General features: G+C 70.5%; 52 protein-coding genes and 1 tRNA gene (1 of these 53 running past the window's edge). 12 read left to right on the forward strand and 41 right to left on the reverse strand.

The annotated features are described in order from the left end of the window. Window positions 1-147 precede the first annotated feature (147 nt). From nusB to ACZ48Z_RS00585, 13 genes are all read right to left on the reverse strand, one after another. Window positions 148-585 (reverse strand): transcription antitermination factor NusB, encoded by a 438-nt coding sequence (gene nusB, locus ACZ48Z_RS00525; protein ID WP_468733581.1) that lies wholly within the window; start codon window positions 583-585, stop codon window positions 148-150. Between the two features lie 2 nt (window positions 586-587). Next, the gene (gene efp / locus ACZ48Z_RS00530) at window positions 588-1,154 is read right to left on the reverse strand and encodes an elongation factor P (RefSeq protein ID WP_030607045.1); all 567 of its coding nucleotides are present in this window, start codon (window positions 1,152-1,154) and stop codon (window positions 588-590) included. A 51-nt stretch (window positions 1,155-1,205) separates the two neighbouring features. Beyond that, complete coding sequence (locus tag ACZ48Z_RS00535) at window positions 1,206-2,312, reverse strand: aminopeptidase P family protein (RefSeq protein ID WP_468733582.1); 1,107 nt, start codon at window positions 2,310-2,312, stop codon at window positions 1,206-1,208. 147 nt (window positions 2,313-2,459) lie between these two features. After that, the gene (locus tag ACZ48Z_RS00540) at window positions 2,460-3,296 is read right to left on the reverse strand and encodes a Pro-rich N-terminal domain-containing protein (RefSeq protein ID WP_468733583.1); all 837 of its coding nucleotides are present in this window, start codon (window positions 3,294-3,296) and stop codon (window positions 2,460-2,462) included. A gap of 286 nt (window positions 3,297-3,582) precedes the next feature. After that, window positions 3,583-4,674: a 3-dehydroquinate synthase gene (gene aroB, locus ACZ48Z_RS00545; RefSeq protein WP_468733584.1), complete on the reverse strand. Its 1,092-nt coding sequence runs from the start codon at window positions 4,672-4,674 to the stop codon at window positions 3,583-3,585. Next, window positions 4,671-5,153 (reverse strand): shikimate kinase, encoded by a 483-nt coding sequence (locus ACZ48Z_RS00550; protein WP_468733985.1) that lies wholly within the window; start codon window positions 5,151-5,153, stop codon window positions 4,671-4,673. The genes aroB and ACZ48Z_RS00550 overlap by 4 nt, the downstream gene beginning before the upstream one ends. Before the next feature lie 29 nt (window positions 5,154-5,182). Next, a complete protein-coding gene (aroC, locus tag ACZ48Z_RS00555) occupies window positions 5,183-6,367 on the reverse strand; it encodes a chorismate synthase (protein WP_468733585.1) in 1,185 nt (394 codons plus the stop codon). 255 nt (window positions 6,368-6,622) lie between these two features. Further along, entirely contained in the window at window positions 6,623-7,462 is an 840-nt protein-coding gene (locus tag ACZ48Z_RS00560) for a shikimate dehydrogenase (protein ID WP_468733586.1), read from the reverse strand. A gap of 71 nt (window positions 7,463-7,533) precedes the next feature. After that, on the reverse strand, window positions 7,534-9,273 hold the full coding sequence (gene mltG, locus ACZ48Z_RS00565) for an endolytic transglycosylase MltG (RefSeq protein ID WP_468733587.1): 1,740 nt from the start codon (window positions 9,271-9,273) through the stop codon (window positions 7,534-7,536). Window positions 9,274-9,395: 122 nt separating this feature from the next. Next, a complete protein-coding gene (gene ruvX / locus ACZ48Z_RS00570; RefSeq protein WP_468733588.1) occupies window positions 9,396-9,860 on the reverse strand; it encodes a Holliday junction resolvase RuvX in 465 nt (154 codons plus the stop codon). Next, window positions 9,860-12,532, reverse strand: coding sequence for an alanine--tRNA ligase (alaS, locus tag ACZ48Z_RS00575; protein ID WP_468733589.1), 2,673 nt, complete (start codon window positions 12,530-12,532; stop codon window positions 9,860-9,862). The genes ruvX and alaS overlap by 1 nt, the downstream gene beginning before the upstream one ends. After that, window positions 12,532-12,882, reverse strand: coding sequence for a hypothetical protein (locus ACZ48Z_RS00580; RefSeq protein ID WP_468733590.1), 351 nt, complete (start codon window positions 12,880-12,882; stop codon window positions 12,532-12,534). The genes alaS and ACZ48Z_RS00580 overlap by 1 nt, the downstream gene beginning before the upstream one ends. An 8-nt stretch (window positions 12,883-12,890) precedes the next feature. Continuing rightward, window positions 12,891-13,331: a DUF948 domain-containing protein gene (locus ACZ48Z_RS00585; protein ID WP_328745629.1), complete on the reverse strand. Its 441-nt coding sequence runs from the start codon at window positions 13,329-13,331 to the stop codon at window positions 12,891-12,893. Between the two features lie 150 nt (window positions 13,332-13,481). Here ACZ48Z_RS00585 and ACZ48Z_RS00590 point away from each other — a divergent pair, with 150 nt between their 5' ends. Then, entirely contained in the window at window positions 13,482-15,653 is a 2,172-nt protein-coding gene (locus ACZ48Z_RS00590; protein ID WP_468733591.1) for an ATP-binding protein, read from the forward strand. Between the two features lie 30 nt (window positions 15,654-15,683). On the opposite strand, the gene rpsD is transcribed toward ACZ48Z_RS00590, so the two are convergent. The 3 genes from rpsD to ACZ48Z_RS00605 all read right to left on the reverse strand — a co-directional run bounded on the left by rpsD (window position 15,684) and on the right by ACZ48Z_RS00605 (window position 18,661). Continuing rightward, window positions 15,684-16,298: a 30S ribosomal protein S4 gene (rpsD, locus tag ACZ48Z_RS00595; RefSeq protein ID WP_006381762.1), complete on the reverse strand. Its 615-nt coding sequence runs from the start codon at window positions 16,296-16,298 to the stop codon at window positions 15,684-15,686. Between the two features lie 303 nt (window positions 16,299-16,601). Beyond that, window positions 16,602-17,957 (reverse strand): replication-associated recombination protein A, encoded by a 1,356-nt coding sequence (locus ACZ48Z_RS00600; protein ID WP_468733592.1) that lies wholly within the window; start codon window positions 17,955-17,957, stop codon window positions 16,602-16,604. A 41-nt stretch (window positions 17,958-17,998) separates the two neighbouring features. Next, entirely contained in the window at window positions 17,999-18,661 is a 663-nt protein-coding gene (locus tag ACZ48Z_RS00605; RefSeq protein ID WP_468733593.1) for a vitamin K epoxide reductase family protein, read from the reverse strand. Between the two features lie 145 nt (window positions 18,662-18,806). Here ACZ48Z_RS00605 and ACZ48Z_RS00610 point away from each other — a divergent pair, with 145 nt between their 5' ends. From ACZ48Z_RS00610 to ACZ48Z_RS00625, 4 genes are read left to right on the forward strand one after another with little or no spacing between them, the layout of a single operon-like run. After that, on the forward strand, window positions 18,807-19,673 hold the full coding sequence (locus ACZ48Z_RS00610; protein WP_468733594.1) for an ABC transporter ATP-binding protein: 867 nt from the start codon (window positions 18,807-18,809) through the stop codon (window positions 19,671-19,673). Further along, the gene (locus ACZ48Z_RS00615; protein WP_468733595.1) at window positions 19,670-20,515 is read left to right on the forward strand and encodes an ABC transporter permease; all 846 of its coding nucleotides are present in this window, start codon (window positions 19,670-19,672) and stop codon (window positions 20,513-20,515) included. The genes ACZ48Z_RS00610 and ACZ48Z_RS00615 overlap by 4 nt, the downstream gene beginning before the upstream one ends. Beyond that, window positions 20,512-21,711: a sensor histidine kinase gene (locus tag ACZ48Z_RS00620; protein ID WP_468733596.1), complete on the forward strand. Its 1,200-nt coding sequence runs from the start codon at window positions 20,512-20,514 to the stop codon at window positions 21,709-21,711. The genes ACZ48Z_RS00615 and ACZ48Z_RS00620 overlap by 4 nt, the downstream gene beginning before the upstream one ends. After that, window positions 21,708-22,334 (forward strand): response regulator, encoded by a 627-nt coding sequence (locus ACZ48Z_RS00625; protein WP_468733597.1) that lies wholly within the window; start codon window positions 21,708-21,710, stop codon window positions 22,332-22,334. The genes ACZ48Z_RS00620 and ACZ48Z_RS00625 overlap by 4 nt, the downstream gene beginning before the upstream one ends. Before the next feature lie 5 nt (window positions 22,335-22,339). Here ACZ48Z_RS00625 and ACZ48Z_RS00630 read toward each other — a convergent pair whose 3' ends face one another. The 3 genes from ACZ48Z_RS00630 to ACZ48Z_RS00640 form a co-directional block, all read right to left on the reverse strand. Beyond that, entirely contained in the window at window positions 22,340-22,489 is a 150-nt protein-coding gene (locus ACZ48Z_RS00630; RefSeq protein WP_468733598.1) for a hypothetical protein, read from the reverse strand. 345 nt (window positions 22,490-22,834) lie between these two features. Then, window positions 22,835-24,097, reverse strand: coding sequence for a histidine--tRNA ligase (gene hisS, locus ACZ48Z_RS00635; RefSeq protein WP_468733599.1), 1,263 nt, complete (start codon window positions 24,095-24,097; stop codon window positions 22,835-22,837). A 12-nt stretch (window positions 24,098-24,109) separates the two neighbouring features. Next, the gene (locus ACZ48Z_RS00640) at window positions 24,110-24,826 is read right to left on the reverse strand and encodes an MBL fold metallo-hydrolase (RefSeq protein WP_468733600.1); all 717 of its coding nucleotides are present in this window, start codon (window positions 24,824-24,826) and stop codon (window positions 24,110-24,112) included. Between the two features lie 180 nt (window positions 24,827-25,006). Here ACZ48Z_RS00640 and ACZ48Z_RS00645 point away from each other — a divergent pair, with 180 nt between their 5' ends. Beyond that, window positions 25,007-25,825 (forward strand): peptidylprolyl isomerase, encoded by an 819-nt coding sequence (locus ACZ48Z_RS00645; protein WP_468733601.1) that lies wholly within the window; start codon window positions 25,007-25,009, stop codon window positions 25,823-25,825. Window positions 25,826-25,960: 135 nt separating this feature from the next. Beyond that, window positions 25,961-27,190, forward strand: a complete 1,230-nt coding sequence (locus ACZ48Z_RS00650; protein ID WP_468733602.1) for a DUF349 domain-containing protein — start codon at window positions 25,961-25,963, stop codon at window positions 27,188-27,190. 64 nt (window positions 27,191-27,254) lie between these two features. Here ACZ48Z_RS00650 and ACZ48Z_RS00655 read toward each other — a convergent pair whose 3' ends face one another. The 16 genes from ACZ48Z_RS00655 to pgsA form a co-directional block, all read right to left on the reverse strand. Further along, entirely contained in the window at window positions 27,255-29,825 is a 2,571-nt protein-coding gene (locus ACZ48Z_RS00655; protein ID WP_468733603.1) for a RelA/SpoT family protein, read from the reverse strand. Between the two features lie 277 nt (window positions 29,826-30,102). Next, window positions 30,103-30,651, reverse strand: a complete 549-nt coding sequence (locus ACZ48Z_RS00660) for an adenine phosphoribosyltransferase (RefSeq protein WP_468733604.1) — start codon at window positions 30,649-30,651, stop codon at window positions 30,103-30,105. After that, window positions 30,648-31,748 carry a protein translocase subunit SecF gene (gene secF, locus ACZ48Z_RS00665; protein ID WP_468733605.1) on the reverse strand — a complete coding sequence of 367 codons (1,101 nt, stop codon included), beginning with the start codon at window positions 31,746-31,748 and terminating at the stop codon, window positions 30,648-30,650. Before secF ends, ACZ48Z_RS00660 begins: the two co-directional genes overlap by 4 nt. A gap of 2 nt (window positions 31,749-31,750) precedes the next feature. Beyond that, window positions 31,751-33,520, reverse strand: a complete 1,770-nt coding sequence (gene secD, locus ACZ48Z_RS00670; RefSeq protein ID WP_468733606.1) for a protein translocase subunit SecD — start codon at window positions 33,518-33,520, stop codon at window positions 31,751-31,753. 132 nt (window positions 33,521-33,652) lie between these two features. Continuing rightward, window positions 33,653-34,180 (reverse strand): preprotein translocase subunit YajC, encoded by a 528-nt coding sequence (yajC, locus tag ACZ48Z_RS00675; protein ID WP_468733607.1) that lies wholly within the window; start codon window positions 34,178-34,180, stop codon window positions 33,653-33,655. Window positions 34,181-34,353: 173 nt separating this feature from the next. After that, window positions 34,354-35,430, reverse strand: coding sequence for a Holliday junction branch migration DNA helicase RuvB (gene ruvB, locus ACZ48Z_RS00680; RefSeq protein ID WP_468733608.1), 1,077 nt, complete (start codon window positions 35,428-35,430; stop codon window positions 34,354-34,356). A 10-nt stretch (window positions 35,431-35,440) separates the two neighbouring features. Continuing rightward, window positions 35,441-36,046: a Holliday junction branch migration protein RuvA gene (ruvA, locus tag ACZ48Z_RS00685; RefSeq protein ID WP_468733609.1), complete on the reverse strand. Its 606-nt coding sequence runs from the start codon at window positions 36,044-36,046 to the stop codon at window positions 35,441-35,443. Continuing rightward, on the reverse strand, window positions 36,043-36,594 hold the full coding sequence (gene ruvC, locus ACZ48Z_RS00690) for a crossover junction endodeoxyribonuclease RuvC (protein WP_468733610.1): 552 nt from the start codon (window positions 36,592-36,594) through the stop codon (window positions 36,043-36,045). Before ruvC ends, ruvA begins: the two co-directional genes overlap by 4 nt. Window positions 36,595-36,793: 199 nt before the next feature. Further along, window positions 36,794-37,546 carry a YebC/PmpR family DNA-binding transcriptional regulator gene (locus tag ACZ48Z_RS00695; protein WP_389098849.1) on the reverse strand — a complete coding sequence of 251 codons (753 nt, stop codon included), beginning with the start codon at window positions 37,544-37,546 and terminating at the stop codon, window positions 36,794-36,796. A 49-nt stretch (window positions 37,547-37,595) separates the two neighbouring features. Then, window positions 37,596-38,201 (reverse strand): pyridoxal 5'-phosphate synthase glutaminase subunit PdxT, encoded by a 606-nt coding sequence (pdxT, locus tag ACZ48Z_RS00700; protein ID WP_468733611.1) that lies wholly within the window; start codon window positions 38,199-38,201, stop codon window positions 37,596-37,598. 6 nt (window positions 38,202-38,207) lie between these two features. Continuing rightward, a complete protein-coding gene (gene pdxS, locus ACZ48Z_RS00705; RefSeq protein WP_328745654.1) occupies window positions 38,208-39,113 on the reverse strand; it encodes a pyridoxal 5'-phosphate synthase lyase subunit PdxS in 906 nt (301 codons plus the stop codon). Between the two features lie 119 nt (window positions 39,114-39,232). Continuing rightward, on the reverse strand, window positions 39,233-39,661 hold the full coding sequence (locus tag ACZ48Z_RS00710) for a DUF6210 family protein (protein ID WP_468733612.1): 429 nt from the start codon (window positions 39,659-39,661) through the stop codon (window positions 39,233-39,235). 4 nt (window positions 39,662-39,665) lie between these two features. Continuing rightward, on the reverse strand, window positions 39,666-40,208 hold the full coding sequence (locus tag ACZ48Z_RS00715; protein ID WP_468733613.1) for a hypothetical protein: 543 nt from the start codon (window positions 40,206-40,208) through the stop codon (window positions 39,666-39,668). Between the two features lie 264 nt (window positions 40,209-40,472). Continuing rightward, a complete protein-coding gene (locus ACZ48Z_RS00720) occupies window positions 40,473-41,642 on the reverse strand; it encodes a glycosyltransferase family 4 protein (RefSeq protein WP_468733614.1) in 1,170 nt (389 codons plus the stop codon). Further along, a complete protein-coding gene (locus tag ACZ48Z_RS00725) occupies window positions 41,639-42,547 on the reverse strand; it encodes a phosphatidylinositol mannoside acyltransferase (RefSeq protein ID WP_468733615.1) in 909 nt (302 codons plus the stop codon). The genes ACZ48Z_RS00720 and ACZ48Z_RS00725 overlap by 4 nt, the downstream gene beginning before the upstream one ends. Beyond that, on the reverse strand, window positions 42,544-43,353 hold the full coding sequence (gene pgsA, locus ACZ48Z_RS00730) for a phosphatidylinositol phosphate synthase (protein ID WP_468733986.1): 810 nt from the start codon (window positions 43,351-43,353) through the stop codon (window positions 42,544-42,546). Before pgsA ends, ACZ48Z_RS00725 begins: the two co-directional genes overlap by 4 nt. 218 nt (window positions 43,354-43,571) lie before the next feature. On the opposite strand from pgsA, the gene ACZ48Z_RS00735 reads away from it, so the two are divergent. Both ACZ48Z_RS00735 and ACZ48Z_RS00740 read left to right on the forward strand, forming a co-directional pair. Continuing rightward, entirely contained in the window at window positions 43,572-45,770 is a 2,199-nt protein-coding gene (locus tag ACZ48Z_RS00735; RefSeq protein ID WP_468733616.1) for an elongation factor G-like protein EF-G2, read from the forward strand. Between the two features lie 206 nt (window positions 45,771-45,976). Continuing rightward, on the forward strand, window positions 45,977-47,638 hold the full coding sequence (locus ACZ48Z_RS00740; RefSeq protein WP_468733617.1) for a hypothetical protein: 1,662 nt from the start codon (window positions 45,977-45,979) through the stop codon (window positions 47,636-47,638). A 574-nt stretch (window positions 47,639-48,212) separates the two neighbouring features. On the opposite strand, the gene ACZ48Z_RS00745 is transcribed toward ACZ48Z_RS00740, so the two are convergent. Next, window positions 48,213-48,773, reverse strand: coding sequence for an HIT family protein (locus tag ACZ48Z_RS00745; RefSeq protein WP_468733618.1), 561 nt, complete (start codon window positions 48,771-48,773; stop codon window positions 48,213-48,215). A gap of 253 nt (window positions 48,774-49,026) precedes the next feature. Between ACZ48Z_RS00745 and ACZ48Z_RS00750 the strand changes: the two genes are divergently transcribed. Continuing rightward, window positions 49,027-49,626, forward strand: coding sequence for a potassium channel family protein (locus tag ACZ48Z_RS00750; protein ID WP_468733987.1), 600 nt, complete (start codon window positions 49,027-49,029; stop codon window positions 49,624-49,626). A gap of 28 nt (window positions 49,627-49,654) precedes the next feature. Here the strand turns inward: ACZ48Z_RS00750 and thrS are convergent, their stop codons facing one another. The 3 genes from thrS to ACZ48Z_RS00765 form a co-directional block, all read right to left on the reverse strand. Beyond that, window positions 49,655-51,631, reverse strand: a complete 1,977-nt coding sequence (thrS, locus tag ACZ48Z_RS00755) for a threonine--tRNA ligase (protein WP_468733619.1) — start codon at window positions 51,629-51,631, stop codon at window positions 49,655-49,657. A gap of 90 nt (window positions 51,632-51,721) precedes the next feature. Continuing rightward, window positions 51,722-52,960: a hypothetical protein gene (locus ACZ48Z_RS00760; RefSeq protein WP_468733620.1), complete on the reverse strand. Its 1,239-nt coding sequence runs from the start codon at window positions 52,958-52,960 to the stop codon at window positions 51,722-51,724. Further along, a complete protein-coding gene (locus ACZ48Z_RS00765) occupies window positions 52,957-53,523 on the reverse strand; it encodes a DUF4365 domain-containing protein (RefSeq protein ID WP_328745665.1) in 567 nt (188 codons plus the stop codon). Before ACZ48Z_RS00765 ends, ACZ48Z_RS00760 begins: the two co-directional genes overlap by 4 nt. A gap of 191 nt (window positions 53,524-53,714) precedes the next feature. Between ACZ48Z_RS00765 and ACZ48Z_RS00770 the strand changes: the two genes are divergently transcribed. Beyond that, complete coding sequence (locus tag ACZ48Z_RS00770; RefSeq protein WP_468733621.1) at window positions 53,715-54,440, forward strand: exonuclease domain-containing protein; 726 nt, start codon at window positions 53,715-53,717, stop codon at window positions 54,438-54,440. Between the two features lie 49 nt (window positions 54,441-54,489). Here the strand turns inward: ACZ48Z_RS00770 and ACZ48Z_RS00775 are convergent. Continuing rightward, window positions 54,490-54,561, reverse strand: a tRNA-Val gene (locus ACZ48Z_RS00775). Window positions 54,562-54,600: 39 nt separating this feature from the next. After that, complete coding sequence (locus tag ACZ48Z_RS00780) at window positions 54,601-55,047, reverse strand: SRPBCC family protein (RefSeq protein ID WP_468733622.1); 447 nt, start codon at window positions 55,045-55,047, stop codon at window positions 54,601-54,603. Between the two features lie 95 nt (window positions 55,048-55,142). Here ACZ48Z_RS00780 and ACZ48Z_RS00785 point away from each other — a divergent pair, with 95 nt between their 5' ends. Next, window positions 55,143-57,164, forward strand: partial view of an SCO7613 C-terminal domain-containing membrane protein gene (locus tag ACZ48Z_RS00785; RefSeq protein WP_468733623.1) — the 5' portion only. The gene runs 330 nt beyond the window's last position; 2,022 of the gene's 2,352 nt are visible here — the first part of the coding sequence; the start codon lies at window positions 55,143-55,145; its stop codon lies off the right edge, out of view.

A 57,164-nucleotide genomic window follows, 5' to 3' on the forward strand; every position in this document is an offset into this window, starting at 1 on the left:
CCGGGGTGGCCGGAACTTCACGGTTCCGGCCACCCCGGCGGCTTTCTGCGCGCCTGGGGGGTCTGTCTCGTACAGATACGCCTGAGGGCCCGCGGCAGTCACGCTGCGGGCCCTCAGGCGATACGCGGTCTCAGGCGCCTCGGATGATCACGCCTCGTCGTCCCGGCGCAGCGACGGCTTGAGGTCCTTGAGACGGCCCAGCAGGCCGTTCACGAACGAGGGCGACTCGTCCGTGGAGAACTCCTTCGCCAGCTGCACCATCTCGTCGAGCACCACGGCGTCCGGGGTCCCGTCGGCCCAGATCAGCTCGTAGGCACCCAGGCGCAGGATGTTGCGGTCGACGACCGGCATCCTGTCCAGCGTCCAGCCGACCGAGTACTGCGCGATCAGCTCGTCGATGCGCTTCGCGTGGTCCGCGTAGCCCTCGACCAACTGCATCGTGTACTCGCTCACCGGCGGCTGCCGGGTGTCTTCCCGGGAGAGCCGGATCCAGTCCGCGAGGACCGTCAGGACATCGACGCCGCGCTGGTCGCCCTCGAAGAGGATCTGGAAGGCGCGCTTGCGGGCCGTGTTGCGAGCAGCCACGGTTAGCTGTTCACCCGGCCGAGGTAGTCGCTCGTGCGGGTGTCGACCTTGATCTTCTCACCGGTGGTGATGAAGAGCGGCACGTTGATCTGGTGACCGGTCTCCAGGATGGCGGGCTTGGTGCCACCGGTGGAGCGGTCGCCCTGGACGCCCGGCTCGGTCTCCTGGATGACGAGCTCGACGGCGGCCGGCAGCTCGACGAAGAGCACCTCGCCCTCGTGCTGCGCGACGGTGGCCGTGAAGCCCTCGATCAGGAAGTTGGCGGCGTCGCCGACAGCCTTGCGGTCGACCATGAGCTGGTCGTAGGTCTCCATGTCCATGAAGACGAAGTACTCGCCGTCCATGTACGAGAACTGCATGTCACGCTTGTCGACAGTGGCCGTCTCGACCTTGACGCCGGCGTTGAACGTCTTGTCGACGACCTTGCCGGACAGCACGTTCTTGAGCTTGGTGCGCACGAAGGCCGGGCCCTTGCCGGGCTTGACGTGCTGGAACTCGACGACGGACCAGAGCTGGCCGCCTTCGAGCTTGAGCACCAGGCCGTTCTTGAGGTCGTTCGTGGAAGCCACGGTTGCGGAATCTCCTGGACTGACGTGGACGACCCCGGCGCACGCCACTGCCTAGAGGGCGAGCAGCTCCTTGGTCGTGATGGTGAGTAGCTCGGGTCCGCCGTCCGCCTCGGGGCGAACGACGAGCGTGTCATCGATCCGGACACCGCCCCGGCCCGGGAGGTGGACCCCCGGTTCGACGGTGACCGGCACGCAAGCGTCCAGTTTACCCATGGCCGCGGGGGCCAGCTGCGGGTCCTCGTCGATTTCGAGCCCCACACCGTGTCCGGTGAGCTGTGGGAGGCCCTCGTGGTGGCCCGCGGCCTCCAGTACCTGGCGTGCCGCACGGTCCACGTCGCGGTAGGCCGCGCCCGGTGCCAGGGACTCGCGTCCGGCCCGCTGAGCGGCGAAGACGAGGTCGTACAGCTCGATCTGCCAGTCGGCGGGAGAGGTGCCGATGACGAAGGTACGGCCGATCTCACAGCGGTAGCCGCGGTAGTTCGCGCCCAGGCAGACGGAGAGGAAGTCGCCCTCCTCGACGCGGCGGTCGGTGGGGCGGTGTGCCCTGCGGCCGGAGTTCGGTCCGGTGGCGACGGACGTGGCGAAGGCCGGGCCGTCGGCGCCGTGGTCGACGAGCCGGCGTTCGAGTTCGAGGGCGAGATGTCTCTCGGTGCGGCCCACCAGGATGGACTCCAGGAGTTCGCCCAGTGCCTGGTCGGCGATCTCGGCGCCGATACGCAGGCAGGAGATCTCTTCCTCGTCCTTGATGACACGGAGCTGTTCCACCGCACCGGCAAGGTCCCCGAGGCGCAGGCGGGGGACGACCGAGCGGATGGCCCGGTACCGGGCGACCGTGAGGTGCTCCTCTTCCACGGCAAGGGAGTCCGCGCCCTGTCCTGTGGCGAGGTCCGCCGCGGCCACCGCCGGGTCGCCTCCGGCACCGGGGAGGTGGTGGACGTGCACGGCGCCGTCGGGGCGTCCGGCGCCGGGACGGTCGTCCGCGGGGCCGGTGCACACCAGCTGATCCTCGGTCCTGCCGAGCAGCAGCACGCTGCCCAGCGGGGCCGCACCCGTGAGGTAGCGGACGTTGGCCGGGCAGGAGATCAGCGCGGATTGGCTGCCGCCGGCCTGGCAGCGGTCGCGCAGGCGGGCTCTTCGGGTGGCGTACACCTCTGACATGAGTTGAGCGTAGGAGTTTTGCCGGTATATCGCTTTTTGGCAGGGTCCGAGTGGGGAGGGTCGCCTGTCGTCTGCCGGCCGGTGGGGGCTGGTCGCGCCCACGCGGCGGAGCCGCATATCGACACAGCCCCGCGCTCCTTTGGGGCGCTACCAGCTCGGCGGGCTTGCTATCGACCTTGCCAGTACGTCGTCCAGGATCCTCGCGGTCTGCGGCACGTCCATCTGACTGTTGTCGATGATCGGCAGCCCCGAGCCGTACCAGCCCGCCATCCGCCCATGGATCCGCGCGACCTCTTCGTCGGTCAGACGGCGGTTGCCCGAGCGTTCGGCGTTGCGTTCCAGGACGATCTCCAGGCCGGGCAGCAGGACCACGGGCAGCAGGCCGGGGCCTACGTGCCGCTTCCAGCCGCCGAGGCCGACGACCGGCCGGTCGGGGAAGACGGCGTCGTCGAGGATGCAGGAGATGCCGTTGGCGAGGAAGTTGCGGGCGGCGAAGCCGCAGGTGCGGCGGGCGAGGCGGTACTGGGCCTCGGAGTGGTCGTTCCAGCCGGACTGGGGGTCGGCGAAGCCCGAGCGGACCCATTCGCGCACGTCGTCGAGGCTGATGTGGGCGGTGGGGACCCGGCGGTGGTCGGCCCAGTACTTGGCGACGCTCGTCTTGCCGGCGCCGGCCGGGCCGATCAGGAGGACGGCGAGGGTGGTGCCCGCGGGGTCGGGCACGGCGGCGGGCGGGGCGCTGGGGGCGCCCACGGGGGCGCCGGGCGGCAGCGGCACATGGCCCGTGGTGTCCGGGACCGGTCCCGGGGAGTGCTGCGGTGCGGGCGGGACCTGAGCCGGGGTGAAGCCCGGTGCCGGAGGCGGTGGGGGCACCGGGGCGGATCCCTGGTGCGCACCCGGGTGGTGTGCGGCCGGCGACCAGCCGGCGGCCGGTCCGTGCCCCGGCTGATGGGGCGGCGGCAGCGGAGAACCCACTGCGTGCTGCATCCGGTGCCACTCCGTCTCGTCTTTTCGGCTCGTTCACCGCCGGGGCGCTCACGTCGGTGCCGGGAGCCCGACCGCGCCCGGCCCGCGGGCCTGCGCGCGTTCGTCCTCTCGTCCCCGACGCGCCCCTGCGGCTCCCTCGCGGCAGGCTGATTGGCGCTGGCCGGGGGGCATATACCCCCTCGCCACCGAACGGTACCGCCCCCGGCCGTCGTTTGGTGAAACGGCCGGGCGCGGCCCGAAGTGCCCCTGCGGCAAGGCGAATCGGGCGGAACGCCCGTCGCCGGACTTACTGGCCGACCTCGCCGTAGGCGGCGAGCAGGACGGCCGGGTCCGGGCCCTCCAGGACGGTGGGCTTGCCCAGTCCGTCGAGGACGATGAACCGCAGGAGACTGCCGCGGGACTTCTTGTCGACCTTCATGTTCTCAAGGAGCTTGGGCCACTGGTCGTAGCGGTAGTGCAGCGGCAGTCCCACCGACTCCAGGACCGTGCGGTGCCGGTCGGCGGTCGCGTCGTCCAGCCGGCCCGCCAGCCGGCCCAGCTCGGCGGCGAAGTGCATGCCTACGGCCACCGCGGCGCCGTGCCGCCACTGGTACCGCTCGTTCTTCTCGATGGCGTGGGCGAGCGTGTGGCCGTAGTTGAGGATCTCCCTGAGGCCCGCCTCCTTGAGGTCGGAGGAGACGACCTCGGCCTTGACCCGGATGGAGCGCTCGATGAGTTCGGCGGTGTGCGGGCCCGCCGGGGTGCGCGCGGCCTGGGGGTCGGACTCGATGAGCTCCAGGATCACCGGGTCGGCGATGAAGCCGGCCTTGATGATCTCGGCGAGCCCGGAGACGTAGTCGTTGACGGGCAGGGAGTCCAGCGCGGCCAGGTCGCACAGGACGCCGGCGGGCGGGTGGAAGGCGCCGACCAGGTTCTTGCCCTCGGCGGTGTTGATGCCGGTCTTGCCGCCGACGGCCGCGTCGACCATGGCGAGCACGGTGGTCGGGATGGCGATCCAGCGCACCCCGCGCAGCCAGGTGGCCGCCACGAACCCGGCGAGGTCCGTGGTGGCACCGCCGCCGACGCCGACGATGACGTCGGAGCGGGTGAAGCCGGACTGTCCGAGCGCCTTCCAGCAGTAGGCGGCGACCTCGGCGGTCTTGGCCTCCTCCGCGTTCGGGATCTGGATGGCGACGGCCTCGTAGCCCTGTCCGGCGAGGTCGGCACGCAGTGCGTCTCCGGTGTCCGCCAGCGCCTCGGGGTGGATGACGGCGACCCGCTGGGCCTTCTCCCCCACCAGCGTGCCGAGCTCGCCCAGGAGTTGACGTCCCACCAGGACCTCGTACGGCTCGCTGCCCGCGGTTCCGCCGACCTGGATGCGCGTCACTGCCTCGCTCATGCTTCCTTCAACTCCAGTGCGTCCAGCGCGTTCTGTGTGACTTCTTCGGGTGTACGGCCGTCGGTGGCGACCACCGCCGTGGCGATCGACTCGTACAGATGGCGGCGTGCCTCCATCAGCTCGCGCCACTGTTTGCGCGGGTTGACCGCCAGCAGGGGACGGGCGGCGTTCAGGCCGGTGCGCTTGACGGCCTCCTCGACGTCCATCGAGAGGTAGACGACCTGCTGCCCGGCCAGCAGTTCACGCGTGTCCGCGTCCAGGATCGAGCCGCCGCCGAGCGCGAGGACACCCTTGTGCTCGGCCAGTGCCTGACGCACCGCCCGCTTCTCGATCGCCCGGAAGACGGGCTCGCCCTCGTCGACGAAGATCTCCGCGATGCTGCGGCCCTCGACGGCGACGATGTCGTCGTCGGTGTCCCGGTAGCCCACGCCGAGCCGCTCGGCCAGCAGCTGTCCGACGGTGGACTTGCCCACGCCCATCGGCCCGACCAGCACCACCCGCGGACCGGTCACCGGATCGCCAGGTTCTCGAGGTAGGAGCGCACGTTGCGGCGGGTCTCGGGCACGCTGTCGCCGCCGAACTTCTCCGCCACCGCGTCCGCCAGGACCAGGGCGACCATCGCCTCGGCGACGATCCCGGCCGCCGGCACCGCGGACACGTCCGAGCGCTGGTGGTGGGCCTGGGTCGCCTCACCGGTGGTCACGTCGACGGTCTGCAGGGCACGCGGCACGGTCGCGATCGGCTTCATCGCCGCCCGCACCCGCAGCAGCTCACCGGTGGACAGCCCGCCCTCGGTACCGCCGGAGCGGCCCGAGACCCGGCGGATCCCCTCCGGTGTGTTCACGATCTCGTCGTGCGCCTTCGAACCCGGCACCCGCGCCAGCTCGAACCCGTCACCGACCTCGACGCCCTTGATGGCCTGGATGCCCATCAGGGCACCCGCGAGCCGCGCGTCCAGCTTGCGGTCCCAGTGCACGTGGGAGCCGAGGCCCACGGGCACGCCGTAGGCCAGGATCTCGACCACGCCACCGAGGGTGTCGCCGTCCTTGTGGGCCTGGTCGACCTCGGCCACCATCGCCTTCGACGTGTCCGCGTCCAGGCAGCGCAGCGGGTCGGCGTCCAGCTTCTCGACGTCGGCCGGGGTCGGGTAGACCCCCTGCGGGGCCTTCACCGAGCACAGCTCGACGACATGGCTGACGATCTCGATGCCGGCCGTCTCCTTCAGGTACGACCGGGCCACCGCGCCCAGCGCCACCCGGGCCGCCGTCTCCCGCGCGGAGGCCCGCTCCAGGATCGGCCGGGCCTCGTCGAAGCCGTACTTCTGCATGCCCGCCAGGTCGGCGTGGCCGGGGCGCGGGCGGGTCAGCGGGGCGTTGCGGGCCAGCCCGGCCAGGATCTCCGGGTCGATGGGGTCGGCCGCCATGACCTGCTCCCACTTGGGCCACTCGGTGTTGCCCACCATGATCGCGACCGGGGAGCCGAGGGAGAGACCGTGGCGGACCCCGCCGAGGAAGGTGATCTCGTCGCGCTCGAACTTCATCCGGGCACCGCGGCCATAGCCCAGCCGACGCCTCGCCAGGTGGTCCGCCACCATCTCCGTGGTGATCGGCACGCCGGCGGGAAGGCCCTCCAGCGTCGCGACGAGTGCGGGACCGTGGGACTCCCCCGCGGTCAGCCAGCGCAACCTGCTCAACGGTGCTCCTCAGTGCTCGCGCCCTGGTACTGCCCTGCGTACGCGTGTCCTCGCGTACGGCAACGGCGCGACCGGGTGCGCGGCCCCGGCCCGCCGCCTCCGATCCTCCCACGTTCGGCGGCGGAGGCCGGTCACAGGTCCATCAGACGGACGTGGAAACGCACACCGAGCCCTCAGGCGATCCGCTCCGCCGCGCTCTTGGCAGCCTCCCGGGATGCGGACGCACATGCGCAGCGGCAAACGCCCGGAAGGGCCTCAGCGGGCCGCCAGCGCGTGTTCGCCGGCCTTGCGCATGGCCTCCACCGGGGCGGGCTGCAGACCGGTCATCTGCTCGACCTGGAGCACCGCCTGGTGCACCAGGAGGTCGAGGCCGCTGATCACCGCTCCGCCGATCATCGACCAGCGGGCGGCGAGTTCGGTCGGCCACGGGTCGTAGAGCACGTCGAAGAGGGCCGCGGGGCGCTCCGGGACGGCGTGGGCGAGTGCGTCCGTGGCACCGGCGGGGGTGGTGGCGATCACCAGAGGGGCGTGCAGCGCCTCGGCCGCGTCCGCCCAGTCCGCCGTGCGCACCTCGATGTCGAGCCGTTCGCCCCACTGCCGCATCTCGGCGGCCCGGGCCGGGCCGCGCACGTAGGCGAGGACCTCTCCGGTGCAGATCCGTGCGAGCGCGGCGAGCGCGGAGGAGGCGGTGGCGCCGGCGCCGAGGATCGCCGCCGAGTCGACCTGTTCGATGCCTCGCTCGCGGAGAGCGGCGACCATTCCCGGGATGTCGGTGTTGTCGCCGAGGCGGCGGCCGTCCTCCGTGAGTACGACCGTGTTGACGGCCTCCACCGAGGCGGCCGTCTCACTGATCTCGTCGAGCAGCGGGATGACCGCCCGCTTGAGCGGCATGGTCAGCGACAGTCCGGCCCACTCCGGCCCCAGCCCCTCGACGAACCCGGGCAGCGCGGCTTCGTCGAGTTCGAACCGGTCGTACGACCAGCCCGTGAGGCCCAGCTCCTCGTAGGCGGCCCGATGCAGGACCGGTGAGAGGGAGTGGGCGATGGGCTTGCCGAGGACGGCGGCCCGGCGGGCGGAGGTGGCCCGAGATGTCATGGAATCTGTCCTTGAGCCTCAAAAATTCGAACAGCGGCCCGGGACGCCCGTGCGTTCCGGCCGCGCCGTTGTCAGTCCTTTTTGCGTGACGCGTTGAACTCCTGCACGAGCTTGTCGTGGTCGGCGAGCGTCTTGGTGAACTTGCTGGTCTTGCCGTCCAGCGAGATGAAGTAGTACCAACCGTCGTGCGTCGGGTTGAGCGCGCCCTTGAGCGCCTCTTCGCCGGGGTTGTCGATCGGACCGGGCGGCAGACCCTTGACGTAGTACGTGTTGTACGGGTTGTTGTACTGCTTGAGCTCGGCGATCGTCAGGTCGATCTTGCTCTGGTTCTTGACGTAGTTGTACGTGGAGTCGAACTCCAGGGAGCCGTACGTCTGGGGGTTCCCCGGCTTGAGGCGGTTGTAGACGACCTCCGCCATCTTGCGGTAGTCGTCGTGGCTCGTGCCTTCGGCCTGCGCGAGGCTCGCCACGGTGAGCAGCTGCCAGGGATCGTCGAGACCCAGCCCCTCGGCCTTCTTCTCCAGGCCGAGTGCCTCGTACTTGTCGTTGGCCCGGCTGACCATCTCCTTGAGGACGGCCTCCGGCTTGTCCCCCTTGCTGACCGCGTAGGCGGAGGGGTAGAGGAACCCTTCGAGCGGGTCCTTCACGTTGGGGTGGCCGAGCGCCCAGTCGGGCAGCCCGACACTCTTGTACTTCTGCTTCGCGACCTTCGCCGTGGTGCCCTTGGACAGTTTGAGGCGCTCGTCGATCTGCTTGTAGACCGCCGCGTTGCGCTCGCCCTCGCTGACGATCAGGTTGTTCTGGCTCTTGGGGTCGAGCATCAGGGCCACGGCGCTCTTGGCGGACATCTCCTTGTTCAGCAGATAGGAGCCGGCCTGGATCCGGCCCGACTCCTTGTTCTGCGTGAACGCGGTCACGAAGGCATCGACGCTCTTGACCACGCCCGCTTCCTTGAGCCGCCGGCCCATGTCCGCCCCGTTGGCACCCGTCGGGATGGTGATGGCCACCTTCGTGCTGGTGCCGTCCCCCGTGTAGTCCGGCGCCGAGACCATACGGTCTTGGTAGAACTGGTAGCCGAAGTACCCGACGCCGGCGGTACCGCCGCCGAACACCAGCAGGACCACCAGACAGGCGCAGCCGCTCTTGCGCTTCTTGCCGCCTTTGCTGCCGCGGCCGCGCCGGTCGCCACGGCCGCCTTTCGGGTCGTCCGTGTCGTCCTCGTCGCCGTCACCGCCGCCCGCGAAGAAGGCGTGCTCGCCCTCGTCAGGCCCGGGATCCCAGTCCGTCTGCTGCGGTTCCGGCTCGGCACGCCGACGGCTCGGCGGCTCCGGCGGCGGGTAGGCGTCCGGGCTGCCGTAGTAGTCCTGCTGCTCCGCACCGTACGCGGCGGCCTGCTGGCCGTAGGGGTCCGACGGGTCGCCGGAGTACGGGACCTGCCCCTGTCCACCGTTCGCCCAGCCGTTGTTGTCGTACGACTGCTGTGGCTGACCCTGATAGGCCTGCTGGTCGTACTGCTGTTGCTGCTGGTCGTACTGCTGGTCCTGCTGGTGGTACTGCTGCTGGCCGTACTGGCCGTCGTGCTGGGGGTACTGCTGCTGCGCCTGACCGTAGGCGTCCTGCCGGCCGTCGACCCAGCCACCGTTGTCGTCGTACTGCGGCTGCTGCGGCTGCTCCGGATAGTGCTGCGTCCGGCCGCCGTAGGGGGACTGCCGGCCCGCGTCGGCCTGCTGCCCTCCCCATCCGTCGTCCCCGTACAACGGGTCCTCCGGATGCCACGGTTCGGAGCCTTGGCCCCGGCCATACTCAGTCATCGATCCCCTAGAGCCGCGAGGTGGTGGTCGCCTTCATCGACGACCCGGCTACCGGTCCGCCTCTTTCTGTGCGGCGGCTGTTCGAATGCCACCGCATCGCGCGGAACGTTACCGTATCGCGATCAGATGACCACTTCGACGCCCTCGCCGGGTGCTTTACCTGACACCCGTTCGGATTCCAGCGCCTGCTGGAGGATGATCACAGCGGCTGCCTGGTCAATGACCGATCTGCCCTTTTTGGATTTCACTCCGGATGCGCGCAGCCCCTGGCTGGCCGTCACCGTCGTCATCCGTTCGTCGACCAGCCTGACCGCGATGGGTGCGATCCCCCGCGCGAGCTCCTGGACGAAAGCACGGACCTTGACCGCGGCCGGGCCCTCGCCCCCTTTGAGGGAGCGGGGCAGACCGACGACGACCTCGATCGGTTCGTACTCCTCGACCAGTTGCCTGAGCCGACGGTGAGCCGCCGGGACGTCCCGGCCGGGGACCGTCTCCACCGGAGTGGCGAGGATCCCGTCGGGGTCGCACGAGGCGACCCCGATACGGGCGTCCCCGACGTCGATCGCGAGTCGACGGCCTCTGCGCATTACTTGGCCGTCTCCCCGACCAGGCGCTCCACGGCGTCCACGGCCTCACCGATCGCGGCCGGGTTCTGGCCGCCGCCCTGGGCGACGTCCGGCTTGCCGCCACCGCCGCCACCGAGCGTCTTGGCCGCCGTGCGGACCAGGTCACCGGCCTTGAGACCGCGCTCGCGGGCGGCCTCGTTGGTGGCGATGACCGTCAGCGGCTTGCCGTTGTTGACGGTGAAGAGGGCGACGACGACAGCCCGGCCGCCCTGGATGCGGCCGCGCACGTCGAGGACCAGCTTGCGCAGGTCGTCCGGCGTGGTGCCGTCCGGGACCCGACCGGTGACGACGGCGGTCCCGCGGACGTCCTTGGCGGACTCGGCGAGACCGGCGGCGGCCTGGAGCACCTTCTCCGCGCGGAACTTCTCGATCTCCTTCTCGGCGTCCTTCAGCTTGCCGAGCATCGCGGAGACCTTCTCCGGGAGCTCCTCCGGGCGGCCCTTGATCAGCTCCTGGAGCTGGGCGACGACGGTGTGCTCACGGGCCAGGAAGTTGTAGGCGTCCACACCGACGAGCGCCTCGATACGGCGGACACCGGAGCCGATCGACGACTCGCCGAGCAGCTTCACCAGGCCCAGCTGGGCGGTGTTGTGCACGTGGGTGCCGCCGCACAGCTCCTTGGAGAAGTCGCCGATGGTGACGACCCGGACCCGCTCGCCGTACTTCTCGCCGAACTCGGCGATGGCGCCCTGCTTCTTGGCCTCGTCCAGGCTCAGGATCTCGGCGTGCACGTCGAGATCACGGGCGAGCACCTCGTTGATCTTCTGCTCGACGTCGGTCATCACGGCCGTCGGAACGGCGGACGGGGAGCCGAAGTCGAAGCGGAACCGGCCGGGCTGGTTCTCGGAACCGGCCTGGGCGGCCGTCGGACCGAGCGCGTCACGCAGCGCCTGGTGGGTGAGATGGGTGGCCGAGTGGGCGCGGGCGATGGCCGTACGACGGCGGCCGTCGATCGACGCGAGGGCCTTGGCTCCGACGGTCACCTCGCCGAACTGGACGACGCCCTTGTGGACGTAGACGCCCGGTACCGGCTTCTGGCAGTCGCGGATCTCGATGACGGCACCGGAGTCGACCTTGATCCGGCCGGTGTCGCCGATCTGGCCGCCGCCCTCGGCGTAGAAGGGGGTGCGGTCCAGGACGATCTCGACTTCGTCGCCCTCGGTGGCGGCCGGGGAGGAGGCGCCGTCGACGAGGATGCCGACGATCGTGGACTCGCTCTCGGTGTCCGAGTAGCCGAGGAACTCGGTCTCGCCGGCCTGGTCGGCGATCGCACGGTAGGCGCCCGCACCGGCGTGGCCGGTCTTCTTGCCCTGGGCGTCGGCCTTGGCGCGCTCCCGCTGCTCCTTCATCAGGCGGCGGAAGCCGTCCTCGTCCACGGACAGGCCCTGCTCGGCGGCCATCTCCAGGGTGAGGTCGATCGGGAAGCCCCAGGTGTCGTGGAGCAGGAACGCCTTGTCACCGGCGAGGACCGTGCCACCGGACTGCTTGGTCTCGGTGACCGCGGTGTCGAGGATGTTGGTGCCGGCCTTCAGCGTCTTGAGGAAGGCGTTCTCCTCGGCGACGGCGACCTTCTCGATGCGCTCGCGGTCGGTGACCAGCTCCGGGTACTGCTGGCCCATCATGGCGATCACGGTGTCGACCAGGTCGAGCACGACCGGGCCGGTGGCACCGAGCAGGCGCATGTTGCGGATGGCGCGGCGCATGATGCGACGCAGGACGTAACCGCGGCCCTCGTTGCCGGGGGTGACGCCGTCGCCGATGAGCATGACGGACGTCCGCATGTGGTCGGTGACCACGCGCAGGGACACGTCGGACTCGTGGGCGTCGCCGTACGCGACACCCGTCAGCTCGGTGGCCTTGTTGATGACGGCCATGGAGGTGTCGATCTCGTACATGTTCTGCACGCCCTGCAGAATCATCGCGAGCCGTTCGAGTCCGAGGCCCGTGTCGATGTTCTTGCTGGGGAGCTCGCCGAGGATCTCGAAGTTGTCCTTGCCGATGCCCTCGCCGCGCTCGTACTGCATGAAGACGAGGTTCCAGATCTCCACGTACCGCTCGTCGTTGACGGCGGGACCGCCCTCGACGCCGAACTCCGGGCCGCGGTCGTAGTTGATCTCGGAACAGGGGCCGCAGGGTCCGGGGACGCCCATGGACCAGTAGTTGTCCTTCATGCCGAGGCGCTGGATGCGCTCCTTCGGCACCCCGACGACCTCGTGCCACAGGCGCTCGGCCTCGTCGTCGTCCTTGTAGACCGTGATCCAGAGCTTCTCCGGCTCCAGGCCGTAACCACCCTTGTCCTGGGGGCTGGTGAGCAGCTCCCAGGCGTACTTGATGGCGCCTTCCTTGAAGTAGTCGCCGAAGGAGAAGTTGCCGCACATCTGGAAGAACGTGCCGTGCCGGGTGGTCTTGCCGACCTCTTCGATGTCGGGCGTGCGCACGCACTTCTGGACGCTGGTCGCGCGCGCCCACGGCGGCTTGACCTCACCGAGGAAGTACGGCTTGAAAGGGACCATGCCGGCGGGGACCAGGAGCAGAGTCGGGTCGTCCGCGATGAGCGACGCCGAAGGGACGACGGTGTGCCCGCGCTCCTCGTAGAAGCTCAGCCAGCGGCGGCGAATCTCGGCCGACTCCATCAGTGGTCCTCATTCCGGTTGTACGAGTACGTCGTCCTGTCGCTGTCGACGGACTTCGGGTCGGTGCGGTTCTCGATGGCGGCGTACCGCCGGGGAGCGGGGAGTTCGGGGTCGGTGTTGATGCCCAGCGCCTCCCCCAGCTCCTCCTCCCGCTGGGCCATGTTGTCCCGGACGTCGAGCGCGAAGCCCACCGCTCGGTCCTTGATGCGGTGACCCGTCTCGATCGCCTTGTTCGCCGCGGTCGCGGCCAGGCTCTCGGGGGTCAGCTGCCTCAGCTTGCGATTGACCTTGGTGGTGGCCCAGACACCGGCGGCGACGCCGGTGCCGAACCAGAAGGTACGGCGGAACATCCTGGCTCTCAGTCCCTCTTTCCGCGGAGGTTTCGCTTCTCCCGCCGGGAGACCGTACGGCCCACGATCACGGTACGGCGGGGCTCCCTGGCGGGCATGTCGTCCTTGCGGCCGCTGATCGCCCGGCGCACGCCGTAGCCGAAGGCCGCGACCTTGACGAGGGGGCCGCCGAAGGTGGAGGCGACGGTGGTGGACAGCGCGGAGGCGTTCGACGTGACCTCCTGGACGTCCGAGGCGATCGCGTCGACCCGCTCGATCTGGGTCTGCGCGGAGCGCACCGCGGTGGAGGCGTCGGCCAGCAGCGGAACGGCCTGGTCGGTCACGTCCGCCACGAGTTTGGTGGTCGCCTTGAGCGTCTGGGCCAGCCTCGCCAGGGCGACGGCGAGGAAGGAGACCAGGATCGCCCAGAAGACGGCCACCAGGATCCCGGCAACCTCTCCACCGGACACCTGACACCTGCTCTCATAAACACCTGTAGATAACGCTGCCGAGCCTATCGCGCCGGGGATGGCGCTCCGCACCGGATTACCCCGGGCACGTCCCCGGGGCGCCGGCGACGATTGCACGGAGCGAACACGCTTCAGTACGCTCCGTGTTCCATGCGTAGTCATCAGCCCTACGGCCCCGGGACGCACGGCAATCTCCCCCTGGAACCCGACGCTTTCGTGGGCCGCGGTGCCGAACTCTCCGGTCTGGCGCGGGCGCTGGACACCGCGCGGCTGGTGACGGTGACGGGCCCGGGCGGGATCGGCAAGTCCCGGCTCGCGGCGCGGGTGGCCGGCGCCCGGTGCGCGCCGCCCGACGGGGTGTGGCGCGTCGAGCTGTCGGCGGTGCACGACCCGGAGTTCGTCGACCACGCGGTCGTGGAGGCGCTGGGCCTGACGGACCACACCGTGCGACCGCCACGCGAGACGCTTCTCGCACATCTCACCGGACGCCGGCTCCTGCTGGTCCTGGACGGTTTCGAGCACCTGGTGGACGGGTGCGCGGAACTCGTCGCCGAGCTGCTCGGAAAGGTCCCGGGACTGGCCGTCCTCGCCGTCGGACGCCGACCTCTGTCCGTGGCCGGGGAGCAGGTGTTCGCACTGGGGCCGCTGGGCGAGGACGAGGCCGTGGAACTGTTCGGGGAACGGGCCTCACGACAGGGAGTGACGGTCGGCGGCGATCCGCACGTGCGGGAGCTGTGCCGGCGGCTGGACGGCATCCCGCTGGCGATCGAACTGGCCGCGGGACGGCTGGGAGCGCTGTCCCCCGAACAGCTGCTGGAACGGCTCGACGACCGGTTCCGGGTGCTGACGGGCGGCGGCCGGGACGCCCTGCCCCGGCATCGGACGCTGCGCACGGCGATCGGCTGGAGCCACGAACTGTGCACGCCCGAGCAGCGGTTGCTGTGGGCACGGCTGTCGGTGTTCGCCGGGCAGTTCGACCTGGAGGCCGCCGAATACGTGTGCAGCGGCGGCGGTCTGCACTCCGACGACGTCCTCGACGTCCTGTCCGCGCTGCTCGCCCAGTCCGTGGTGGCCCGCGTGGAGACCGCGACCGGCGTGCGCTACCGGATGCTCGACACGGTCCGGGCGTACGGCGCCGAGTGGCTGGAGGCGACGGGCGACGCGGTCCGGCTGCGCAGACGGCACCGCGACTGGTACGTGGGCCTTGCGACCTGGTGCGAACTGGACTGGTTCTCGCCGCGGCAGAACGAGGTGGCTGCACGGATCGAGGCCGAGCTGCCGAATCTGCGCTGCGCGCTGGAGTACTGCCTGACCGAGCCCGACGGGGCGGAGCTGGGCCAGCACCTCGCGGGCTCCCTCTGGTTCTGCTGGGTCGGCTGCGGCCGGCTGTCGGAGGGGCGGCACTGGCTGGAGCGCAGCGTCGAGCTGGAGCCGGGCGCCGAGCACGCCCGGCTGAAGGCCCTGTGGGTCCTCGGCTATGTGGCGGTCCTCCAGGGCGACACGGTGCCCGCGCTGGCGGCGCTGCAGGAGTGCCGCCAGGAGGCGGAGCGGTCCGCGAACCCTGCGGCGGTGGCGTACGCCGAGCACCGCACCGGCTGTCTGGCGCTCGTCTCGGACGACATGCCGCGTGCCGAGACGCTGCTGCGCTCGTCGCTGGCGCGCTATCAGGAGATCGGCGAGCTCAACAGCAATGTGCTGATGGGCCAGGTCGAGCTGGCGATGGCCCGGGCGTTCCTGGGCGATCTGCCGGACGCGGTGCGGCTGTGCGAGGACGTACGCCAGGTGTGCGAGGACCACGGCGAGCGATGGGCACGTTCGTACGCGCTGTACGTCCTGGCGTACGCGGCCTGGAGCGAGGGCGACCCGGCACGCGCGCGTGAGCTGCTCACCGACTGTCTGGCCTGCGCGCACGCCTTCCACGACCTGCTCGGCTCGGTCCTGTCCCTCGAACTGCTGGCCCTGGTCACGGTGGCGCAGGGCGACGCGGCCGAGGCCGCGCTGCTGCAGGGCGCCGCGGCCTCGCTGTGGCCGTCGGTGGGCCTGCCGCTGTTCGGCTCGGCCCACTACAACGCCCCGCACGAGCTGTGCGAGGCGGCGGCCCGGGAGCGGCTGGGAGACGAACGGTACGAGACGTGCGTACGGCAGGGGGCTCGGCTCGACCGGGAGGCAGCGGTGGCCCGGGCCCTGGGGCGTGGCGGGCGGGAGGCGGGCCCGGAGTCGCTGCGGGCGCCGCGCGGTCCGGTGCGGCATCCGCGTGCGGCCTCGAAGACGCAGCAGCCCGCCGCCTCGCCCACCCGGAAGGGCGGGGAGACGGCGGGCTGAGTGGTGCGTGGTGCTACGGCCTGCTGGTGATCAGCGGGCGTAGTACTCGACGACGAGCTGCTCGTCGCAGATCACCGGGATCTCCTTGCGGTTCGGCTCGCGGTCCAGGCGGAAGGCCAGGGCGCCGAGGTTCACCTGCAGGTAGCGCGGGGTCTCACCGTCGGGGGCGAAGCCACCGGCACGGGCGACCTCGAACAGCGTCTTGCTGCGGCTGCGCTCGCGGACCATCACGACGTCGTCGGGACGGACGCGGAACGACGGCTTGTCGACCTTGCCGCCGTTGACCTCGATGTGGCCGTGCACGACCATCTGACGGGCCTGGTAGATGGTGCGGGCGATGCCCGAACGCAGAACCAGGGCGTCGAGACGACGCTCCAGCTCGATGACCAGGGCCTCACCGGTCTTGCCCTGCGTCTTGGCGGCACGCTCGTAGGCGCGGACGAGCTGACGCTCGGACACGTCGTACTGCGCACGCAGACGCTGCTTCTCCAGCAGGCGGACCTTGTAGTCCGAGTTCTGCTTGCGGCCACGGCCGTGCTCACCCGGCGGGTAGGGGCGGGCCTCGAAGTACTTGACGGCCTTCGGGGTCAGCGCGATGCCGAGGGCACGCGACTTCTTGACCTTGGGGCGGGACTGGTTCGCCACAATCTCTCATTTCCTGGTGTTCGGCTCGTCAGAGTTATGGGAGGTCGCATCCGCAGCCGGGGAAACCCGCCGGGTCCGCGAGGGACCTGGTGGGCAGCCGCTCCCCTGGTCTGGGCACATACGTGCAGCACGCGAGAGACCCACCGACCGGTGCCGCCGTACTTTCGTACGACGGGTGGTGATGGGTTGCCCGCGACACCATTCGAACGGTGCGCGACGCTCCTGGAACCCACTGGGGGTTCCGGCCGGTTGTCCCGCTCTGACTGCGCGGGACTCGGCACTTCGAGGGATTCTACAGGGTGCTCAGGACCGCTTGCGACCGAGGTGCTTGCGGGTCCACTCCACCGCGTCCGCGTACCGCGCCTCGGCCCCGTGCCGGGTGGGGGTGTAGTACTCCCGGTCCTTGAGCTCCTCCGGGGCGTACTGCTGGGACGCGATGCCCTCGGGCAGGTCGTGCGGGTAGACGTACCCCTGCGCGTGCCCCAGTTTGGCCGCGCCCTTGTAGTGCCCGTCCCGCAGGTGCATCGGCACGGGCCCCGCGTGGCCCTTGCGCACGTCCTCCATGGCGGCGCCGATCGCCGTGGTCGCGGCGTTGGACTTCGGGGCCAGGGCGAGGGCGATGGTCGCGTGGCTCAACGTCAGCGCGGCCTCGGGGAAGCCGATCATGGCGACGGCCTGGGCGGCGGCGACGGCTATGGGAAGGGCGCCCGGGTCGGCGAGGCCGATGTCCTCGCTGGCGGAGATCATCAGGCGGCGGGCGATGAAGCGGGGGTCCTCGCCGGCCTCGATCATGCGGGCCAGGTAGTGCAGGGCCGCGTCGACGTCCGAGCCCCTGATGGACTTGATGAGGGCGCTGGCCACGTCGTAGTGCTGGTCGCCGTCGCGGTCGTACTTCACGGCCGCGCGGTCGACCGTCTCCTCCAGTGTGGTGAGGGAGATCTCCGGCTCGCCCTTGTCGAGCGCGGCGCCGGCGGCGGCCTCCAGGGCGGTCAGGGCGCGGCGGGCGTCGCCGCCGGCGATCCGCAAAAGGTGGTTCTCCGCGTCCTCGGGGAGGGCGACGGCGTCCTTCAGGCCGCGCTCGTCGCTCACGGCCCGCTTCAGGAGCCCTCTGAGGTCGTCGTCGGTGAGGGGTTCGAGGGTCAGCAGGAGGGACCGGGACAGCAGCGGGGAGATCACCGAGAAGTACGGGTTCTCGGTGGTCGCCGCGATCAGGGTCACCCAGCGGTTCTCGACCGCGGGGAGCAGGGAGTCCTGCTGGGCCTTGCTGAAGCGGTGGATCTCGTCGAGGAAGAGGACGGTCTCCTTGCCGAACCCTCCGGTTGCGCGGCGGGCGCCCTCGATGACCGCACGGACCTCCTTGACCCCGGCGGTGATCGCGGAGAGCTCCACGAAACGCTTGTTGGTCGCCTTCGACACGACGTACGCCAGTGTCGTCTTGCCGGTGCCCGGGGGTCCCCAGAGGATCACCGAGGAAGGTCCGGCGGGGCCGCCGCTGCCCTCGCCGACCAGCCGGCGCAGCGGTGAACCCGCCTTGAGCAGGTGCTGCTGGCCCACCACCTCGTCGAGGGTGCGCGGGCGCATCCGGACCGCCAGGGGGCTGCCTGCCGGGTCCTTCTCCTGGCGCTCTTCCGCCGCGGCGGTGAACAGATCGGGCTCCACGTTCAAAACCCTATGTCACGCCACTGACAACGTCCGAAGGCTCAGGCCCAGAGACTGGAGCCCCAGCGGGTCAGGATCATCATCGCGATGATGCCGCAGTGCGTGACCGGCAGGACCCAGGTGAACTCCGCGAGGAAGCGCTTGAGCCAGCCCGGGGACGGCAGGAAGTCGTTGCGGACGTTGAACGAGGTGACGTACCAGAACATGGTGATCGTGGCGACCCAGGCCAGCGAGCACCACAGGCACAGCGCGTTGATCCGGTACAGGGACTGGAACTGGAGCCAGGTGCAGAAGGCCACGCCGAAGAGCGTGCCGAAGTTGAAGGTGAGCCAGTACCAGCGCGGGAAGCGGGCGCGGGTGAGCAGGCTCATGCCGACGCAGATCACGATGCCGTAGCAGACGAGGCCGAGCATCGGGTTGGGGAACCCGAAGGCGGCGGCCTGCTTGCTCTCCATGACGCTGCCGCAGGACACGATCGGGTTGAGGGAGCAGCTCGGGGTGAACGTCTTGCCGCTCACCTTGCCCTCAAGGATCTTGAACTTGTCGATCGTGATGACCCACGCGGCGAGCAGTCCGGCCGCGCCGGTGATCACCAGCAGCAGGGCGAAGGCACGGCTGCCGCCCTCCGTCCGGGGTGCCGTGTCGGCGCCCGCCGACGCGGACCCGGACTCCGTGGAGACGTCTTTCACTGTGGTCTTGCTCATCACGCCGATCCGTCTGCTTGAGAGTTGGACCTTCTTCGGGCAGGGGCCATTGTGCCGTACACAGAGGCTTGTCCACCGTTCGGTGGACATAAGGAAGTACGCACGGTCGTCCCTGAACGTTCGGTTCCGGCCGACCCTCGCAGACATGACAACACACGCGAACGAACTCGCTGTGGACGTTCGGGGGCTGCGCAAGCAGTACGGCGAGGTGACCGCGGTCGACGGGATCGACCTCGGTATCCGCAGGGGCGAGGTGTTCGGCCTGCTCGGACCCAATGGCGCGGGCAAGAGCACCACGGTGGAGATCCTCCAGGGCAACCGCGACCGGGACGCGGGGGAGGTCTCGGTGCTCGGGGCGGACCCGGCGCACGGCACACGCGCGTGGCGCTCACGTGTCGGAATCGTCTGGCAGGACGAATCCGCGCCCGCGGAGTTGACGGTCGGCGAGACCGTCCGGCATTTCGCCCGCTACTACCCGAAGCCGCGGGACCCGGAGGAGGTCATCGGTCTGGTGGGTCTTGAGGCCAAGGCGGGCAGCCGCATCAAAGCGCTCTCGGGCGGCCAGCGGCGGCGCCTGGACGTGGCACTCGGTGTGATCGGCGGCCCCGACCTGCTGCTCCTTGACGAACCGACGACCGGCTTCGACCCGGCGGCCCGGCGCCAGTTCTGGGACCTGATCCGCAAGCTGTCCGACGAGGGCACCACGATCCTGCTCACCACGCACTACCTGGAGGAGGCCGAGGCGCTCGCCGACCGGCTGGCCGTGATCTCCCGCGGCAGGGTCGTCGCCGAGGACGAACCGGCCCGGCTGCGGGAGCGGTACGGCACCGGCACCACCGTCGAGTGGACCGAGCCGGACGGCACCCCGCGCGCGGAGCACACCGACACCCCGACCAGGACTGTCGCCGAGCTGATGCGCCGCTTCGACGGCGAGATCCCGGGGCTCCAGGTGAGCCGCCCCACGCTGGAGGACGTCTACCTCCGGCTGACCGGACAGGAGGACCCGCGATGACCACGACCGCCGTACGGTCCCGGACCGATGCCCGCGCGGAGCGGCTGCCCGGCGCCTGGGGGCTCGGACTCCGGCGGGGCGCCCTGGAGATCAAGCAGTTCTTCCGGCAGCGCGACCAGATGGTGTTCACCTTCGCCTTCCCGGTGGTCTTCCTGTTCCTGTTCGCGTCGATCTTCAGCGACGACGTGAAGGGGGCGGGCATCAGCGTCCAGCAGCTCTACGTCCCGGCGATGATGGCCGCCGGCATCATGTCGACGAGCTTCCAGTCGCTCGGCATCTCCATCACCATCGAACGGGACGAGAAGGTGCTGCGCCGGCTGCGGGGCACGCCGATGCCGCCGACGGCGTACTTCCTCGGCAAGGTCTGGCTGGTTCTGGTCACCGGTCTCATGGAGACGGCGATCCTGCTGCTCGTCGGTGTGGCGTTCTACGACATCGATCTGCCCTCGGACACCGGCAAATGGTTCGCGTTCGCCTGGATCTTCGTGCTCGGGCTGACGGCGTGCGCGCTGCTCGGCATCGCGATCAGTTCGGTGCCCAAGTCCGCCAAGAGCGCGAGTTCCGTGGTCGTACTGCCCTTCCTCGTCCTCCAGTTCATCTCCGGGGTGTACATCTCGATCGAGACGATCCCCGACTGGATGCTGAACATCGGTGCCCTGTTCCCGCTGAAGTGGATGTGCCAGGGGCTGCGCGGGGTGTTCCTGCCGGACTCGGCGCAGGTCCTGGAGCAGGCCGGCGACTGGGAGTTCGGGCGCATCGCCCTGGTGCTGGGGGCGTGGTGCGTCGGAGGATTGCTGCTGTGTCTGCTGACCTTCCGGTGGAAGAACCGGCGCGACGGATGAACGACCGGACGGGGGCGGACAGCGCCTACAGCTGGGACCGCTCCTTCCGGCTGTGGGACACCTACTTCGCCCTCATCTGGCTGGCCACCCTGGCGTTCGTGCTCGGCACGGGACATCCGGGGTGGCCCGTCCGTGTCACCGCGGCGGCGCTGCTGGTGCCGTTGATCCCGCTGTTCGTGTGGACGGGCCGCCCGCTGCTGAAGGACGATCCGCCCCCCGAACGCCAGGCCCTCGGCTACCTCTTCGCGATGACCGCCCTGTTCCTGCCCTCGGCGATCCTGGTGGGCGAGACCCGGCTGATGACCTTCGCGCTCGTCCCCCAGTGCTTCATGACGCTGCGGATGCGGTGGGCGATCACCATGGTGGCGCTGATCAACCTGGCGCCGGTGGTGGGCTGGTCGCTGCTGTGGCGGCCGAGCGAACAGGACGTCTTCTTCAACGGCCTGTTCGCGGTGGTCACCCTGGTCTTCTCGGTGGCCTTGGGCGGCTGGGTGATCCGCATCATCGAGCAGAGCCAGGAGCGCGCGGCGTTGATCGCGGAGCTCGATGCGAGCCGGCACGAGGTCTCCCGGCTGTCGGCGGCGCACGGGGCGCTGGCCGAGCGGGAGCGCATGGCCCGGGAGATCCACGACACCCTCGCACAGGGCTTCACCAGTCTGTTGATGCTGGCCCAGGCCGTCGAGGCCGGGCTCGACCACGATGTGCCGCAGGCCCGCCGCCATCTGGCCCTGATGGACGAGACGGCCCGGCTGAACCTCGCCGAGGCGCGGACCCTGGTCGCCGACGGCACCCCCGCCGACCTGGACGGCGCGACACTGCCGGACGCCCTGTTCCGGCTGGCGGCGCGGAACTCCGCGAAGCTGGAGGTGACCGGTCCGGTCCGTCCGCTGCCGGCGGGACCCGAGGTCGTCGCCCTGCGTTCCTGTCAGGAGGCGCTCACGAACTGCCGTAAGCACGCGGGGAGTCCGGTGGCGGTGGCCATCGGACTCGACTACACCGACGACGTCCTCACCCTGTCCGTCCGGGACGACGGCCACGGCTTCGACCCGGGGGCCGCCCATGACGGCTACGGCCTGGCGGGGCTCCGCGCCCGCGCCACCGAGGTCGGCGGGACGGTCCGGGTGCGCAGCGCGCCGGGCGGCGGCACCACGGTCACCGTCGAACTGCCCGTACCTCCCCCGAGGAGCTGTTCATGATCCGGATCATCCTCGCCGACGACCACCCCGTCGTTCGGGAGGGCCTGCGGGCGATGCTGACCGCGGAACCGGACCTGGAGGTGATCGCCGACGCGTCCAGCGGGCCGCAGGCGGAGGCCCTGGCGGCGGCGCTCCGGCCCGACATCGTGCTGATGGACCTGCGGATGCCGGGTGGCTCGGGCGTCGAGTCGATCGTACGGATGACCGAGGCAGGGCTGCCCTGCCGGGTGATCGTCCTGACGACGTACGAGACGGACCGGGACATCCTGCGGGCCGTGGAGGCGGGGGCGGCGGGCTACCTGCTGAAGGACCTGCCCCGGGGTGAACTGGCTCAGTCCGTACGGGCCGCCGCGCGCGGCGAGACGGTACTGGCGCCGACGGTCGCCGCCCGCCTGGTCGACCAGCTGCGCACCCGGCCGGAGCGGCCAAGGCTGTCGGAGCGCGAGACGGCGGTCCTGCGGCTCGTGGCGGAGGGCTGTACGAACGCGGAGATCGGCCGTCGGCTCTTCATCGGCGAGTCGACGGTGAAGACCCATCTCCTGCGGGCCTTCGGCAAGTTGGGGGTCGCCGACCGGACGGCAGCCGTCACCTGTGCCATGCGCTACGGGCTTCTCGACCAGTAGCCCCGTCAGGCGCCGTCGATCCGGTCGAGCAGGTCCAGGGCCTCGACGGTGCGGTGGTGCTCCGGGCCGAAGGTGGCCACGCAGGCGTCATGGGCGATCGCGGCCTTGGAGTGGACCTCGGCTCCACGACCCAGCCCCAGGAGGGCCCTGGCCATGGCGAGTTCGACGGCACCGGTCTCCGGGCGACGCTGTTCCTCGGGGGCAGGCGCCGGCTCAGGCTGTCGGCGCTCTCCGCCTCGGCGAACGCCTCCTCGTGACGGGCCTGGCCGCCGAGGCTGCGCGCCAGACCCAGCCGTAGGGCCAGGGTGAGCCGGTCCTCGGTGTGATGGGCGGCGAAAGCCTCGTGAGCAAGCCGCTCGGCCTCCGGACGCGGTGCACGCGCGTTCGAAAGCGTCGCCGAGCGCTTACCCCGGTGTCCCGACTCCTTTGCCCCTGGGGCGAGTTGGCGGGGGAAAAGGGCGCCTGCCGGTGAGCGCCGACGCCCTTCCCCCGCCGTCCCGCTAACCCAGCCTCGACTCCAGCTCCGCCACGATCTCGTTGACCCCGATCGCCGACTGGTCCCCGGACTCCATGTCCTTCAGCTGTACGACGCCCTCGGCGAGGTCGCGTTCACCGGCGACGATCGTGTAGCGGGCGCCGCTGCGGTTGGCGTTCTTCATGGCGCCCTTGAGGCCCTTGGCGCCGTAGGAGAAGTCGGTCGCGATGCCGAGCTTGCGCAGTTCGGTGACCTTGGCGAAGAGGATCCGGCGGGCCTCCTCGCCCAGCGGGACCGCGAACACGCTGGTCGTGGAGGGGAGTTCGAGCTCGACGCCCTCCGCCTCCAGGGCGAGGACCGTACGGTCGACGCCGAGTGCCCAGCCGACGGACGGGAGCGCGGGACCGCCGATCATCTCCGAGAGACCGTCGTAGCGGCCGCCGCCGCCCACCGCGGACTGGGAGCCCAGACCGTCGTGGACGAACTCGAAGGTCGTACGGGTGTAGTAGTCGAGGCCGCGCACCAGCTTCGGGTCGTCCTCGAAGGCCACGCCCGCCGCGGTGATCAGCTCGCGGACCTCCTCGTGGTACGCCTTGCAGGCGTCGCAGAGGTAGTCGCGCAGCAGGGGTGCGTCCGCGAGCTGCTTCTGGACGTCCTGGCGCTTGTCGTCGAGGACGCGCAGCGGGTTGATGTCCGCGCGCCGCAGGGTCTCCTCGTCGAGGTCGAGACCCCGCAGGAAGGTCTGCAGCGCCTCCCGGTACACCGGGCGGCACTCCTTGTCGCCCAGGCTGTTCAGCAGGATCCGGAAGTTCCTGAGGCCCAGCGAGCGGTACGCCTGGTCGGCCAGGATGATCAGCTCGGCGTCGAGCGCCGGGTCCTCCGCACCGATCGCCTCGGCGCCGACCTGGGAGAAGTGCCGGTAACGGCCCTTCTGGGGGCGCTCGTAGCGGTAGTACGAGCCGGAGTACCAGAGCTTGACCGGGAGGTTGCCGAGCTTGTGGAGGTTGGCCTCCAGCGCCGCGCGCAGCACGGACGCCGTGCCCTCGGGGCGCAGGGCGAGCTTGGTGCCGCCCTTGGTCTCGAAGGCGTACATCTCCTTGGTGACGATGTCGGTGGACTCACCGACACCGCGCGCGAACAGTTCGACGTTCTCGAAACCGGGGGTCTCGATGTAGCCGTAGCCGGAGGTGCGCAGCGGTGCGGCGATCGCGTCGCGGACGGCCAGGAACTTGGCACTGTCCGGCGGGATCAGGTCGTACGTGCCCTTGGGGGCCTGAAAGGTGCTCACGGAAGTCTCTCGTCACATTCCTCGTCGGGGAGCCTCGGAGGCATCGCGTTCTTGGCGGCCTGCGGCCACCTGCCGCAGATACGGGTTGGTGGCGCGCTCCTGGCCGATGGTCGTCTGGGGGCCGTGGCCGGACAGCACCACGGTCGAGTCGTCGAGCGGCAGGCACACGCGGGCCAGCGAGTCGAGCATCTCGGCCATGTCACCGCCGGGCAGGTCGGTGCGTCCGATGGAGCCGGCGAAGAGCAGATCCCCGGAGAAGAACACCGACGGGATGTCGGCCGTCTCCGGCATCTGGAAAGCCACCGACCCCTTGGTATGGCCCGGCGCGTGCGCGACGGACAGCTCCAGACCCGCGAGCTGCAGCTTCGCGCCGTCGGTCAGCTCCTTGACGTCGTCCGGCTCTCCCACGGTGATCTCGCCCATGAGCGGCATGCCGATGGAACGCCCGAGACCCATCGAGGGGTCCTTCATCATGTAGCGGTCCTCGGGGTGGATCCACGCCGGCACTCCGTGCGCGCCGCACACGGGGACGACCGAGGCCACGTGGTCGATGTGGCCGTGGGTGAGGACGACGGCGACGGGCTTGAGCCGATGCTTCTTCAGCGCCTCTTCGACTCCCTCGGCGGCCTGGTGGCCCGGGTCGATGATCACGCACTCCTCACCGGCGGCGGGGGCGACGAGATAACAGTTCGTCCCCCAGGCCCCGGCGGGGAACCCGGCAATGAGCACGATCGTCCTCGTTTTGTGTCGGTACGGGCGGTCTTCCGGGCGGCTGCCCCAGTGGTCAGAGCCTACCGGCGCTGCCGATTCCTCAGCGAACCCATATACGGTACGGGGCACACGCAGGCGGTCGGCTCATAGGACGCATGCGTAACGGTCGGCGGACGAGACGCATGAGGAGAGAACCCCGTGGTCACCCAGGAACAGCGGAAGCGGCAGCTCGCGCGGGAGAAGTTTCTGCGACAGCAGCAGCGGCGCACGGCCGCGCGTCGCAAGGCCCGTGTACGCAACTCTGTGATCGCGTCGGTGCTCGGCGTGATCCTGGTGGGCAGCCTGGCGCTCTATACGACCGGCGTCCTCAAGGACGACGACAAGGCCAGCGCGAGCGCGCAGACCAGCCCGAGCGCGGCGCCGACCAGCAAGGCGCCGGACCCGTGCGAGAAGCCCGCCGCCGGCAAGGTCAAGACGGAGACCTGGAAGAAGGAGCCGGCGCTGTCCATCGACAAGTCGGCGAAGTACACCCTGGGCCTCGCGACGACCTGCGGTGAGATCGACATCGCGCTGAAGGCGTCGGCGGCCCCGCACACCGTGAACTCGTTCGACTTCCTCGCGGGCAAGGGCTTCTTCGACCACACCAAGTGCCACCGGCTCACCACCAACGGCATCTACGTCCTGCAGTGCGGCGACCCGACGGGCTCCGGCAGCGGCGGACCGGGCTACACCATCCCGGACGAGAACCTGAAGGACAAGAGCCTCAAGTCCAACGTCTATCCGGCGGGCACCGTCGCGATGGCGAACACCGGGCAGGCGCACACCGGCGGCAGCCAGTTCTTCCTCGTCTACCAGGACAGCCAGCTGCCGCCCAGCTACACGCCGTTCGGCACCATCTCGGCATCCGGTATGAAGGTGCTGAAGAAGATCGCCGCGGCTGGTGAGAGCACCGGCGCGGGCGACGGCGCACCGAACGCGACCGTCGTGATCAACAAGGCGACCGTCACCGAATCCTGACCGCCAACTGCGTAATTTCGGTCGCGCGGGATGCGGACAGGCAACCCGCCGGTCGCCTATGTTGGCCGTGACGAAACTGTGGACGATGCCCGGGGGCGCTGAAGCCTTCCGCAGGCATCATGTGGAGGAGGCGCTGTGAGCAGCGACCCGTGGGGCCGCGTCGACGAGACGGGGACCGTGTACGTGCGTACGGCCGACGGCGAGCAGGTCGTCGGTTCCTGGCAGGCGGGTACCCCCGAGGAAGCCCTGGCCTACTTCGAGCGCAAGTACGAGGGCCTGGTTGTCGAGATCGGCCTCCTCGAGAAGCGGGTGAAGACCACCGACCTGTCCGCGAAGGACGCGCAGGCCGCGATCGACCACATTCGCGAGCAGGTCGACGCGCATCACGCGGTCGGCGACCTGGCCGCGCTCAAGGTCCGGCTCGACACCCTCGTGGAGACCGTCGGCAAGCGCCGCGAGGAGCGCAAGCAGCAGCGCGCCAAGCAGTCCGACGAGGCCCGGCACGCCAAGGAGGCGCTGGTCGTCGAGGCGGAGGAGCTCGCCCAGTCCGACCAGTGGCGGTCCGCCGGTGAGCGGCTGCGCGCCCTGGTCGACACCTGGAAGGGTCTGCCGCGCCTGGACCGCAAGTCCGACGACGAGCTGTGGCACCGCTTCTCGCACGCCCGCTCGGCGTTCTCCAAGCGCCGCAAGGCCCACTTCGCGTCGCTGGACGCGCAGCGCGAGGACGCCCGCAGGACCAAGGAGCGGCTGGTCGGCGAGGCCGAGGCACTGTCCGCCTCGACGGACTGGGGTCCGACGGCCGCCCGCTACCGCGATCTGATGACGGAGTGGAAGGCCGCGGGGCGTGCCCAGCGCGAGCACGAGGACGACCTGTGGAACCGCTTCCGCGGCGCTCAGGACGTGTTCTTCGCCGCCCGCAGCTCGGTCTTCGCCGAGCGCGACGCCGAGCAGACGGAGAACCTCAAGCTCAAGGAGGAGCTGGCCGAGGAGGCCGAGAAGCTCCTGCCGATCGGTGACCTGAAGTCGGCCCGTGCCGCGTTCCGCTCGCTCAACGAGCGCTGGGAGGCCATCGGTCACGTCCCGCGGGACTCGCGTCCGAAGGTCGAGGGCCGGATGCACGCCGTCGAGCGTGCCCTTCAGGAGGCCGAGGAGACCGAGTGGCGCCGGACCAACCCGGAGGCACGCGCGCGTGCCGAGGGTCTGACCGGTCAGCTCCAGGCCGCCGTGGACAAGCTCAGGGGCCAGATCGATCAGGCACGCGCCCAGGGCAACAACGCCAGGGCCGACAAGCTGGAGCGTGAGCTGGAGGGCCGCCAGGCGCTCCTGGACCAGGCCCTGAAGGGCCTGCACGAGTTCGGCGGCTGATCAGCACGTACGACGAGAAGGGCCCCGTACACCGCGTACGGGGCCCTTCTCGTCGTACGGCGGTCTAGGACCGGTTCCGCGCCGAGGTCACCCGGTACACGTCGTACACGCCCTCGACGCCGCGGACCGCCTTCAGGACGTGACCGAGGTGCTTCGGGTCGCCCATCTCGAACGTGAAGCGGGAGGTGGCGACGCGGTCGCGGGAGGTCTGGACGGCCGCCGAGAGGATGTTGACGTGCTGGTCGGACAGGACGCGGGTGACGTCGGAGAGGAGCCGGGAGCGGTCCAGGGCCTCGACCTGGATGGCGACCAGGAAGACCGAGGACTGGGTCGGCGCCCACTCGACCTCGAGGATGCGCTCGGGCTCCCGGGACAGTGACTCGATGTTCACGCAGTCGTTGCGGTGAACCGATACGCCACTGCCGCGGGTGACGAAGCCGATGATCGGGTCGCCGGGCACGGGCGTACAGCAGCGGGCCAGCTTGACCCACACGTCGTCGACGCCCTTGACGACGACACCGGGGTCCTGGTTGCTGCGCCGCTTGCGGCCGCGGGTGCGCGACGGCGGGACCGCCTCGTCCATCTCCTCGGTGGCCGCCTCCTCGCCGCCGAGCGCCGAGACCAGCTTCTGCACGACGTTCTGCGCGGAGACATGCCCCTCGCCGATCGCCGCGTACAGCGCGGAGATGTCCGGGTAGCGCATCTCGTGCGCGAGCGTGACCAGCGAGTCACCGGTGAGGATGCGCTGGATCGGCAGGTTCTGTTTGCGCATGGCGCGGACGATGGCGTCCTTGCCCTGCTCGATCGCCTCGTCGCGGCGCTCCTTGGAGAACCACGCACGGATCTTGTTGCGGGCACGCGGCGACTTGACGAAGTTCAGCCAGTCCCGGGACGGTCCGGCGCCGGATGCCTTGGAGGTGAAGACCTCGACCAGGTCACCGTTGTCGAGGGTCGACTCCAGCGGTACGAGGCGGCCGTTGACGCGGGCTCCTATGGTGCGGTGGCCCACCTCGGTGTGCACCGCGTACGAGAAGTCCACGGGTGTGGCGCCGGCCGGGAGCGCTATCACGTCGCCCTTGGGCGTGAAGACGAAGACCTCGTTGCGTGAGAGGTCGAAGCGCAGGGACTCCAGGAACTCGCCGGGGTCCTCGGTCTCCTTCTGCCAGTCGAGGAGCTGGCGCAGCCACGCCATGTCGTTGAGGTGGTCGTCCTTGCCGGTGGTCCTCGGCTGGTCCGAGCGGACCTTGGAGGCGCCGGCGACGGCCTCCTGCTTGTACTTCCAGTGCGCGGCGATGCCGTACTCCGCGCGGCGGTGCATGTCGAACGTGCGGATCTGGAGTTCGACGGGCTTGCCGTTGGGGCCGATGACCGTGGTGTGCAGCGACTGGTACATGTTGAACTTGGGCATCGCGATGTAGTCCTTGAACCGGCCGGGGACCGGGTTCCATCGCGCGTGCACGGTGCCGAGGGCGGCGTAGCAGTCGCGGACGGTGTCGACGAGGACTCGGATGCCGACCAGGTCGTAGATCTCCGCGAAGTCGCGACCGCGGACGATCATCTTCTGGTAGACGCTGTAGTAGTGCTTGGGGCGGCCGGTGACGGTGGCCTTGATCCGGGCCGCGCGCAGGTCGGACTGGACCTCGTCGGTCACTATGGCCAGGTACTCGTCACGCTTCGGCGCCCGCTCGGCCACCAGCCGTACGATCTCGTCGTACATCTTGGGGTAGAGGATCGCGAACGCGAGGTCCTCCAGCTCCCACTTGATGGTGTTCATGCCGAGGCGGTGGGCGAGCGGCGCGTAGATCTCCAGCGTCTCGCGCGCCTTCTTCTCCTGCTTCTCCCGCTTCAGGTACCGCATGGTGCGCATGTTGTGCAGGCGGTCGGCGAGCTTGATGACCAGGACGCGCGGGTCCTTGGCCATCGCCACGACCATCTTGCGCACGGTCTCGGCCTGCGCGGCCTCGCCGAACTTGACCTTGTCCAGCTTGGTGACGCCGTCGACGAGCAGTGCGACGGAGTCGCCGAAGTCGCGGCGGAGCTGGTCGAGGCCGTACTCGGTGTCCTCGACGGTGTCGTGCAGCAGGCCCGCCATGAGGGTGGCCGGGTCCATGCCGAGCTCGGCGAGGATCGTGGTCACCGCGAGCGGGTGCGTGATGTACGGGTCGCCGCTCTTGCGCTTCTGCCCGCGATGCCAGCGCTCGGCGACCTGGTAGGCCTGCTCGATCTGCCGGAGGGTCGCGGTCTCGATCTTCGGGTCGTTGCTGCGCACGATCCGCAGCAGGGGCTCCAGGACCGGGTTGTACGGGTTGGAGCGCTGGCCACCGAGGCGGGCGAGGCGGGCGCGGACACGGTTGGAGGAGCCGGTGCGGGCGGGCTGGCCCGCGGTCGGGCGGGCCGCCGGGGCCGAGGACGCGGGGCGCTCGGGCGAGGGGGCTTCCTCCGCCTGCGCGGGGTCGAGGGCGGGGGGCTTGGGCCTGGCCGGCTCGGCGGGCTTGTCGGCGGGCGCGGCTTGGGCGTGCTCGACCGGCCCGCGTGCGTCGTTCGTCGCGTTCTTCGCGTCCGGCGCGGGCTTCGCCGCGGGCGCCGAGGCGGGCTCGGGCTTGGCGGCGGTCAGGGGCTGGGCCTCGTCTGGCAAGAGGGCTCCTCGTGCGCGATCCGGGTCCCCCGGTCAGGCTCCGGAGCCCCCATGGTAGCGATCCCGCGCCCCGGGATCGCGTCCAGCCCGATGTGAGAGACGTCTACCGCCGGAACACGAAGGGCTACCGTCTCCGTTCCGGGGGTGGAACGCCCTGAAGGGCGCGGGGAACTGCGCGACCAGCCACGACGGCGCAGCAGCCCTCGAAGCACCTCGCTCCCCCGAACGCAACGGCCGTCCCGGTGTTCCGGAACGGCCGTTGCATGCAGTGGATCGCTCAGACCACGAGCAGCGCTTCCAGCGGAGCCCCCGCCAGCGCCGGGCCCAGACGGGCCCGCCCGCCCAGGAAGCCCAGCTCCATGAGAACCGCGAGGCCCGCCACCTCCGCGCCCGCGCGACGGATCAGTTCGATGGACGCCTCGGCCGTGCCTCCTGTGGCCAGGACGTCGTCGACGATCAGGACACGGTCGCCGGCCGACAGGTCCTCGGCGTGGACCTCGATCTCCGCCGAGCCGTACTCCAGGTCGTACGCCTGGCTGAGGGTCGCTCCGGGGAGCTTGCCCGCCTTGCGCACGGGGATGAAGCCGAGGCCCGCGCGGACGGCGACCGGGGCGCCGAGGATGAATCCTCTGGCCTCCAGGCCGACGACCTTGGTGGCACCGGTGTCGGCCGCGACCGCAGCCAGCGCGTCGGTGAGCGCCGTGAACGCCGCCGGGTCCGCCAGGAGTGGGGTGATGTCCTTGAACATCACGCCCGGCTCCGGGTAGTCGGCCACGTCACGGATACGGCTGAGCAGCAGTGTCGTGATCCCGGCGAGCTCGGTCATCGACGCTTCCCCGAGGGTCGGCCACGGCCCCTGCCGCGGGACGCGGGCTGGGTGCGCGGACCGACGACCGCGTGGACGTCCTCCGGCTCGTCACCGACGGGACGCGATTCGGCGATCTCCTCCTCGGGGGTCGCCTGGGCCCGCTTGGCCAGAACCCGCTTCCTGACGGCCTTGATCGCCGGCTCGCGCTCCTTGAGGTCGGCGACGAGCGGTGTGGCGATGAAGATCGAGGAGTACGCACCGGCGGCGAGGCCGACGAACAGCGACAGCGAGATGTCGTTGAGCGTGCCCGCCCCGAGGAAGCCGCCGCCGATGAACAGCAGGCCCGCCACCGGCAGCAGCGCGACCACCGTGGTGTTGATGGAGCGGACCAGGGTGCCGTTGATCGAACGGTTGGCGATGTCGCTGTAGGTCCAGCGGGTCTGCTTGGTGATGTCCTTGGTCTGCTCCTTGAGGGAGTCGAAGACGACCACCGTGTCGTAGAGCGAGTAACCGAGGATGGTCAGCAGACCGATCACCGTGCCCGGCGTGACCTCGAAGCCGACGAGGGCGTAGATGCCGACGGTGATGGTGATGTCGTGGATCAGGGCGACCAGCGCCGCGATGGCCATGCGCCACTCGAAGGCGATCGCCAGATAGATCACGACGAGGACCATGAAGATCGCCAGGCCCTGCCAGGCCTTGTTGGCGATCTGGTCGCCCCAGCTGGGACCGACGAGGTCGGCGGCGATGGTCTCCGGGTCGACCTTGAAGTCCTTGGCCAGGTCGTTCTTGATCTGGTCGGACTGCTTGGTGTCCATGCCGGCGATCTGGATGCGCAGCGTGCCGTTGCCGAGCTTCTGGACGACCGCGTCGTGGCCGGAGGCCTCCTTCGCGTAGTCCTCGGCCTGGGAGACGGAGACGCTGGTCTTCTCGGTCGTGAAGACCGCGCCGCCCTGGAAGTCGATGCCCATGTTCAGGCCGCGAACCGCGAGGCCGACGATCGCCGTGATGGTGATCAGGATCGAGATGCTGTACCAGAGCTTGCGGTGACCGATGAAGTCGTAGCTGATCTCGCCACGGTGCAGTCGGGCGCCGAGGTTGCCGAGTTTCGACATGCTCACGCCTCCTTCGTCTCAACGGGGGCGGGACGGCGGGTGCGGCGCAGCGGCGGCTGCGCACCGAGGCCCTTCGGGTCGAGGCCGGACCACTTGTGACCGCTCGCGAAGAACTTCCGGCGCGCGAGGAGCGTCATCAGCGGCTTGGTGAAGAAGAAGACCACGACCACGTCGAGCACGGTGGTCAGACCGAGCGTGAACGCGAAGCCCTGGACCTTGCCGACGGTCACCACGAAGAGCACGGCGGCGGCCAGGAACGACACGAAGTCGGAGACCAGGATGGTGCGGCGGGCTCGCGGCCAGGCCCGCTCGACGGCCGGGCGCAGCGTGCGGCCCTCGCGGATCTCATCACGGATGCGTTCGAAGTACACGATGAACGAGTCCGCGGTGATACCGATCGCGACGATGGCACCGCACACGGCCGGCAGGTTCAGCGCGAAGCCGATCGTCGGGCCGAGCAGGGACATGATCACGTAGGTGAGGATCGCGGAGGCGAGCAGCGAGGCCATCGCGACGAGCGACAGGCCGCGGTAGTAGGCCACCAGGTAGATGACGACGAGCAGGAGGCCGATCGCACCGGCGAGGAGGCCCGCGTGCAGCTGCTCACCGCCGAGTGCCGCGGTCACCGTGGTCACGCTCTGCTCCTGGAAGGAGAGCGGGAGGGCGCCGTACGACAGCATGTTGGAGAGGTTCTGGGCCTCTTCCTGGGTGAAGCTGCCGGAGATCTGGGCGCTGCCGCCGGTGATCGAGGAGCTGACGTACGGGCTGGAGACGACCTCGCCGTCGAGGACGATGCCGAACTCGTTCTGCGGCTGGGTGTTCTTCGCGAGCTGCCCGGTGATGTCGGCGAACTTCTTGGCGCCCTTGCCGGTGAAGGTCATGGTGACCTGCCAGCCGGCGGCGTTCTGGGTGTCGAAGACGGCCTGGGCCTTCTTGACCTCGGTGCCGTCGACGGCGGCGGGGCCGAGCACGTACTTGTACCAGACGCCGTTGATGTCGCCGCAGCCCAGGGTGGTCTCGGACGGCTTGGCACCGTCGCCCGCCTTGGTGCGCTGCGCCTTCTTGGAGCAGTCCAGGGCGGCGTACGCGGCCTGGAGCTTGGCGTCGGCGGCGGAGGGTGCGGCGGCGCTGCTGCTCGCGGCGGCCGACGGGGACGCGGAGCCGGTCGCGCTCGCGGACGCCGACGGCGTGGAGTCGGCCTTCAGCGCGTCGGTGACGGCACGGCCCTGCGAGGAGGCGCTGGCCGACGGGGAGGACGACGAGGTCGCCTTCTCACCCGTGGAGCCGGACTTGCTCGCGGACGGGCTCGGCGAGGCGGTCGAGGAGCCGCTGGAGGACGCGCTCGGCGACGGGGTGGCCGCGGCGCTGCCGGTGGCATCCTGCGCCAGGACCGGACGGAAGTACAGCTTGGCGGTGGTGCCGACCTGGTCGCGGGCCTCCGTGGAGTTGGTGCCCTTGGGGATGTTCACGATGATGTTGCGATCACCCTGGGTCTGCACCTCCGCCTCGGAGACGCCCAGGCCGTTGACACGGCGGTTCATGATGTCGACCGCGGTGTCCATGTTGGCCTTGTTGATCGCCGACCCCTGGTCGGCCTTCGCCTCCAGCGTGATGCTGGTACCGCCGGCAAGGTCGATGCCGAGGCGGGGGGTGGTGTGGCCGGAGAGGAACATTCCCCCGGTCAGCGCCACCATGGCGATCAGGATCAGGGCCAGCGTGCGCCCTGGCTTGCTCTGGGCACTCGCGCTCCGGCCCCTCTTAGGTGCTGCCACCTTCTCGTACTCCCTCTCGGGCCGCTCTCGCGCCGGATCGGCGTACGGACGGCCATGACATGGTTCGGGATCCCGTGCGAGCTGCGCAGGGCCCGGGGCGCGCGGAACTGCTCCACGCGCCCTGGAGTGCGACTACTTCGCGCCGGAGTCGCCGTCGGTCTTCTTCGGCTCGTCGTCCGACTTCGCCTCGGTGGCCTCGGCCTCGGCGTCGGCCTTGGCGGGCTCGTCGGCGACGGGCTCCTCGGCCGTGTCCTTCTTACCGAGGTCGACGGACTTCTCGTCGGAGGCGGCGGCAGCTTCGTCGGCGGACTCGTCGGTCTCGGTGAGGGAGGAGGCGTCGTCCGGGACGACGTCGGAGTCGGACTTCAGGTCGTGCTCGATGCCGTGGACGATGCGGTTGTACTCGTCGTCCGACAGGACGGCACCGATGGCGTTCTTCGCGAAGAGCAGGTCCACACCCGGGCCCGCGTCGAGGAGGACGGTGTCGTCACCGACCTCCTTGACCGTGCCGTACAAACCCCCGATCGTGCGGACGCCGCTGCCGGGCTGCATGTCGTTCCGCATGTTGGCGGCGGTCTGCTGCTTCTTCTTTGCAGACCGGGTCATCAGGAACATGGCCCCGATGAGCACGATGAACGGGAGGAGGGTCACGAGACTCACGGGTCGGAACTTCCTTCACGCGACCGCGAGGTGAGCGGCCTGATGGTTGGGGTGTGGACTCCGCCGACAAAGGCGGCATCGGCGGAGTCTAAGCGAGTCCGCGCGCAGGGAACAACGCTCAGCATCGCACCTGGGTTCCGCACCCGGCCAATGCCCGCGCCGTCACGATGCCGTCACGTCCCGAACAGGTCCCCTTGTCCGTTTCCTGTGGACGCGGAGCGGGGCGGGGTGAGGCCGAGATGTGCCCATGCGGCAGGAGTGGCGACGCGTCCGCGCGGGGTACGGGCGAGCAGGCCCTCCCGCACCAGGAAGGGCTCGGCGACCTCCTCGACGGTCTCGCGCTCCTCCCCCACCGCGACCGCGAGCGTGGACAGGCCGACGGGGCCGCCGCCGAACAGCTTGAGCAGAGCCTCCAGGACTCCCCGGTCCAGTCGGTCGAGGCCGCGGGCGTCGACCTCGTAGACCTTCAGCGCCGCCCCCGCGATGTCGCGCGTGATGATGCCGTCGGCCTTGACCTGCGCGTAGTCGCGCACCCGGCGCAGCAGACGGTTGGCGATACGGGGCGTGCCGCGGGAACGGCCCGCGATCTCGGCGGCGCCGTCGGAGCCGATCTCGACGTCGAGCAGACTGGCCGAACGGTGGATGACCCGCTCCAGTTCGGCCGGTTCGTAGAACTCCATGTGCGCGGTGAACCCGAAACGGTCGCGCAGCGGCGGCGGCAGCAGGCCCGCGCGCGTGGTGGCGCCGACCAGGGTGAAGGGGGGCAGCTCCAGGGGGATGGCGGTGGCGCCGGGGCCCTTGCCGACGATGACGTCGACACGGAAGTCCTCCATCGCCATGTACAGCATCTCCTCGGCGGGCCGCGACATGCGGTGGATCTCGTCGAGGAAGAGGACCTCGCCCTCCTGGAGGGAGGAGAGGATCGCCGCGAGGTCGCCGGCATGCTGGATGGCGGGGCCGCTGGTGATGCGGATCGGGGCTTCCATCTCGGCCGCGATGATCATCGACAGGGTGGTCTTGCCGAGGCCCGGGGCGCCGGAGAGCAGCACATGGTCGGCGGTGGCACCCCGCGCGCGTGCCGCGCGCAGGACCAGGTCGAGCTGTTCGCGGACCTTCTCCTGGCCGATGAACTCGTCCAGGTCCTTGGGACGCAGGGCGGCCTCGACGGCCTGGTCCTCACGGTCGGCGACAGAGCCCACCAGCCGCTCCGCGGCGGGGGCGGTCTCGTCGGTCGTGTCGTCCCAGTTCACTGACGTTCTCCTAGCGGGCGCGGTTCAGGGTTTGCAGGGCGGCCTTCAGCAGCTGGCCGACCTGAGGCGTGCCCTCGGCCGCCTCCGCCTGCGGGGTTACGGCGGTGACGGCCTCGTCGGCCTCGCGTGTGGCGTATCCGAGGCCGATCAGGGCCGCGTGCAGCTGGTCCCGCCAGCCCTGGGTGACCGGAGCGCCGACCGCGGGGGCGCCGATCGGCTCGCCGAGCCGGTCCCGCAGCTCCAGGAGCAGCTTCTGGGCACCCTTCTTCCCGATGCCGGGCACGGCGATCAGGGCCTTCTCGTCACCGGTGGCGACCGCGCGGCGCAGGGCGTCGGGCGCGTGCACGGCCAACATGGCCTGCGCCAGCCGCGGGCCGACCCCGCTCGCGGTCTGGAGGAGCTCGAAGACCTGGCGCTCGTCGTCGTCGACGAAGCCGTAGAGGGTGAGGGAGTCCTCGCGCACCACGAGCGAGGTGGCGAGCTTGGCCGGCTTGCCGAGGCGGAGGGTCGACAGCGTGTTGGGCGCGCAGTGCACCGCCATGCCGACCCCGCCGACCTCGACCACCACGGTGTCGGGAGCGAGTGCGGCGACCGTGCCGCTCACAAAGGCGATCATGCCGTACGGCCTTTCCGTGCTGTGGTCCGTGCTGTGGCTGTGTGCAGGGCGACGGCCTGCTGGAGTCGGTTCTGCGCGGGGGCGCGCCAGATGTGGCAGATGGCGAGCGCGAGGGCGTCGGCGGCATCGGCCGGCTTCGGCGGTGCGTCGAGCCGCAGCAGCCGGGTGACCATGGCGCCGACCTGGGCCTTGTCGGCGCGTCCGCTGCCGGTGACAGCGGCCTTGACCTCGCTCGGGGTGTGCAGGGCGACGGGGATGCCGCGGCGGGCGGCGCACAGCATCGCGACGGCACTGGCCTGGGCGGTGCCCATCACCGTACGGACGTTGTGCTGGCTGAACACCCGCTCCACGGCGACGAATTCGGGCCGGTACTCGTCCAGCCACTGCTCGATGCCCTGCTCGACGGCGACGAGCCGCTGCCCCAACTCGGCGTCCGAGGGCGTGCGTACGACCCCGACGCCGACCATGGTCAACGGCCGGCCCGCGATCCCCTCGACGACACCCACACCGCACCGCGTGAGTCCGGGGTCCACCCCGAGTACGCGCACCGTGCTCCCCCCTTTGCGGCTGAACCGCCGCCGCTCTCGCGGACCTGGCTGAGCACCCTCGGGGTGCCTCAATTGATGGTTGCGGCCCGTGGACGGCGATCTTTGACACTCGTCAGGCTATCCGCTGCCACCGACAACAGCGGCGGGCCGTTGGGACGTGTCCCAACGGCCCGCCGAATCCGCTCAGCTCGCGGCAGCGCTACGCGTCGACCTTCTCCATGACCTCGTCGCTGACATCGAAGTTGGCGAAGACGTTCTGGACGTCGTCGCTGTCCTCCAGCGCGTCGATCAGCCGGAAGATCTTCCTCGCGCCCTCCTCGTCCAGTTCGACCTGCATGGTCGGGACGAAGTTGGCCTCGGCGGAGTCGTAGTCGATGCCGGCGTCCTGGAGGGCGGTGCGGACGGCGACCATGTCGGTGGCCTCGCTGAGCACCTCGAAGGACTCACCGAGGTCGTTGACCTCCTCGGCGCCCGCGTCCAGGACCGCGCCGAGGACGTCGTCCTCGCTCAGCTCGCCCTTGGGGACGATGACGACGCCCTTGCGGTTGAAGAGGTACGACACCGAGCCGGGGTCGGCCATGTTGCCGCCGTTGCGGGTCATGGCGACGCGCACGTCGGAAGCGGCACGGTTGCGGTTGTCGGTGAGGCACTCGATGAGCACCGCGACGCCGTTCGGGCCGTAGCCCTCGTACATGATCGTCTCGTAGTCGGCGCCACCGGCCTCGAGGCCGCCGCCGCGCTTGACCGCGGAGTCGATGTTCTTGTTCGGGACCGACGACTTCTTCGCCTTCTGGATGGCGTCGTAGAGGGTCGGGTTGCCCTCGATGTCGACGCCGCCCATGCGGGCCGCGACCTCGATGTTCTTGATCAGCTTCGCGAAGAGCTTGCCGCGCTTGGCGTCGATCACGGCCTTCTTGTGCTTCGTCGTAGCCCATTTAGAGTGGCCGGACATCTGCCTGTCTCCTTCGCGTAACCCATCCCTGCACCCAACGCCTGAGATCCTACAAGGACTCCGCCGTCCGGTTCGCGCGCACCATGTCGACAAAGAGAGAGTGCACGCGGTGGTCGCCGGTCAGTTCCGGGTGGAACGACGTGGCGAGCGCGTTGCCCTGACGGACCGCGACGATGTGACCCTCGTGCTCGGCGAGCACCTCGGTCCGGGCGCCGACGGACTCGACCCAGGGGGCGCGGATGAAGACGCCCTCCACGGGGCCGCCCTCGACGCCCTTCACCTCGACCGCGGCTTCGAAGGACTCGTTCTGGCGTCCGAAGGCGTTGCGGCGCACGATCATGTCGATGCCGCCGATCGTCTCCTGGCCCGAGCGCGGGTCGAGGATCTTGTCGGCCAGCATGATCAGGCCCGCGCAGGTGCCGTAGACGGGCATGCCCTCGCGCACACGCGCGCGCAGCGGCTCCAGCACCCCGAACAGGGCGGCCAGCTTGGAGATGGTGGTGGACTCCCCGCCGGGTATGACGAGGCCGTCCACCTCGGCGAGTTCCTCGGGGCGCCGGACCGGCCTGGCCACGGCGTCGGCCGCGGCCAGGGCGATCAGGTGCTCCCGGACGTCGCCCTGGAGAGCCAGGACGCCTATGACAGGAGTGCTCATCAGTGGTTACCAGCCGCGGTTGGCGTAGCGCTCGGCCTCGGGCAGGGTGTCGCAGTTGATGCCGACCATGGCCTCGCCGAGGTTGCGGGACGCGTCCGCGATGATCTTCGGGTCGTCGTAGAAGGTGGTCGCCTTCACGATGGCCGCGGCGCGCTTGGCGGGGTCGCCGGACTTGAAGATGCCGGAGCCGACGAAGACGCCCTCGGCGCCGAGCTGGCGCATCAGCGCGGCGTCGGCGGGGGTGGCGACACCACCCGCGGAGAACAGCACGACCGGGAGCTTGCCGAGCTCGGCGACCTCCTTGACCAGCTCGTACGGCGCGCGCAGGTCCTTGGCGGCGGCGTACAGCTCGTTGTTGTCGTAGCCGCGCAGGCGGGCGATCTCGTTCTTGATCTGGCGCAGGTGGCGGACGGCCTCGACGACGTTGCCGGTGCCGGCCTCACCCTTGGAGCGGATCATGGCCGCGCCCTCGGCGATGCGGCGCAGGGCCTCGCCCAGGTTGGTGGCACCGCAGACGAAGGGGGTCGTGAACGCGAACTTGTCGCTGTGGTTGACCTCGTCGGCCGGGGTGAGGACCTCGGACTCGTCGATGTAGTCGACGCCGAGCGACTGCAGGACCTGGGCCTCGACGAAGTGTCCGATGCGGGACTTCGCCATGACCGGGATGGAGACCGCCTCGATGATCTCCTCAATCATCGTCGGGTCGGACATCCGGGCCACGCCACCGTCCTTGCGGATGTCGGCGGGGACCCGCTCCAGGGCCATGACGGCCACGGCACCGGCGTCCTCGGCGATCTTCGCCTGCTCGGCGTTGACCACGTCCATGATCACACCGCCCTTGAGCTGCTCGGCCATGCCGCGCTTCACCCGCGCGGTGCCGGTCTCGGGAGTCTGGTTCTCGGTGCTGGACACGGGTTGACCTCGCTGATGTGAAAGGGGATTACTGCAGCACCGAGGAAACGTCATCGGACCAGTCCACTGCAAGGGCCAATGGGGAGCCGGTGGATCGTTTTGTGTACCCGGGGACCGTGTCAGTCGGAGTTCTCCCAGGTCAGCACGCCGGGGCCGTCGGGCGTGAGAACCGGCACCCACGCCTCGTCGGCCTCGGCCAGGCGGGACTCGTCGAGAGCCAGGGGCGCAGGAAACGGGTCGTCACGGTTCGCACAGCCGTAGATGTGCAGCGCCACGGCGCTTCTCAGCCGGTCCAGCAGCCGGGGCGACCAGGTCAGGCCACGGGAACCCCACCCCTTCAGCTCGCCTACGAAGATCTCCTTGAGCTCCTCGTCGAGTCCCTGTCCCGGCACGGGGACCAGATAGCCCTCCTGCTCGTACGGGACACAGCCGTGGCCACCGCCCTGCACCTCGTAGACCACGCCGGTCGGCGCCGCCACGACGACGAAGACCGTGCCGTTCCCGTTGCCCTCCAGGTCGAGGAAGACCCGGTGCCGGGTGTCCGTCATCGTTCTACGACGCCCGGTCCACCAGGGCCGCGGGCGGCTCGTCGTCCATCTCGAAGGCCATCGGGAAGGGTGCGTGGCCGGCCAGTCGGAACCAGCGGACCTTGCGGTGCTGGCGGAGGCGGCGGGCCGCGCCGACCGCGTCGTTGTGGAAGCGGCGGGCCATCGGGACCCGTCGTACGGCCTCCGTGAGTTCATGGGCCGCCGACTCTCCCCCGGGCACCTCGCGGACGATCTCGACCTGGGCCGTCTCCGCGAACACGGCTCGCAGCGCCTGGCTCAGTTCGCTCTCGGCGACCTCCCGCTGCTCCTCCTCGGCCTGCCGTGCGGCGTGCGCGGCCTCGTACAGGACGATCGACGCTGCGGGGTCGAGGACGCCCGAGGTGGCCAGTTCCTGAGCCACCGAGGCCCGGCGCAGCAACTGTGCGTCAAGTCCCGCGCGCGTGGCGTCGATCCTGGCGTGCAGCCGGTCGAGACGGCCCGCGGTCCAGCTCAGGTAAAGGCCGATCGCGACGAGCGCGACAAGGGTCCAGATGAGGGTGGGAGTCACGAGCAGCAAGGCTATCGGGGCGGCTTCGGGCGGGGCGGACCAGGACCGGTGAGCACGTGTACGCGGTCGGCGTGCCCGGTGGGCGCGAGGGCGCTGTCACGGCGCTACGGCGTCGGCAGCGAGCTGCGCCCCGGGCCGCGCCCAGTCATCGGCGCTCCGGTTCCGGCCGGGCGCCTGCTCCAACCACCCCTGCGCGTCGCCTCGGTGGGCCTGCCCTCAGAAAGCGACAGGCCCCGCCCGCGTCGTAGCTGCCGTCGGCGCCGGTCAGTCCCTGGCCAGCCCCAGCCGTGCCCGCAACCCCGGGCCCCGGTCGTCCTCCACCGCTGCCACCGCCGCCGCGCCCGCCGTCACCGTCTCGTACACCGACAGGATGTCCGCGCCCACCGTCGACCAGTCGAACCGGCGTACGTGCGCGCTGCCGCGTGCTCGCAGTTCGGCCAGTCGCGCCGGGTCGCCCAGCAGGCGTACGGCGGCCTCGGCGAGCGCGTCTGCGTCCTCGTTGGCGAACAGCTCGCCCGCGGCGCCCTGGTCCAGGACCTGGGCGAAGGCGTCGAGGTCGGAGGCGAGCACCGGGGCCCCCGCCGACATGGCCTCGACAAGGATGATCCCGAAGCTCTCGCCGCCGGTGTTGGGGGCGATGTACAGGTCGACGCTGCGCAGGAAGCGGGCCTTGTCCTCGTCGCTGACCATGCCGAGGAACTCCACGCGTGCGCGCAGCTCCTCGGGGAGCGACTCCACGGCCTCCTCCTCGTCGCCGCGCCCGGCCACCAGCAGCCGGGTCCCCGGACGTTCGGCGAGGATCTTCGGCAGGGCCCTCATCAGTACCGGCAGGCCCTTGCGGGGTTCGTCGATGCGGCCCATGAAGCCGATCGTCCGGCCCTGCCACTCAGGATTGGGCTTGGCCTTGGCGAAGAAGTCGACGTCGACGCCGTTCGGGATCACCACCGCGTCGCCGCCGAGGTGCTCGACGAGCGTGCGGCGGGCGTACTCGCTGACGGCGATCCGGGCGCTGATCTTCTCCAGGGCGGCCTGGAGGATCGAGTACGCGGCGATCATCGCGCGCGAGCGCGGGTTGGAGGTGTGGAAGGTCGCGACGATCGGCCCCTGAGCGATCCAGCAGGTCAGCAGGCCGAGGGAGGGCGAGGACGGCTCGTGGATGTGTACGACGTCGAACTCCCCGTCGTGCAGCCAGCGGCGCACACGCGCGGCGCTCAGGAAGCCGAAGTTGAGCCGGGCCACCGAGCCGTTGTACGGCACCGGGACGGCGCGGCCGGCCGAGACGACGTACGGGGGCAGCGGGGTGTCGTCGTCGGCCGGGGCGAGGACGGACACCTCGTGGCCGAGGCGGATGAAGTACTCGGCGAGATCGCGGATGTGGAACTGGACGCCGCCCGGCACATCCCAGGAGTAGGGGCAGACGATGCCGATCCTCACGAGGGTCCCTTCGTGGGATCAAGGTCCTTCAGCCACAAACGCTGCAGCATGTGCCAGTCCTCCGGATGGTCGGCGATCCCGGTGGCGAAGGCATCGGCCAGCGCCTGTGCCATGACAGACGTCTTTTCGGCCCGCGTACCTGTCTCGGGCACCTCGACCGGGGGGTGCACCCTGCCCTGCATGACGGGCGAGTCGTCGTACCAGAGTGTCACCGGCAGCAGCAGTGCGCCGGTCTGCTGGGCCAGCAGGGCCGGTCCGGCCGGGATGCGGGTCGCCTCGCCGAAGAACTCCACCTCGACGCCTGAGCTGGACAGGTCCCGCTCGGCGACCAGGCAGACCAGTCCGCCGTCCCGCAGTCGCCGGGCCAGGGTGCCGAAGGCGGTGCCGCCGCTGTGCGGGAGGACCTCCATGCCGAGGCCCTCGCGGTAGGCGACGAAGCGGTCGTACAGGGTCTCAGGCTTGAGCCGTTCGGCGACCGTGGTGAACGGTGTCTCCAGCCTGGTGGTGACCCAGGCGCCCGCTAGGTCCCAGTTGGCCATGTGCGGCAGCGCGAGGATGACGCCCTTGCCGGCGGCGAGGCCGTCGGTGAGGTGGTGCAGGTCCTTGGCTTCGAAGCCGCCCCTGATGCGTTCCTCGCTCCAGGCGGGCAGCCGGAAGGACTCCATCCAGTAGCGCAGGTAGGAGCGCATGCCCGCGCGCGAGAGCTCGGCGAGGCGCTCCGGGCTAGCGCCCGGCACCACACGCGCGTAGTTGCTCTCCAGCCGGAGAACGCCCTTGCCGCGCCGTTTCCAGGCGAGGTCGGCGATGCTCCGGCCGAGGCGCACGGCGACCGGCTCGGGGAGCTTCTTGACCACGCCCCAGCCGAGGCCGTACAGCGTGTCCGTCAGCCGCTCCTGCGCGCTCACTTCGCGGCCTCGCTCCCCTGCTCCTGGGTCTTCTCCTCGGCGGCCGACTCGACGGCACCGGGCTCCCCGGCGCCGGGCCCCGCGGCGCTCGTACCGGCGGTGCCCGACTCGGCGGCGGCCTCCTCGGCCTCCGCCGACTCCCGGCGGACCGTGACGACCCGCTGGATGAGCGTGACCAGGCTGCCGACGGCGACGATCCACAGAGCGACCGGCAGCAGGTACTGGATGCCGGGCACGCCGAATTTGTGCAGGCCCGCGAGGCCGGCCGCGACCAGAGAGATCACGAGGCGCTCGGCGCGCTCGACGAGGCCGTTGACGGCGACCGGCAGCCCGATCGACTCGCCACGGGCCTTGGTGTACGACACCACCTGGCCGCTGGCCAGGCAGAAGATGGAGACCGCGCACAGGGCGATGTCGTCGCCCCCGCCCGCGTACCAGAGGGCGAAGCCGCCGAAGACCGCGCTGTCGGCGACCCGGTCGAGCGTGGAGTCCAGGAAGGCGCCCCAGCGGCTGGAGCGGCCGAGCTGGCGGGCCATGTTGCCGTCGACGAGGTCGGAGAACACGAACAGCGTGATCACGACCGTGCCCCAGAAGAACTCGCCCATGGGGTAGAAGACCAGCGCGCCCGCGACCACTCCGGCGGTGCCGAGAAGCGTGACCGTGTCGGGGCTGACGCCCCTTCTGATCAGAAATGTGGCGAACGGCGTGAGGACACGCGTGAAGAATGCACGCGCGTACTTGTTCAGCATGGCCTTCCCGAGGGTCGGTGTCGCCGCGCGGCCCCTGCTGGCCACCGGCTGGCCCATCGTAGCCACGCGCGCGTGTGGGCGACGGCGGGGCACCCGGAGCCCGTGTCGCGGGCCCGCGGCATCCGGGTCACGGTGGGATCGCGTCCGTTGTATGGACGCACAGTGACACGAGTGGAAAGCTCGAAGGACCGCGGGCGTCACCGAAGCCGCCTATCGCACGCGGATTCCGCACGTCCGCGCCCACAGTGACCTCACCGTGCACGGGAGGCAAGGCCATGGGCGACAAGGCGAACACACACCCCGGAGCCGCCGGCAGGGCTACGGCGGCCGACCACCCCGCGTCCGTACGGAATGTGGTGCTGGTCGGCCACTCCGGTTCGGGCAAGACGACATTGGTGGAAGCTCTCGCGCTGACGGCGGGGGCGGTGAACCGGGCGGGCCGCGTGGAGGACGGTGGCACCGTCTCCGACTACGACGAGATCGAGCACCGGCAGCAACGCTCGGTGCAGCTCTCCCTGGTGCCCGTCGAATGGGACGGGTACAAGATCAATCTTCTGGACACCCCCGGATACGCCGACTTCGTCGGGGAACTCAGGGCCGGTCTGCGAGCGGCGGACGCGGCCCTTTTCGTCGTCTCGGCCTCGGACGGGGTGGACGGCTCCACGCGCATGGTGTGGGAGGAGTGCGCGGCCGTCGGGATGCCCCGGGCGATCGTCGTCACGCACCTGGAGGCCGCGCGGGCGGACTTCGAGGAGATGACGCGGATCTGCGCCGAGGCGTTCGGCGGCGACGACCCCGACGCCGTACTGCCGCTCTACCTGCCGCTGCACGGCCCGCAGGGCCCCGACGGGCACGCGCCCGTGACCGGGCTGACCGGGCTGCTGTCGCAGAAGCTGTTCGACTACTCGTCCGGGGAGCGCAAGGAGGGCGAGCCGGGTGAGGATCTGCTGCCGGAGATCGAGGAGGCCCGCAACCGGCTGATCGAGGGGATCATCTCGGAGAGCGAGGACGAGACCCTCATGGACCGCTACCTCGGCGGCGAGGAGATCGACTTCAAGACGCTGGTGGAGGACCTGGAGCGGGCCGTGGCGCGCGGGGCGTTCCATCCGGTCCTGGCCGCCGCCCCCGCGAGCGAGGGCGCCAAGCAGGGCCTCGGCACGGTCGAGCTGCTGGAGCTGGTCACCGGCGGTTTTCCGACGCCCTTCGAGCACCCCGCACCGGGCGTGACCACCATCGACGGCAAGCCGCGCGAGATCAAGGCGTGCGACACCGAGGGGCCACTGGTCGCGGAGGTCGTGAAGACCGCGTCCGACCCGTACGTCGGCCGGATCTCGCTGGTGCGGGTCTTCTCCGGGACCCTGCGCCCGGACGAGACGGTGCATGTCTCGGGGCACGGGCTCGCCGACCGCGGCCACGAGGACCATGACGTCGACGAGCGGGTCGGCGCGCTGTCCGCGCCCTTCGGCAAACAGCAGCGCTCGCTCACGCACTGCATCGCGGGAGACCTCGCATGCGTGGCGAAGCTGAGCCGCGCGGAGACCGGGGACACCCTCTCGGCGAAGGACGACCCGCTGCTCATGGAGCCGTGGGAGATGCCCGACCCGCTGCTGCCGCTCGCCATCCAGGCGCACAGCAAGGCGGACGAGGACAAGCTCTCGCAGGGCCTCGCGAGGCTGGTCGCCGAGGACCCGACCATGCGGCTCGAACAGAATCCGGACACCCACCAGGTGGTCCTGTGGTGCCTGGGCGAGGCGCACGCCGACGTGGCGCTGGAGCGGCTGCGCAGCCGCTACGGCGTGCAGGTGGACCTCGTACCGCACCGGGTGGCCCTGCGGGAGACCTTCGCCGACAAGTCGGCGGGGCGCGGGCGGCACGTGAAGCAGTCCGGCGGGCACGGGCAGTTCGCCATCTGCGAGATCGAGGTGGAGCCGCTGCCCGGCGGCTCGGGCATCGAGTTCGTGGACAAGGTCATCGGCGGCGCGGTGCCGCGTCAGTTCATCCCGTCCGTCGAGAAGGGCGTACGGGCGCAGGCGGCCAGGGGGGTCGCCACCGGCCATCAGCTGATCGACGTCCGGGTCACGCTGGTGGATGGAAAGGCGCACTCGGTGGACTCGTCCGACGCCGCGTTCCAGACGGCCGGGGCGCTGGCGCTGCGGGAGGCGGCGGCGGACGCCCGGATCCATCTGCTGGAACCGGTCGCCGAGGTGTCCGTGCTGGTCGGCGACGACTACGTGGGCGCCGTGATGAGCGACCTGTCCGGGCGGCGGGGCCGGGTGCTCGGAACCGAGCAGACCAACGGCGGGCGCACGCTCGTCAGGGCCGAGGTGCCCGAGATCGAGATCGGCCGGTACGCGATCGACCTCAGGTCGCTGTCGCACGGCACCGCGCGGTTCAGCCGTTCCTACGCGCGGCACGAGCCCATGCCTCCGCAGATCGCCGAAAGGATCCGCGAAGACGCGCGGGACGCCTCGTAGTTGGGGCCGGGCGCCGCACAAGTGGCGTTCGGAGTCCCGCAGGTGAGCTTTATGGAACCCTCCCCTCCGAATCGGCGGGCGGCTTCGGCCGTCCGCCGATTAATGTCAGTGCGTACAGATACGCTGATGACCTGATCAACAGGTGTGCGGAGCACGGAAGTCGGGAAGGCCGCAGTGGGTGAGTCCGGCGGCGATCGGGGGCGGGAATGACCGTTGACGGCGGTTACGCGGACATCTTCGGTCCGCAAGTGCCGCGCACGGGCGACGAGGCACAGACGGCGACGTTCGCTCTGGCCTCGGCGGCCTATCGGGACAATCCGGTGGAGGAGATCCTCAAGGCCAACAACGAATGGCACGAGTCGACCATCAAGGGCGGCCGCAGCTGGGCGAAGATCTTCCGCCCCAACCTGGGCGAGGCCTTCTCCACGGCCGTGGTCACCCGCATGCTCGGCAAGGGCCGCAAACCGCTCATCCAGTCCTTCGGCGCCGAGCCCCAGGTCGTGGTCGAACACTGTCTCGCGGCGAACAACATCCGCCGGGACCGGGACAACTGGCTGAGCGCCGTCGTGGTGCTGTGCGGCGTGCTCTTCCTGCCCGGCTTCCTGGTCTGGCTGATGGTCTTCACGCTGCGCAGCAACGTCGCCAGGCGCGACGACAAGCAGGCCGGCGTGCTCGGCACGGCGCTGCTGGTCGCGATGAGTGCGCTCGCCGTGCTCTTCCTGATCAAGATGCCGTTCGGGGGGTTCTGGGCCTTGTACGCACGCGCGTGCGTGGTCCTTCCCGTGGTCGGCTGGTTCTGGGCCAAGCAGATCTGCGAGCGCACGGCGACCGACCTGCGGAGCCGCTGGGACAGTCTGCTGGCAGGCAGCAGTGTCGGCGCCAAGGTGCCCGAGGCGGTGCCGAGCAGCCCCGGTGAGACCGCGGCCGAGCAGCTGCGCCAGTCCCTCGCCACCCTCAGCGCCGAGCAGCAGTCCAACTCCGTCTTCTACGCCGGCCCCAAGGGGATACTCGGCATGGGCACCCGCTGGGGCAGCTGGCAGCTTGCCGAGAACCTGGTGTCCGCCGACCCCACCCGGGAGATCCACCCCTTCCGCAGCTGGGACGTCATCCGCTCCATCCACGACCAGCTGCGCATGCTGGAACGCAACACCATCAACACCGGCGGTTTCCCGAAACCGTCCGTACGGCACTGGGTCGTGACACCCATCGCGGAGGGCTCCAAGGCGGTGTCCCGGCCCGGGGGCACGGACGTGGACGCTTACCAGGTCAAGTCGCACGCGATACAGGAGATCTGCAACAAGCAGCAGTTCGGCGGCGGTGACCGGCACTACCTGGGCGTCCAGTGGACGCTGTGGGAGGGGCAGCTCGTCCTCACCATGATGATCACGGTGACCGTGCTGCACGAGACGCTGCGCATCGAGGTCACCGGCCATGCGCTGGGGCCGGTGCACGGGCTGTTCACCTCGAAGCCGGAGGCCAAGGAGAAGGAGGTCGCCAAGTCGATCCGGTTCTGGGAGACCCGGAAGATCAAGCTCCCGCTGGTCGACGCCGACGAGGTGGTCCGTCTCGCCGCCCGGGCGCCCCTGACCCGGTATCCGCCGCTGCTCAACTGGCTCGGCGGCTTCCTCGTCCTGCCCGAGCCGTTCGGTGTGCGGCATGCCTGGGCGGACAGGCCGTGGCGGCACCGCTTCATGGCCGACGACGCGCTGCGCGCCGCGACACCGGTGCTGCGGGTCGTGCACGCCGCGGCGATCCGGGTCCTCGAGGAGAACGGCGTGGACACGGAGAAGTTCGGCACGCGGGCGGGATTCCTGAGCACACAGGTCCAGGACGTGTCCCCGCGCAAGGCCGACCTGTACGACGCGTAGGCCTCCGGCAGTTGGCGGGACAGGCGTGCGGGTGGGCTTTGGGGGTCGCGCCCCCAGGGCCCACGTCGGCACGGCCGTGACCTGCGGCGGTACCGCCGGACCCACGTGCGAGTGGGACCGGCGTACGGGCCTTGGGGGTTGCGCCCCGGGCCACGTCGCCCGGACCTGACCCGGGGGGCGCAGCCGGACGGGCGTTCGAGTGGGACCGGCGGGTGGGCCTTGGAGGTTGCGCCCCCAAGGCCACGTCAGCCCGGACATGGCCACAGCGGTGCGGACCGGCGTGCGAGTAGGACCGGCGTACGGACCTTGGGGGTTACGCCCCGGGCCAGGTCGCCCGGACCTGACCCGGGGGGCGCAGCCGGACGGGCGTTCGAGTGGGACCGGCGGGTGGGCCTTGGAGGTTGCGCCCCCAAGGCCACGTCAGCCCGGACATGGCCACAGTGGTACGGCCGGACCCGCGTGCGAGTGGGACCGAGGTGCGGGCCTTAAGGGGTCGCGCCCCAAGGCCACGTCAGCCCGGACGGCCTCGGCCTCGGACGTCGGACGAGCCGGTCCGTGGCGGCCTCGGTCGAGATCAGTCCGTCGGCCAGGCCTCCGCCAGCATCTTGCGCGTGTCCCCCAGCAGCTGCGGCAGTACCTTCGTGTGGCCGACGACCGGCATGAAGTTCGTGTCGCCGCCCCAGCGCGGGACGATGTGCTGGTGCAGGTGGGCGGCGATACCGGCGCCGGCGACCGTCCCCTGGTTCATGCCGATGTTGAAGCCGTGCGCCCCGGACGCCGTCCGCAGGGCCGTCATCGCCTGCTTGGTCAGCGCGGCCAGTTCGGCGGTCTCCGGCTCGGTGAGGTCGGTGTAGTCGGCCACATGACGGTAGGGCACGACCATCAGATGGCCGCCGGTGTACGGGTAGAGGTTGAGCACCGCGTACACCAGCTGTCCGCGCCGGACGATCAGGCCGTCCTCGTCGGATTTGGCCGGGATGGAGCAGAAGGGACAGCCGTCGTCGGCACCCGGGCCGGTCGGCTTGTTCTCGCCCTGGATGTAGGCCATCCGGTGGGGTGTCCACAGACGCTGGAACGCGTCCTGCGTCCCCACTCCCCACTGCTGCTCCGGCTCACTCGTCATGCAGTGCAGCATAAGACTTCGCCCGTTCGCGCCGTGTCGGTGGGGTTGTGGGAAAAACGGACCGGGCCAAGCTGGACGGGTGGACGACGACAGCCGCGGAGCCGACGAGACAGGGGGACGCAGGAGCCACGACCACGGGGCCGGCGAGACCCACCAGGCACGCGACCTCGATGGGCGCGGCAACCTCACCTCCGACTCCGGCGGGACACCGTCCGCCGACGGCCGCGCGGCCCGCTGGCAGCAGCGCACGGAGGTCCCCCTCGCCATCGCCGCCCTGGCCTTCCTCGCCGCGTACGCGCTCCGGGTGCTGGCCCACGATCTCGCGGACGGCCTGCTCGACCTCTGCCTGGCCGTGATGCTGGCGGCCTGGGCGCTGTTCGCCGTCGACTACGCGGTGCGCTGGCGCCTGAGCGGGCAGCGGCTGCGCTTCGTACGGACACACGGGCTGGACACCCTCGTGCTGCTCCTGCCGCTGCTGCGGCCCCTGAGGGTCGTGAGGGTGTACGAGGCCGTGCAGCGCCGGCGCGGACGGCCCCGGCTCGCCCTGCACGCGCGCGTGATCGCGTACGCCGGTCTGTCGACCCTGCTGCTGGGCTTCGCCGGTGCCCTCGCCGTCTACCAGCAGGAACGCCACGCGTCCGGCAGCACCATGCGCACCTTCGGGGACGCCGTGTGGTGGACCTGCGCCACCCTCGCCACCGTCGGCTACGGCGATGTCGCCCCGGTCACCCCGCTGGGCCGCCTGATCGCGGTCGGCGTGATGATGATCGGGCTGGCCCTGCTCGGCGCCGTCACCGGGACCTTCGCCTCCTGGCTGCTCCAGGTCTTCGCCCGGCAGGACGACGAAGGGCCCCCGGGGAGCTGAGCTCCCCGAGGGCCCCGCCGTACGGGCGTCAGACCTGTGTCCGCTCCTCCACGACCTTGAGGATCTTCGCGATGGCCTCGTCGAACGGGATGCCGTTCTCCTGGGAGCCGTCGCGGTAGCGGAAGGACACCGAGCCGCCGGACATGTCCTCGTCACCCGCGATGACCATGAAGGGCACCTTCTGCTTCTGGGCGTTGCGGATCTTCTTCTGCATGCGGTCCGAGGAGGAGTCCACCTCGACCCGCAGGCCCTGCTTCTTGGCGGCGGCGGCGAACTTCTCCAGGTACTCGACGTGCGCGTCGCCGATCGGGATGCCGACCGCCTGGACCGGGGCCAGCCACGCCGGGAAGGCACCCGCGTAGTGCTCCAGGAGCACCGCGAAGAACCGTTCGATGGAGCCGAACAGCGCGCGGTGGATCATGACCGGGCGCTGCTTGGAGCCGTCGGGCGAGGTGTACTCGAGCTCGAAGCGCTCCGGCAGGTTGAAGTCGAGCTGGATCGTAGACATCTGCCAGGTCCGGCCGATCGCGTCCTTGGTCTGCACGGAGATCTTCGGACCGTAGAAGGCGGCGCCACCGGGGTCGGGAACGAGCGGCAGACCCTGCTTCTCGGCGACCTGACGCAGCGTCTCGGTCGCCTCCTCCCAGACCTCGTCCGAGCCGACGAACTTCTCCGGGTCCTTGGTGGACAGCTCCAGGTAGAAGTCTGTCAGGCCGTAGTCGCGCAGCAGGCCGAGGACGAAGGTGAGCGTCTTGTCGAGCTCCTCCGACATCTGCTCACGGGTGCAGTAGATGTGCGCGTCGTCCTGCGTGAAGCCGCGCGCGCGGGTGAGGCCGTGCACGACGCCCGACTTCTCGTACCGGTACACGGTCCCGAACTCGAACAGGCGCAGGGGCAGTTCACGGTAGGAGCGGCCGCGCGCGTCGAAGATCAGGTTGTGCATCGGGCAGTTCATGGGCTTGAGGTAGTAGTCCACGCCCTCGTCGAGCTGCATGGGCGGGTACATGCCGTCGGCGTACCAGTCCAGGTGCCCGGACTGCTCGAAGAGCTTCCCCTTCGTCGCGTGCGGGGTGTAGACGAACTCGTAGCCCTCCTCCTCGTGGCGGCGGCGCGAGTAGTCCTCCATGACCCGGCGGATGATGCCGCCCTTGGGGTGGAAGACGGCGAGGCCGGAGCCGATCTGCTCCGGGATGGAGAACAGGTCGAGCTCGGAGCCCAGCTTGCGGTGGTCGCGCTTCTCGGCCTCGGCGAGGAAGTCGAGGTGCGCCTTCAGCTCGTCCTTGGTCGGCCACGCGGTGCCGTAGATGCGCTGGAGCATCGGGTTCTTCTCGCTGCCGCGCCAGTAGGCGGCCGCGTTGCGCATCAGCTTGAACGCCGGGATGTTGCGGGTGGAGGGCAGGTGGGGACCGCGACAGAGGTCCTTCCAGCACAGCTCGCCGGTCTTGGCGTCGAGGTTGTCGTAGATCGTGAGCTCGCCGGCGCCGACCTCGACGTCCGCGCCGTCGTCCGAGGAGGCCGAGCCCTTGAGGCCGATCAGCTCCAGCTTGTAGGGCTCGGCGGCCAGTTCCTCGCGGGCGGCCTCGTCGGTGACCACACGGCGGGAGAACTTCTGTCCCCGCTTCTGGATCTCCTGCATCTTCTTCTCGACGGCCTTGAGGTCCTCGGGCGTGAACGGCTTCTCGACGTCGAAGTCGTAGTAGAAGCCGTCCTTGACCGGCGGGCCGATGCCGAGCTTGGCCTCGGGGAAGAGCTCCTGCACGGCCTGCGCCATCACGTGCGCGGTGGAGTGGCGCAGGATGTTGAGGCCGTCCTCGGAGGAGATCTCCACGCCCTCGACCTCTTCGCCCTCGGACAGGACGTACGCGAGGTCCCTGAGCTGCCCTCCCACGCGCGCGGCGACGATCGAGCGTTCGCCGGCGAAGAGCTCGGCGGCCGTAGTGCCCGTCGTCACCACGCGTTCTTCCCGCTCGGAATCGCGCTGGATGATCACACGGACGTCTGACACCGGTCTCTCCTGACTGAAGGTGGGTGCGGCGCCATACCTGGAGCGCGCGCAAGAGGGGATCGTACCGACCCGGCACCCGCCTCCGCGAAATCAGTCCCCTCCGCAGGCTTCCTGACCGGACTCTCCGCAGGCCTCCTCGAAGAAGTCCAGATTCTCCTGGAGGGACTTCATCAGCCGGTCCCGCTCGGCCTCGTCCACCTGTACGGGGACGACTCCGGTGGCCCCGGTGAGCCTGCGGAAGCCGCCTCGGCTCTCCAGCCGGCCGTGCACCCGGACCGGCAGCCCAACGAGGTGGGCCTGCCCGGCGATCCGGTACGCCTCCTCGTCCAGGGTGAGCCGCAGGTGCGGGATCTCGGCGCCGGCGATCACGCGCAGCCGTACCGACCCGTCGCCGCGCGGCCCCGACCTGCGCATCCGCTCCACCGTGCCGGTGATCCGCACCGGGACGGAGGGTTCCTCGCGCAGGAAGCGTGCGCCGGCCTCGCGCAGCACGGGCAGGTCGCCGGGCGAGAACTCCACGGCCTCGGCGCGGGCCGCGCACCCTTCGGGGACCCCGGCCGCGGGCGCCCACTCGACGGCGATGCGGGCACCCTCGGTACCCCGCACGAGGGCGATCAGCGCCTCGGTGAGCTCCCGGCTGACGCCCGCCTCGACGGCCCCGTCGAAGGCGTCCATGCCGCCGGTGGCCCGCTGGTAGTCGATGGCCTCCCGGGCCGCGTAGAGGGCCTGGTGGAGGCGGACGGCGAGGGGGCGCCCGGTGTCGACGGGCGCGAACGCGGTGAGCCGGCGGCCGCCTGCTGCCGAGCCGACCAGGACGTTGTCCAGGGACGCGGCTGCCGTACGGCGGTAGCGGGCGCCGTAGTAGCCGGCACGCGCGCGTGTGGCGAGTGCGCCGGCGAGCAGGGTCTGGCGGGCGGCGGCGCGCAGTTGCTCCTCGACGCTCCAGGCGGTGGCGTCGGCGGGTCCGGTCGGCACGTCCCGCCACCAGCGGATCTCGTCGCTGGGCACGGCGAGTCCGACGAGCACCTCGCGCGCGGAGGGCGTGCCGCTGCGGGACAGGGCGACAAGGGCCTCGCCGAGGAGGTCCTCGCTGTCGGGGAAGGCGCGGCTCTCGGGCACGAGCAGGCTGGTCCCGCTCGCGCCCGGTCCCGGTGGTGTCCAGCGGCCGTAGCGTCCCGGAGCGCCGCCGCGCCGCTGCCAGCCGTGCCGGTGCAGCAGGGCGCTCAGGACGGCCGGGTCGACCTCGTCGGGAGTCGGTGAACGGTCCCAGTGCGCCTCCGGGTGGGGGCGTACGGCACGCAGTGGCTCCTCCAGCGGCCGGTGGGTCATGGTCTGCCTCCCGTCCCGACGCGCGTCATGATCTCGCACAGCGCCCGGTCGTCGAAGATGCGGTTGGTCGGTATCCGCACGGTGGTCCGGGTCCGGCCGGTGATGGGGTGGCCGGCCAGGTTGACCCAGTAGCAGCAGTGTCTGAGGTCGAGGCGGTCGTGGCCGGCGCGCAGCCAGTCGTCCTGGGTCCTCGGGACGAGCATGACCACCAGGATCTTGTGGACGGACACCGGTGTGCGGGCGAGTTTGCGCAGGTGGTCGTTGTCGAGCGTGAAGGAGAAGAACCGGCCGGCCGGGTTGGGCGCGATCTGGTAGGTGCACTTGAGCTGCACCTTGATGGTGACCTCGTCGTCGACGGTGTGTCCGGGCGAGCCGTGGCTGACGTGCCAGTCGATGCCGTTGTCCGGAAAGGGTTGCGACAACGAGCAGCCGGCCGCCGCCGCGACGGCGTGCAGATAGCCCACCTGCAATGTCTCCATGCAGGCGGTGGTGGCGAGCGTGCCGCGAAGGGGGCCCGTGCGTTCGGGCAGCAGCCCGCCCCGCTCGGGCTGCGCTATCGCCATGACCAACAGCCTTCCAAGCAAAGTGACATGCCCACATTGGGGGCGGATGAATCCCACGCCGGGCCGCTGAACTGCAAAGACCCGTACTCCTGTTGTGTCCTTCCGGCGTACGGCGCAAACAGCCCGGGTATCACCAAACAGGCAGAAGACGGTGCGTCAGCTGCCGTGGGTGAACGAGGGGTTGAGTTGGTATGACGTGCTGGTACGAAGGGCCCCTGGCCGCTTTCGACACGGAGACCACGGGTGTTGACGTCGAGACCGACCGGATCGTGTCGGCCGCCGTCGTCGTCCAGGACGCGGCGGGCACCCGGCCACGGGTGAGCCGGTGGCTGGTCAACCCGGGTGTGCCGGTGCCCGCCGGGGCGACGGCGGTGCACGGGCTGACGGACGAGCATCTGCAGCGCAACGGCCGCTGGCCGGCGCCGGTGATGTTCGAGATAGCCGAGGCGCTGGCTGAGCAGGCGGTGGCGGGCCGTCCGCTGGTGGTGATGAACGCGCCGTTCGATCTGACGCTGCTGGACCGGGAGTTGCGCCGCCATCGTGCGTCGTCCCTGGACCGCTGGTTCGACACCTCGCCGCTGCTGGTGCTGGATCCGCGGGTCCTGGACAAGCATCTGGACCGCTACCGCAAGGGCCGCCGCACCCTCACCGACCTGTGCGCGCACTACGGCGTCGAACTGGAGGGCGCGCACGACGCGGCGGCCGACGCGCTGGCCTCACTGGATGTCGTACGGGCGGTCGGGCGCCGTTTCGCGGCCCGGCTGGAGCGGCTGGCACCTCCGGAGCTGCACAACCTCCAGGCGGTGTGGCACGCGGCGCAGGCACGGGGCCTGCAGGCGTGGTTCGCGCGCAGCGGCTCGGAGGAGTCGGTGAGCACGGACTGGCCGCTGCGTCCGGATCTGCCCGCGGCGGCGTGACGGAGCATGAAGAAAGCCGGCCCGTCTGAGACGGACCGGCTTTTCCCGGTGGGCGATACTGGGTTCGAACCAGTGACCTCTTCGGTGTGAACGAAGCGCTCTCCCACTGAGCTAATCGCCCGGGAACGCACTGAACAATACAGGTCCCCGCGGGTTTCCTTCAATCCGCTTCCAAGTGGGCGACGAGCCCCCGCCGTCCGGCGCGCATCATCAGCCGGTGGTTGGCCCGGAAGACCAGCCGTCCCGGCACGGCCAGGCGCCGGAGCAGGGGCTTGGTCACCTCGGTGACCTGTTCGTAGCGGGCGAGGCTGCCGTCGCCGTCCGCGGTGATCGTCCAGCGCGCCCAGCCGTCGAGGTCCCCGGACATCGCGATCTCCAGCACCCCGGCCGCCGGGTCGCGGCGCACCTCGCGCGCGGTGAAGACCAGGTCGTACGGGAGCACGGCACGGATCGTGATCAGGCCGCTGGTGTCGTCGAGTCTGCGGACCTCGCGCACCTGGGGCCACCAGCGGGGATACTCCTCGGCCTGTTCCAGCGCGGTGTAGACGGCGGCCGGCTTCGCGGGCAGGGGCCACTGGGTGCGGAAGTGGAATCGGTTCCAGTCCATGGGCAGAGTATGGGTGGAGTCCGTCAGCGGATTCGAGTACGTCCTGAGTACGTGTACTCATGTCGCGCCGCGTGACCGAGCCCACACTTCACAGCATGACCCACATCCCGCCACCTGCCGAGGAGCTGCGGCTCCTCGACGCCGAACTGTGGCAACTGGACGCCCGCCGGGCCCAGTTGCTGGCCCGCCGGGCCTGGCTTGTCGCCGCGCTCCAGCCGAAGTGGCACGCGCCCCAGCCGGCCGGACCGACGCCCTCCGCGCTCCCCCGCCCCGAGGCGAGCCGACCGAGTGTGCAGAACCTGCTCCTCGTGCTCGGCGGTGTCCTCCTCACGGTCGCTGCGATGGTGTTCACGCTGGTCAGCTGGGGTCATCTGGGGATCACCGGCCGGGCCCTGGTGCTCGGCGCGGTCACCGCGGCGGCGCTCGGGGCCCCGCTGTTCCTGCTGAAGCGGGAGCTGCGGTCGACGGCCGAGACGGTCGCGGGCCTGGGTCTGGCACTGACCGTCCTGGACGCCTACGCCCTGCACGGGGCCGCTCTCCCGCAGACACCCGGGGCGGCCTACACGGCGGTCGCCTCGGCCCTCCTGGCCGGCCTCTGGACGGCGTACGGGCTTCTGCCGCGCGCCGAAGGGCTGCGCCTGCCCCGCCCCGCCGCCCTGGTCGCGGCCCAACTCCCGCTGTTCTTCTGGGCGGTCGCGGCCGACGCGGGCGCCTACGGTCTCACGGCCGCACTGTTGGTGACGGCCGGGTCCGACACGGTTGTGACGCTCCGGGTGACGCCCAAATCCGTACGCGTGGTCGCCGCGATCGGCGCGTACGGGACGGGCGCCTGGGGCGTACTGGCCGCCGGCTGGCTGACCTGGACAGCCTCCGGCCCGAGCGCCGCCGCCCGTGCGGCGGCGCTCCTTCTCCTCGCGGCGGCGATCGCCCTGGGGGCGGCCCGGCAGAAGCAGTCGCTCGGCCTGGCCGTCGCCTCCGGGCTGCTCACGGTGGCGGCCCTCGGCGGTGCCGCCCGGTCCGCACTGCCCGAACCGTGGACGGTCCCGGTCCATCTGGCCTTCGGTATCGCCCTGTTGGCAGCGCTCCGGCTCAACCGGCTGCCGGACGCGGTACGACGAGGTCTCGTCTGGGCCTCGGGCGCCGTACAGGCACTGGCCCTGCTGTGGGCCGTGCCGGTCGTCGGTGCCGTCGTGATGGGTCCGCTCGCCTGGATCTCGCAGGCCTGGACCGGCGCCCCGTCGGACGCCCGCGCCGCGGCGGCCGTCGGCATGACCTGGCCGCCGCACTCTGGGGCCGTGCCCATCGTCCTGGCCGCCGTCGCGGGCGTGCTCGCCCTGGCGGTACGGGACACGACCTGGCGTCCCCGCGCCCTGAACGGAGCCCTGGGCCTGGCCTGGGCCACCGCGCTCACGCTCCCCGCAGTGCTCGAACTCCCTTACGTCGCGGGCCTGTTGGTCACGGGCGTCGTAACGGTCGGGGCTCTCTCGGCAGCCATGTTCCTACAGCAGCGTTTGACAGCCCTCGCCCTCGCACTGGTGACCTCGGCGAGCCTCGTCCTCCTCGCCCTCGCGTCCCAGACCGCGACCCTAGTCGTGCTCTGCGGTCTGGTCGCACTGTTCACGGCGGCCTCCTGGCGCCTCGCCCCGTTCACGGCCCCGACCGCCCTGGTCTACGGCACCGCGCTCGCCGTTGCGACCGGCGCCGCGGCGGACTGGTCACCGGCGCACACCGCCCTCCTGGTCCTCGCGATCCCGGCGGCCGCGGCTCTGCTGGCCCCGCGGCTCGGTGACCCGAAGGCCACCGTGCCGGTCGAGGCGGCAGGAGTGGCGGCCGGCCTGCTCGCCATCGCGCTGGCGGCGACCGACACTCCCCTGCTCGCCACGGTCCTGGCCCTGTGCGGGGTGATCGCGGCGGGCACGGCGATCCGTACGGACCGCCGACCGGTCGGGTACGCGGCCGCCGCACTGTTCCTCGCGGCCACCTGGGTCCGACTCGCGGCCTGGGACATCGGCACCCCGGAGGCGTACACGCTCCCGGTCACGGTTCCCGCGCTGCTGGTCGGCGTCCTGCGCCACCGCCGTGACCCGCGGATCTCGTCCTGGACGGCGTACGCCCCC

The sequence above is a fragment of the Streptomyces sp. NPDC031225 genome (genome assembly GCF_055570355.1).

Coding starts and splice junctions, on each gene's coding strand:
- ACZ48Z_RS00535 (WP_468733582.1), bottom strand. CDS start 2,312: ATGTCAGAGGTGTACGCCACCCGAAGAGCCCGCCTGCGCGACCGCTGC.
- ACZ48Z_RS00540 (WP_468733583.1), bottom strand. CDS start 3,296: ATGCAGCACGCAGTGGGTTCTCCGCTGCCGCCGCCCCATCAGCCGGGG.
- aroB (WP_468733584.1), bottom strand. CDS start 4,674: ATGAGCGAGGCAGTGACGCGCATCCAGGTCGGCGGAACCGCGGGCAGC.
- ACZ48Z_RS00550 (WP_468733985.1), bottom strand. CDS start 5,153: ATGGGCGTGGGCAAGTCCACCGTCGGACAGCTGCTGGCCGAGCGGCTC.
- ACZ48Z_RS00560 (WP_468733586.1), bottom strand. CDS start 7,462: ATGACATCTCGGGCCACCTCCGCCCGCCGGGCCGCCGTCCTCGGCAAG.
- mltG (WP_468733587.1), bottom strand. CDS start 9,273: ATGACTGAGTATGGCCGGGGCCAAGGCTCCGAACCGTGGCATCCGGAG.
- ruvX (WP_468733588.1), bottom strand. CDS start 9,860: ATGCGCAGAGGCCGTCGACTCGCGATCGACGTCGGGGACGCCCGTATC.
- alaS (WP_468733589.1), bottom strand. CDS start 12,532: ATGGAGTCGGCCGAGATTCGCCGCCGCTGGCTGAGCTTCTACGAGGAG.
- ACZ48Z_RS00580 (WP_468733590.1), bottom strand. CDS start 12,882: ATGTTCCGCCGTACCTTCTGGTTCGGCACCGGCGTCGCCGCCGGTGTC.
- ACZ48Z_RS00590 (WP_468733591.1), top strand. CDS start 13,482: ATGCGTAGTCATCAGCCCTACGGCCCCGGGACGCACGGCAATCTCCCC.
- ACZ48Z_RS00605 (WP_468733593.1), bottom strand. CDS start 18,661: ATGAGCAAGACCACAGTGAAAGACGTCTCCACGGAGTCCGGGTCCGCG.
- ACZ48Z_RS00610 (WP_468733594.1), top strand. CDS start 18,807: ATGACAACACACGCGAACGAACTCGCTGTGGACGTTCGGGGGCTGCGC.
- ACZ48Z_RS00615 (WP_468733595.1), top strand. CDS start 19,670: ATGACCACGACCGCCGTACGGTCCCGGACCGATGCCCGCGCGGAGCGG.
- ACZ48Z_RS00620 (WP_468733596.1), top strand. CDS start 20,512: ATGAACGACCGGACGGGGGCGGACAGCGCCTACAGCTGGGACCGCTCC.
- ACZ48Z_RS00625 (WP_468733597.1), top strand. CDS start 21,708: ATGATCCGGATCATCCTCGCCGACGACCACCCCGTCGTTCGGGAGGGC.
- ACZ48Z_RS00630 (WP_468733598.1), bottom strand. CDS start 22,489: ATGGCCAGGGCCCTCCTGGGGCTGGGTCGTGGAGCCGAGGTCCACTCC.
- ACZ48Z_RS00660 (WP_468733604.1), bottom strand. CDS start 30,651: ATGACCGAGCTCGCCGGGATCACGACACTGCTGCTCAGCCGTATCCGT.
- secF (WP_468733605.1), bottom strand. CDS start 31,748: ATGTCGAAACTCGGCAACCTCGGCGCCCGACTGCACCGTGGCGAGATC.
- ruvA (WP_468733609.1), bottom strand. CDS start 36,046: ATGATCGCCTTTGTGAGCGGCACGGTCGCCGCACTCGCTCCCGACACC.
- ACZ48Z_RS00695 (WP_389098849.1), bottom strand. CDS start 37,546: ATGTCCGGCCACTCTAAATGGGCTACGACGAAGCACAAGAAGGCCGTG.
- pdxT (WP_468733611.1), bottom strand. CDS start 38,201: ATGAGCACTCCTGTCATAGGCGTCCTGGCTCTCCAGGGCGACGTCCGG.
- ACZ48Z_RS00710 (WP_468733612.1), bottom strand. CDS start 39,661: ATGACGGACACCCGGCACCGGGTCTTCCTCGACCTGGAGGGCAACGGG.
- pgsA (WP_468733986.1), bottom strand. CDS start 43,353: ATGGGCCAGCCGGTGGCCAGCAGGGGCCGCGCGGCGACACCGACCCTC.
- ACZ48Z_RS00735 (WP_468733616.1), top strand. CDS start 43,572: ATGGGCGACAAGGCGAACACACACCCCGGAGCCGCCGGCAGGGCTACG.
- ACZ48Z_RS00740 (WP_468733617.1), top strand. CDS start 45,977: ATGACCGTTGACGGCGGTTACGCGGACATCTTCGGTCCGCAAGTGCCG.
- ACZ48Z_RS00745 (WP_468733618.1), bottom strand. CDS start 48,773: ATGCTGCACTGCATGACGAGTGAGCCGGAGCAGCAGTGGGGAGTGGGG.
- ACZ48Z_RS00760 (WP_468733620.1), bottom strand. CDS start 52,960: ATGACCCACCGGCCGCTGGAGGAGCCACTGCGTGCCGTACGCCCCCAC.
- ACZ48Z_RS00765 (WP_328745665.1), bottom strand. CDS start 53,523: ATGGCGATAGCGCAGCCCGAGCGGGGCGGGCTGCTGCCCGAACGCACG.
- ACZ48Z_RS00770 (WP_468733621.1), top strand. CDS start 53,715: ATGACGTGCTGGTACGAAGGGCCCCTGGCCGCTTTCGACACGGAGACC.
- ACZ48Z_RS00780 (WP_468733622.1), bottom strand. CDS start 55,047: ATGGACTGGAACCGATTCCACTTCCGCACCCAGTGGCCCCTGCCCGCG.